Source organism: Primorskyibacter flagellatus (genome assembly GCF_900176485.1).
Classification (GTDB): Bacteria; Pseudomonadota; Alphaproteobacteria; order Rhodobacterales; family Rhodobacteraceae; genus Primorskyibacter; species Primorskyibacter flagellatus.
This window is the reverse complement of sequence record NZ_FWYD01000002.1, coordinates 1-56,211: the sequence shown is the minus strand read 5'-3', so window position 1 is coordinate 56,211 and position 56,211 is coordinate 1. Positions and strand designations below refer to the sequence as shown.

The following is a 56,211-nucleotide window of genomic DNA, read 5'->3' as shown; positions in this document are numbered from 1 at the left end:
CCAGCGAGCGGGTCATCTGGTCGAGAGCGGCGGTTGAAACAGAATAGGCCAACAGGTCCGGATGCGTGCGGCGCGCCGCAATGGATGACAGGTTGACGATGGACCCGGCTTGACCCTCTTCGCGGTCTTCGGCCTGTTTGATCATGCGTTTGGCGACCAGTTGCGACAGCCGCAGGCTTGCCAGAAGATTTTGTTCCAGCAGCGTCTCAACGCTGTTGTCTTCAAGGTCGAAGGCATCGGTCGGAAGGATCTGCCGCGCGCCGTTGACCAGAATATCCACCCGGTCAAACGCGTCCAGCGTGGCCGACAGCAGATTGGCGATGGTCAGCCTTTCGCGCAGATCGCCCGCAAAATAGTTAAAGTTGCTTTCGTCGGCGAGGTTGCCGACCTCTTCCTGCAAGCGCGCCTCGTCAATATCGGCGAGCATCACGTTCGCGCCCTTGTCGGAAAAATGTCGCGCCAGGGCAAGGCCAACCCCGTTTGCAGCGCCGGTCACGATTGCGGTCTTGCCTTCGATCGAGAAACTCATCCGGTTCCTTTCCCTGCTACCGCCAACGCGGGCTGGTGAATGTCATCTGTCCCGACGCAATGGGCGTTGGGCGTGGAGTATCTTGAAACGGTTATCGCCGCCAACCTCGGAATACGCGGTGAAATGCTGGGCGAGCGTCGCCTCATAGGGCAAATGTCGGTTCGCCACCATCCATAACTGACCTGACGGTTTCAGGCAGGCCGCGGCTGAGGCCACGAATGCCTGTCCCAATGACGGGTCAGGCGCGCGACCGGTATGGAAGGGCGGGTTCATCACCACGCTGTCAGCGCGGGTTTCCGGGCGCCAGCTTGTGGCATCGTCCCAGTGAAACATCGCGCGTGGATCGCTGATGTTGCGGCGTGCGCAGTCCAGTGCGGTGTGGTCCGCCTCTACCAGATCAAGGCGGGCGACACTTTCACGCTCCAGCACCTGATTTGCCAGATAGCCCCATCCCGCACCCAGATCGACAACATGCGCGCCAAGTTTGGCGGGGAGTGCCGCGACAAGCGCTTCGGAGCCCGGATCGATCCCGTCAGCGGAAAACACCCCCGGTGCCGTGGTAAAGCCGGCGATTTGCGGTTGCGGGGTTTGCGTCCAGTCGTCCCCGATGTCGTCGGCCGAGAACCAGAACAGCTTGCCATGCGCACGGGTGTCGAGGCCCTCAAGTGTCACCAGCTTGCGGATCTTGCGCAGGGCTGCCTCGATCCCGTCGGTCTTGAACCCATCAACGGCGACAATCCCACCGGGCGCAGCGGCCACGGCCTGCGCAATCAGCGCCTCTGCCAATGTACGGGTGCGGGGCAGGAATACGATTGCGGCGGCGTAGCTGCCCTCAGGCTCCAGCACACAGCGGAATCCATGGGCCCGCAACGCGGTCACATCGGGGTAAAAACTGCTGATGACATCGCAGCGATCCTTGGGTAGGGCCTGAAGATCGCTATCGGCGCGCGGCTGGAACAGCGCAATGCGTCCCTCGGCAGGCAGCGTCAGTTCTGCGCTTTCAAGCGCGTGAGTCAGTCGGGATGAGGCCATGACACTGGGCGTGGATCACGCCTATTCCTTTTCCATGGTGCATTGCAGCGGATGTTGGTGACGGCGGGCGAAATCCATCACCTGCGCCACCTTCGTTTCGGCAATTTCGTGGGAGTACACGCCAACAACGGCGAGCCCCTTCTTGTGGACCGTCAGCATGATCTCGAAAGCTTGGCCGTGGGTCTTGCCGAAGAACCGTTCCAGCACATGCACGACAAATTCCATCGGCGTGTAGTCGTCATTCAGCAGCATCACCTTGTATAAAGGCGGGCGTTTCGTCTTGGGCTTTGTCTCGACCACGACATCACTGTCGGACCCGCCGCCGGGGGCGTCGGGGTGATTGCTGGCCAGTCTCGTGGCGAAGATGAAGTTCTGCCCGGTCATTGCGCTCATCTGGCTTTGCTTGTGCGGTCCTGACCGCTCTATATAACCTCATTCACGCTAGTGAAAAGAGGGGCCGGGCGAACGAGGGGAAACATGGCGCGAAATCTTCTGACAATCGGCTTCGATGCGGATGACACGCTTTGGCATAACGAGCGGTTCTTTCAGCTGACCCAAGAACGGTTCGCGGGCCTTCTGGCCGCGTATGCGGACACTGACCATCTCATGGCGCGATTGCTGGATGCAGAGCGGCGCAACCTTGGTCAATATGGATTCGGCGTCAAAGGCTTTGTTCTGTCGATGATAGAAACCGCGATCGAGGTGACCGATGAACGCGTCCCGGCCTCGGTGATCCGGCAGTTGGTCGAAGCGGGCCAGGATATGCTGCGCCACCCGATCGAGCTTTTGCCCGCAGCGCGACAGGCCGTCGAAACGCTGGCACCTGATCACCATATTGTCTTGATCACCAAGGGCGATCTGCTGGACCAAGAGCGCAAGCTCGCCCAATCGGGCCTGGGTGATCTGTTTGATTCGGTCGAGATCGTGTCGGACAAGACCAGGCAGGTCTATTCGCGGATATTCGACGCCGCAGGCGGGGCCGACCGGGCGCTTATGGTCGGAAACTCGCTGAAATCCGACGTGCTGCCCGCGATAGAGGCCGGCGCCCACGGGGTGCATGTGCCACATATGTTGACCTGGGCGTTGGAACATGCGGCCGCCCCGGCGACAGAGCAGAGGTTTCACCATCTCGATGACCTCAGCGGATTGGTGTCCTTGGTCGAAGAAATCGGCTGAACATCATCATTTCGGACTTGATCGTCTCCATGGTGTTGCGACTCACTTGATCCGCAATATATCGTGCCACGTTGTATTGAATATTAATAATTTCTTTATAATTGAACGCTTTATTCGCAGCAGTTGATGTGTTATAAATTAACGATAAAACAAAAAATGTTCACCGGAAAAATCCGGGAACGAGAGGCAGTAAAAGGCAGAAATCGTGACAGGACGGCGCAGGCAGCCGGGCCTATATGGCCTGTTCATACTCACTCTGATTTGGTTGGCGGTCCTTGTGCCGCTTAGCGCGGTGGCCGCACCCTATGCGGCCTTCGTCATAGATGCGCGAAACGGAGAGGTGCTTCATTCGCGCAACGCAGACACGCGGTTGCATCCCGCGTCTCTGACAAAGATGATGACGCTCTACATTGCATTCGAGGCCGTCAAACACGGCGAGATCAGTATGGATACGGAAGTGCGAATCTCGCGCCATGCCGCATCCGAACCACCGTCGAAGCTGGGCCTTCGCGAGGGCCAAAAAATCAAGTTGCGCTACCTTGTGCGTGCCGCAGCAGTAAAATCGGCCAACGACGCAGCGACCGCCATCGGCGAGGCGATTGCCGGATCCGAAGCGGCATTTGCACGACGGATGAACCGCACCGCCAGCGCGATGGGCATGACCCGGACGACGTTCAAGAACGCGCACGGGCTGACAGAAAGCGGGCATTTGTCCACCGCGCGGGACATGACGCTGCTGGGGCAGCATATGATTTATGACTATTCCGAATACTATAACCTGTTTTCCCGGCAGACGGCAGATGCGGGCGTAAAGACCGTCTCGCATACCAATCGGCGTTTGTTGCAGTCCTACAGGGGCGCGGACGGCATCAAGACAGGATATACGCGTGCGGCCGGCTTCAATCTTGTTGCCTCTGCCCGGCGAGGCGACGAACGGGTGATCGCCACGGTTTTCGGCGGACGCTCGACGCTGACCCGCAATGCCAGGGTGGCCGAGCTTCTGGATATGGGATTCAAGCGCGCGCCGACTCGCGTTGCAATGCGCACACCGCCGCGCCCCCCTTACAAGGGCGGTGTCGCAGAAAACAATGCGGTCGCTTCGGTTGCCGCGTCGGGTGACCAGCAAGGCAAGTCGATCCGGATTGCAGCAGCAGCGGTCAAACGCAGCTTGCGTCCGAAATTACGCCCCGGAGTCGCGCCTGTTCTGGTGGCCAAGGCGGATATCGAAGACGCGCTGAAAGAAGCGCAGGCCGTCAGTCTGGACAATGGCTCTGCCACGGCACCGAAAAGATCGCCGAAACCTGTGACCCGGCCCGCCAATCTGATCGTGGCATCAGTTGAGGATACTGTGGCAGTGCCCGCGCCGACGGCAGAGGCAGAAACGGAAACAGAAGTCGTCACGCGTCTTTCTACGTCCGGCGGGCGTCATTGGGGGATCAATGTCGGCCGCTATCCCAGCCGCTATCAGGCGGAGCGCGTTCTGTTGAAGACCGCGTTGGCCGAGATGTCGACGCTGGATGGTTCGCTGCGCAAGGTTGTCAGCAAATCAAGCGGACATGACGCCAATTTCATGGGGCTGACCCGTGAGATGGCCGATCTGGCGTGCCGCAGGTTGCAGGCGCGTCAGGTGACATGCTTCATGATCGGGCCGAACTGATCACTTGTTAAGCGTCTGCTTGCAAACATAATTGGCCGCGGTGCAGGGATTGCGCCGCGGCTTTTTCGTGTCGCCCGTTGACAGCCACGAGGCGGACGGTCGTGGCGATTCCCGGTTGCCCCGTGGCGTTAGGTGGTGCGCATCAATACGGCAACACTACGCCGACATCAGTCCTGCTTTGGCTGATCGTCATACTCGTCCGACAGGATCCGGCGGGCATCGCCTTCGGGGTCGTCATATTGCCGGGATTTCACCGTATAGACAAAAAAGATGAGGCCGATTCCGCCCAACACCAGCGAAATCGGGATAAGATAGGCGAGGACGTTCATGGACGGCTCCGAAGCCTGAGGGCGTTGAGGCTGACGGTGATGGACGAGGTGGACATGGCCAGCGCCGCGATCAGGGGCGTGGCAAGGCCGGCAAGGGCCAACGGCACGGCGATGATATTGTACCAGGTCGCGATACGAAAGTTCTGCCGGATCCGCTTTGTCGCCGTCCGGGCTGTCGCGATTGCCTCGGACAGCGGTGACAGATCCGTGCCCAGTAATACGATGTCCGAGGCCGCACGGGCCGCGTCCAGCGCCGATGCGGGCGAGATCGACACATGCGCGGCGGCAAGGGCTGCGGTGTCATTCAGCCCGTCGCCGACCATCAGAACCTTCGCGCCAGCCTCTGTCAGAGCCGCGATGCGCTCGGATTTCTCCTGCGGTAGACAGTTCGCCTGCCAGGTGTCGAGGCCCAGCCTTTGGGCAAGCCGCGCCACCGCGCCTTCGGTGTCGCCCGACATGACCATGACGCGCATGCCTTGGGCCTTCAGCGCGGCCACGGCCTCTGCCGCGCCGGGCCGCAGACGGTCCGTGAAGGTAATGGGTTGCGCCGGGGCGTCGCCGATGCGCAGCCATGCGGCGGTATAATCAAAATCCTCGCCGCCGGTCCAGCTTGCGCGACCCAACCGCACGGTCTGGCCATTCCACATCGCTTGTGTGCCAAAGCCCGGCACTTCGGACAGGTCCTCAATCTCGGCGGGCACGATGCCTGCGGCCCGCGCCGCTGTGGCCAGCGCGACGGATAGGGGATGGCCGGAGCCTTCGGCAAGGGCCAGCGCGACATGCAGATCCCGCGCAGGCAAGCTCTCAAGGTTGGTCGGTTCGGGCGTGCCTGCGGTCAGCGTACCGGTCTTGTCGAAAACCACCGTATCGACCTCTGCCAGACGTTCCAGAGCGGTGGCGTCCTTGATCAGCAAGCCGCGACGGAAGAGGCGGCCAGAGGCGGCGGTGGTGACGGCGGGCACGGCAAGCCCCAGCGCACAGGGGCAGGTGATGATCAGCACGGCTGCGGCGATGTTCAGCGCGGTGCGCGGGTCGAACGTGGCCAGATACCAGCCGACAAAGGCCAGCGCCGACAGGATATGCACACCCGGCGCATAAAGCTTGGCCGCCTTGTCGGCGAGCGATGTGTAGCGGGACCGCCCCGATTCCGCGACCGCCACCAGATCGGCCATCCGGTGCAACGAGGTATCGCGCCCCACGGCGGTGGCGCGTACCGTCAGGGGACCGGTCAGGTTGACCTCTCCGGCGCTGACGACCTGTCCGGGTTCGGCGTAGATCGGCAGCGTCTCGCCGGTCAGCAGCGATCGGTCGAGTTCAGAGGTTCCTGCCGTGATCTCGCCGTCCACGGGCATCCGGCCGCCGGGGCGTACGCGGATCAGATCGCCCAAACGCAGCTCTGCCACGGGCACCTCTGTTTCGCTTCCATCGGGCCAGACCCGGCGCGCGCGGGGCACTTCAAGCGCCGCCAGTTCCTCGGCGGCGGAACGGGCAATGGCGCGCGTGCGGTGGTCCAGATAACGCCCGGTCAGCAGAAAAAATGTCAGCGCGACGGCAGCATCGAAATAGGCATGTTCGCCCGAAAGCGAGGTTTCCCACAGCGACGTGACGACCGCGAGCGCGATGGCCAGGGAAATCGGCACATCCATGTTCAGCCGCCCGACGCGCAGCGCGCCCCATGCGTTGACAAAGAACGGCTTGGCGGAAAAGACGATGACCGGCAGGGCGATGGCGGCGGAAATCCAGTGGAACATATCGCGGGTCGCGCCCTCGGCACCGGACCAGACGGCGACGGATAGCAGCATGACGTTCATCATCGCAAAGCCCGCTACGGCCATGCGCATCAGCAGATCGCGGCCCGCCCGGTCGGTCTGCGTGGCATGCAGGGCAGTGGCGTCCAGTTCATGCGCTTCATAGCCCGCGCTTTCAAGGCGGGCGATCAGAAGCGCGGCCGTGGTTTCGGGCTCGGCCACGATTTGCGCGCGCTTCAGCGTCAGGTTCACCCGCGCCTTGTGCACGCCGGGCGTGCCGTTCAGCACCTTTTCCACGGTCGAGATGCAGGCCGCGCAATGGATCGTGGGCAAGGACAGCGCCAGATCTGCGTCCTTGACCGCGCCGCGATCAGCCAGAGCCTCTGCCGCAGGGGCAGCGGAACAGGCGGGGCAGGCAGAAATCTGGGGACGCATGGCGGCGGTCATGTGTGTCAGCCTTTGACGTGAAGGATAACGCGCTGGGTGAACTCTGTCCCGTCAAGCGCGGTCGCTTTCATTCGGATGTTCCAATTGCCGCCGGGCAGCGATTCCGACGCGACATAGGCGGTGCCGTCGAACCGGAAATCGGGCGTGCGGTCGTCCTTGACCTGCGTGGCACGGCCCAGCGTGGCCTCCAGCGCGCTCAGCTGCACGGGCTGGCCTTCGGCATCGGTGATCGCCAGGATGACCCGGTCGCCTTCGGCATCGGCGCGCACGGTCCAGCCAAGCGCCTGCTGACTGGTGCGGCGGGTGTCGAAGGTCTGGCTGGCAATGTAGGAGTTTTTCACCTCCAGCCCCGGAAAGGTCCGCACCGCGTTCCACGCCAGCGCCAGATTGACCGCGATGATGACGCCGAAGGCACCGCCGAAGATCGCCAGAACATGCCATCCGGTAAGTTTGGCCCCGGTCGCCTGATCCTGCATGCCCATCAGTTTGTCCTTCCGTTAAACACAGTGTCCTTGCTGGCGGTGTCGCCATTTGTCACATCCCCGACCCAAAAGCGGAACTCTGTGCGTTCCGCCTGTGCCGGGGCAGAGGCTTCGGGCGCGATCACATAGACCCGCTGCAAATAGGTGCTGTCGGCCGGCACCGTGATGGTTTGGGCCGATGCGCCTTCCAGTTCCACTTGCAGGGACGGCGCGCCGGTGGCGGTGATCCGGAACGGGCGGGCCTCGCCCTGCTTGTTCAGCAACCTTACGTCATAAGTGTTCCGGATTGAACCATCGGACAAGGTTACAAAGGTCGGATTGCGCACCGGTGCGACGGTCATTTCAATATCCGACCGGATGAACAGCGCAAAGACCAGACCAAGCCCGACCAGAGACCAAAGCGACGTATACAGGATGGTGCGGGGCCGGAAGATATGCTTCCAGACCGGGCGCGGTGCCTCGCCCGCCCGTTCGCGGCTTTCGTCCGACAATGCGAGATAGTCGATCAGCCCGCGCGGCTTGCCTATCTTGGCCATCACGTCATCGCAGGCGTCGATGCACAGCGCGCAGGTGATGCATTCCATCTGCTGGCCGTCACGAATGTCGATCCCCATCGGGCAGACATTCACGCAGGCCATGCAGTCGATGCAGTCGCCGGGACCATCCTGAAACTGTGCCGCATCGACCGGGGCGGCAGAGGCCTTGTCCGCCACGCCGGGATAGGGGGTCGGGGCGTATTTGGCCTGTCCGATCCCGGCCCCCGGACCGCCTGCCTGACTGGCGGCTTCGGCGGCCATGACATCGGCCTTCTTCTTGCGACGGACATTGCCCTTGCCGCGCGGTTCGCCGCGCCAGACGCGGTAGCCGACGGTCAGGGTGTCCTCGTCCATCATTGCTGCTTGAATCCGCGGCCAGGGGCAGGCGTAGATGCAGATCTGTTCCCGCGCAAACCCGCCGAAAAAGAAGGTGGTGACGGTCAGCAGCAGCATCGTGGTGTAGGCCACGGGATGCGCGTTCAGCGTCACAAGATCGCGCAGCAGCGTTGGCGCATCTGTGAAATAGAACACCCATGCGCCGCCCGTGGCAAGACCGATCAGCAACCACAAGACCCATTTTGTCATGCGCAACCGGACCTTGCGGAAATCCAGTTTCTTCTGCCGGTGCAGACGCAGGCGCGCGTTCCGGTCGCCCTCGACCCAGCGTTCGACAAGAATGAAAAGGTCGGTCCAGACGGTCTGTGGGCAGGCATAGCCACACCAGACCCGCCCAAGCGCAGAGGTGAACAGGAACAGCCCCAGCCCGGCCATGATCAGCAGGCCCGCAATGAAGTAGAACTCATGCGGCCAGATCTCGATCCAGAAGAAGAAGAAACGCCGGTTCGCCAGATCCACCAGAACCGCCTGATCGGGCAGGATCGGGCCGCGATCCCAGCGAATCCACGGCGTCAGGTAATAGACGCCCAGGGTGAGGATCAGGATCACCCATTTGAGATTGCGGAACTTGCCCGAAACGCGGCGCGGAAAGATCGGTTCGCGCGCAGCATAAAGGCTTGGTGGGGCGTCAGGTTGCATATCGGACACGGAATCACTCCGGCAAAGGGCGTATTTTCGCGCCCTTGTGTCAGCCTGGGCAGGGGGCGGCCTTGACCTGTGTCAAATACTGACTCTGAAAGTCATCTATTGCGGGCTTCGCGCCGCAGCCAATGGATAAAGTCGCGAAGCGCTGGCCGGATGATGCCGGGGGCGGTGACAATGTGATAGCCTTCGTCCTGCTTGTCCTCGAACAGCAGACGCAAGCGTCCGGCGCGAATGTCCTCTTCGACAGAAACGCGGGTGGAGACAGCGATGCCCTGTCCGTTGCGCGCGCCATCCAGCATCAGGTTGCCGGGAACGTGGATCACGCCCTTGACGCGCGTGTCGGTGACGCCGTGGCGGGCCAGCCAGTGCGAGCTTTCGGTGGTGCCAAGTTCTTGCAACCAAGGATAGTCCGTCAATTCCTGCGGACGAGTGGGAAAGAAATCCCCGATCAGAGAGGGTGCCGCGACCACCATCAACGAGGAAGGCACCAGCATTTCGGCCTCCAGCCCTGGCCATTTTCCCGCCCCGTAGCGCAGCGCGACGTCCACGCCGCCCGGTGTCGGGTCTGTCAGGGCCGGGCTGGGGTTGATCATGATGTCAATGTCGGGATGGGCCACCCGAAAGCTCGCCAGACGGGGCATCAGCCAGTGCGACGCAAAGCTGGGCGTTGTCGCGACTTGCAGCGCACGGCTGGCATGGGCACCGGTCAGCGCCTCGACCGTCTGCCAGATGCGGCCGAATCCGGCGGCCAGCGCATCGGCCAGTTGCTGGCCCTCTGCCGTCAGTGCAAGGGTCCGGCCAGAGCGGTCCAGCAGGCGCACATCCATATGCGTTTCAAGACTGCGTAATTGCTGGCTGATCGCTGCATGGCTGACATTTAGTGCCGATCCGGCGGCAACGACCGAGCCCGTTTCAGCATAGGCCGAAAACGCCCGGAGGGCCGAAAGAGGGGGCAAGCTGCGCCAATCCATAATGTAATCCTATCTTACATATATGAAAGTTTACTGAGTCGCATAGAATCGCATTCTGGTCAATGATGATCGCACGAAACCAAATCCAAGGAGGCCACGACATGTTTGGAATATTTTCACATAGCATAATGACTGCAACCCGCCAGATCCAAGCGCAAGAGCGTGGCGATTCCGACTGGTATGCGCCGGCGCACTGGACGGTGCCGGACTCTGCCGACCCGCAGAGGTTGCCTCGGCTGGACGCGTCGGCCCTGATCCGGAAGTAATCAGAGGCTCCTCCAAGTATCTGCGTAACCGTGTGCCACGTCCGTCATGCACTGCGCCGAAGACTGCGCCGACCGTCGCGTAGAAAGGCGCTGGCGCTGCCAGAGTGGTTTGACATGGATAGCAGCCATACTGTCCGCCGGCGTTCTGTCTGTGCGCCAGCCGCGTAGAGACGCACAACCGAATGGATCGCCAGTATGTTGCTTGATCCAGCGAACAAGAACGGCGCGTGCAACCCTGCCCGCGCCGTTTGACGTGTTTCTATCATGTGGGCGGAGCCGATCGAAAGCTGCGCTGCGCTGCAAAGGCTTTTTTCTGATCCTTATCGCTGACCGGGCATCCGACAGCGACAGTAATATTGAACGCCGGTATCCCTGGAAACGCGCGAACAGTTCGGGATACCGGCGTCACACCACCGGACAAGGGACAACAAATCCGGTGGTATGCGTGCAGGTCACTCGGGCGTTGCTTCGCCCCCGCCCAGACCATGGACATAGCTGGTGACCGCGCGGATCTGTGCCTCGGACAGACGGTCCTGCCATTCGGGCATGACGCCGAAACGGGCATTGTTGACCGTTTCCATCAATGCGTCGTAATCGCCGCCATACAGCCAGATCGCGTCCGCGAGATTCGGAGCACCTTGCAGACGATCGCCGGTGCCGTCCTCGGCATGGCAGGCCGCGCAGTTGTCCATGAACACAACCTCTCCTTCCGCGACCAGTGAGGCATCCTGCGGGGTGCCTGACAGGGACATGACGTAGTTCACGACCTGCTCAATCTGCGCGTTCTCCAGCAATTCGTCACGCCCGAAGGCCGGCATTTCGGAATAGCGCGCATCGGGGTTTGTCTCGTTACGGATGCCGTAGCTGATGGTCTCGTGGATCGCCTCGATATCGCCGCCCCACAGCCAGTCATCGTCCAGCAGGTTGGGATAGCCCTTGGCCCCCGCCGCACCGGACCCGTGGCACTGCGCGCACCATGTGCGAAACACCGCCCCGCCCGCGTTCTGGGCATAGGTCTGAAGGTTGGGGTCGGCGCTGATTTCCGTCAGCGGAGTCGAGGCCAACTGTTCGTTGATACCGGCATTGCGGGCATCGACCGCAGCGATGTCCTTGGCCACCTCGCCACGAGTGGAATAGCCCAGAACGCCCGCCGTCGCCTTGGAGATCATCGGCCAGGCCGGATAGGCGATGGTATAGGCAACGGCCCAGAAGATCGTTGCATAAAGCGTCCAGAGCCACCAGCGCGGCAGCGGGTTGTTGAATTCTTCAATCCCGTCCCAGCTATGCCCTGTGGTTTCCGGATCGCCCTTCTGCTTTTCGGGTGTCTTGCTCATTTCCTCGCCTCCTTGTCTTCGGCGGGTTTGTCTTCGTGCCGGAAAGGGATGTCTGCGGTGTCGTCATAGGTTTTCTTGGCACCGGGACGAAACACCCACAGGATGACCCCAGCGAAAAAGACAAACAGCGCCAGCAACATCCAGCTGTCAGCGAACTGGCGGAGAAGCGAATAGGTTTCCATATCCAGCCCTCCTTAGCGGCTTGCATCGGGCGTGAAGGTCGAGAAATCGACCAACGTGCCCAGCATCTGAAGATAGGCGATCAGCGCATCGGCTTCGGAAATGCCCGGCTGCCCGTCGAAATTGCTGATCGGCACCTTGTCGCCGTAACGCTCCAGCAGACCGTCATAATCGCTGTCGGGATCGGCCTGCGCGGCAAAATCGCGGCGCGCTTCGGCAATCATTTCGTCGGTGTAGGGGACGCCGACAAAGGCGTGGGTGCGTAGCAGGTCGGACACATATTCGCCTTCAAGCAGCTTGGCCTCCAGATAGCCGTATTTGGGCATCACCGATTCAGGCACCACGGATTGCGGATCGCGCAGGTGATCGACATGCCAGACATCGGAATAGCGGCCGCCGACGCGGGCCAGATCCGGCCCGGTGCGCTTGGACCCCCATTGGAATGGATGGTCATACATCGATTCCGCCGCAAGGCTGTAATGGCCGTAGCGTTCAACCTCGTCCCGCATGGGGCGGATCATTTGGCTGTGGCAGACGTAACAGCCCTCGCGGATATAGATGTCACGTCCGGTCAGTTCCAACGGGGTGTAGGGACGCATGCCCTCGACCTTTTCGATGGTGTTGTCGAGATAGAACAGCGGGACGATCTGAACCAGCCCGCCGATGCTGACCACCAGAAAGCTGAGGATCAGCAGCAGCGTTGCGTTCCGTTCAATCATGCCGTGACGGTCAAGGAAGGTCCGTCGGCGGGGGCGTGCGCCGATACCAGTGGCCGATGCTGGCATGGGAGGTTTTTTATCAGTTGTCATTGTCCTGGCCCTCCTTATTCAGCCGGGGTGGCGTGTGATGCGGCAACAGTCGCCTCGACAGCGGGGCTGCGTTTGACGGTCATCCACAGGTTGTAGACCATGATCAGCGCACCGCTGAGGAACATGACCCCGCCCAGTGCCCGGACCACATACATCGGGAATTTCGCGGCAACGGTGTCGGCGAATGCGTTCACGAGGAAGCCGTTCGCGTCGACTTCGCGCCACATCAGGCCTTCCATGATGCCGGTGACCCACATCGACGCCGCGTAAAGGACGATGCCGATCGTGGCGAGCCAGAAGTGCCAGCTGACCAGTGACAGGCTGTACAGCCGCTCGCGGTTCCAAAGTTTCGGCACCAGGAAGTAAAGCGCGCCGAAGGTGATCATGCCGTTCCAGCCAAGCGCGCCGGAATGTACGTGACCGATGGTCCAGTCGGTGTAATGCGACAGGGAGTTCACCGCACGGATCGACATCATCGGACCCTCGAAGGTAGACATGCCGTAAAAGCCGAGCGAGAGCACCAGCATCCGCAAAACCGGATCGGTGCGCAGCTTGTCCCAGGCGCCCGAAAGGGTCATCAACCCGTTGATCATGCCGCCCCAGCTTGGCATCCATAGAACGATCGAGAACACCATGCCCAGCGTCGCCGCCCAGTCGGGCAGGGCGGTATAGTGCAGATGGTGCGGACCGGCCCAGATATACAGGAAGATCAGCGCCCAGAAGTGGATGATCGACAGCTTGTAGCTGTAAACGGGCCGTCCGGCCTGCTTCGGCACAAAATAGTACATCATGCCAAGGAAGCCGGCCGTCAGGAAGAAGCCCACGGCGTTATGGCCGTACCACCACTGCGTCATCGCATCCTGCACGCCGGAAAAGACCTGCACGGATTTCGACCCGAAGATGCTGACCGGAATGGACAGGTTGTTGAACACATGCAGCATCGCCACGGTGATGATGAAGGCCAGATAGAACCAGTTGGCGACGTAGATATGCGGTTCCTTGCGCTTGATGATCGTGCCCATGAACACGGTCAGATAGGCCAGCCAGACGACCGTCAGCCACAGGTCCACATGCCATTCGGGTTCGGCATATTCCTTGGACTGAGTGGACCCGAACAGATAGCCCGTGGCCGCCAGAACGATGAACAGCTGGTAGCCCCAGAAGACAAACCACGCCAGATTGCCGCCCCAAAGACGCGCGGCGCTGGTGCGTTGCACCACATAGAATGATGTTGCGATCAATGCGTTGCCGCCAAAGGCAAAGATCACCGCAGAGGTGTGCAGCGGGCGCAGCCGACCGAAGTTCGCGAATCCGTCAGCCCATTCGAAGTTCAGCGCCGGATAGGCCAGTTGGAAGGCAATGAACGTGCCCACCAGAAAGCCCACGATGCCCCAAAGCGCGGTGGCGATCACGCCGTAGCGGATGACCCCGTCCAGATAGCTGGTTTGCAGCACCGCAGGTGGCTCCGGCTCGTCGGTATTGCGCAGCGTCCACAGAAACAGGCCGCCCGCGACCAGCATGATGATGATGGCATGCACCATATAGGCCGCGTCGCGTGCATAGTTGGCCGCGATCATCGCAAACAGCGTGATCAGGCCAAGCACGATCAGCTTGAAGTAATTTGTCATGGTTTGTCCCTTCGTCAGTCCCGCACGAGTCACGCCCCGCGCGGGGGTATTCAATTGAGCGGGTTGTGCGCTGGCGGGGAAGGGCGCGCCTTGATCTAGGTCAACCTTTTTGCGACGCGTTATTGATGCGGATCAAGGAGGTGCCGGCCGGAAGGGTCTAGGCTTCGTGAGAGGATCACACCGCATGAGGGGGAATCATGGCCTATAAGACATTTTTGACAGTCCTGACCGACGACCGGTTGGCGGGCACGACGCTGACCCATGCCACAGCTTTGGCTGAAGCCTGCGATGCCCATCTGGACGTCTTGTGCCTTGGTGTGGATCGCAGCCAGACCGGTTACTACTATGCGGGCGCAAGTGCGATGATCGTGCAGGAAACAATCTCTCGCGCGACCGAAGAGGCCAAAGAGCTGGAAGAGTTTGCGCGAAAGCAGCTTGATGGCCGGGACGGTCGCTGGGGGGTGGAATCAGGCGTTGCCCAGCTCGCCGATATTACGCGGCATGTTGCAGCGCGGGCACGGTTCTCCGATCTGGTCGTGGTGCCACGACCTTATGGCGATGAACGCGGCGCAGAGCTGGAGCCGGTGGTCGAAGGCGCGCTTTTTGAAGGGCAGACCCCGGTCATGGTGGTGCCGGACACGGGCACACCAGTGCCGACGCCCAAACGGATCGTGCTGGCCTGGAATGAAAGCGCCGAGGCGCTGAACGCCGTTCGCGCCAGCCTTCCCCTGCTTCAGTCGGCCGACATTGTTCATGTCGTCGTCATTGACCCGCCGGCGCGCGGGCCGAACCGGTCCGATCCGGGCGGGATGCTGTCGCAATATCTGTCGCGCCACGGCGTCAAGGCGCAGATTGATGTGCTGTCCAAGACAATGCCGCGCGTGTCCGACGTGCTGGTGCGTCATCTTCGGGATGTCGATGCCGATATGATGGTGATGGGGGCCTATGGCCATTCGCGTTTCCGAGAGGCCATCCTTGGGGGTGCCACGCGCAATATGCTGGAAAACTGCCCGGTGCCGGTTTTCATGGCGCATTGATTGAAAATTGACGAGACGGCCGCGCGTGTCGCCGCGTCAGGACTGTCCGGCAGGCCGCTCAGGTGGCCGAATCGTCACCTGCTTCGTCCAGAAGGCGGCTTAGATCGGGGACGGTGATGCGACGCTTGCCTTCAAGCGAGATCACACCGTCCTTGCGCAGCGCGGACACCTGACGACTGACGGTCTCCAGCGTCAGCCCAAGATAATCCGCCATCGCTTCGCGTGTCAGCGGCAAGTCGAATACCACCGGCGCATCCTTGCTGCGCTGATGCAGAATGGCATCGCGCCGTGCGATGATCGACAGAAGCGAGGCGATTTTTTCGCGCGCGGTCTTGCGCCCCAGAACCAGCATCCATTCGCGTGCTGCGTCCAGCTCGTCCAGCGTCATCTCCAGAAGACGATGCGCGATATGTGGGGTGTCTGCCATCAATCCCTCAAAGGGGGCCTTGCGAAAACAGCACATCAGCACATCCGTGGTGGCCGTCACGTCATAGGCAGCAACGGGCCGACCGGGCCGCCCAACGAAATCGGATGGCAGCAACAGACCCACCATCTGTGTGCGCCCGTCCTCCATGGTCTGGGACAGTGTGGCAACGCCTGACACGACAGAGCCCACGAAATCCATTCGGTCGCCGCACCAGATGATGGTCTGGCCGGCCTCGAAGCGTCGGTAATATTTGACCTCTTCCAGTCGCTGCAATTCGTCCGTCTCGCAGCGGGCACAGACCGCGCGGTGCCGGATCGGGCATTCCGCGCAATTCTGGGTGCCAGTGAGGATGGGTTCTTGCAACATCTTGAGATCCACATTTGATCTGGGTCAAAGACACCCAGCGCCCTGCGGTGAAGGTTAGGGGGTTGGGCCGATGAAAACAACTCGCCCCAATGGGCCTTTTTGACGCGCGGCATCCGACCCTGCGGCATTTTTTCAAGTTTGATGGCCTTGCTATACGGAATTGCGACGTCAGCGCCGTAGAATTGACGTTCCTGCAAGGGCGCTATCGGGTTGCGGTCAGGGCAAGCGCGCCCCGGGGGAACACCCGGGGCCTCCTGGTTCCTAGACCCCACCCGTGACATGCGATGCGAAGGCCGCCGCCAGCAATTCGCGGGTGTAGTCGGTCTTCGGTGCCTCAAAGATCTCTTCAGCAGCGCCATATTCCATCACGTCGCCCTGTTTCATCACCATCACCCGATGCGACATCGCGCGCACCACCTTCAGATCGTGACTGATGAACAGATAGGCAAGGTCATATTTGCGCTGCAAGTCGCGCAGCAGGTTCACGATCTGCACCTGAACCGTCATGTCCAGCGCCGAGGTCGGCTCGTCCAGTACCACGAGCCGGGGCCGCAGGATCATCGCGCGGGCAATGGCGATGCGCTGGCGTTGCCCGCCGGAAAATTCGTGCGGGTAGCGATGCATCGTCGCCGGGTTCAGCCCGACCTCCGTCATCACCTCGGCCACCAGTTCGCGCGCAGGCCGACCATCGGGGCTGCCATGTACGCCCAACCCTTCGGCGATGATCTGTTCGCAGGTCATGCGCGGCGACAGGCTGCCAAACGGGTCCTGAAACACGATCTGCATCTTGGCACGAAGGCGCCGCAGCTCTTTCGTGGACCATTTGCGCACGTCCTGCCCCATGAAGGTGATGGCACCTTCGGACTGGATCAGCCGCATCATCGCCAGCGCAAGTGTGGTCTTGCCCGATCCGCTTTCCCCGACGATGCCCAGCGTCTCGCCCGCCCGGACAGAGATCGTCGCCTCGTTCACCGCCTTGACATGCCCCACCGTGCGTTTGAACAGGCCCTGCTGGATCGGGAACCAAACCTTCAACTGGTCGGTCTCGGCCACCAGCTCTGCACCGTCCGCGACCGGATCCGGCGTGCCGGTGGATTCCGCACTCAGCAGCATTTGCGTATAGGAGTGCTGCGGATTGGCAAAAATCTCGGAGGTGCGGCCCGCCTCGACGATCTCTCCGTCTTTCATCACGCAGACCCTGTCGGCGATGCGCCGCACGATGCCAAGGTCATGGGTGATGAACAGCAGGCTCATGTCGTAATCCTGCTTGAGATCGGCCAGAAGCTCCAGGATCTGCGCCTGTATGGTCACGTCCAGTGCCGTTGTCGGCTCATCCGCGATCAGCAGGTCCGGCCCGTTGGCCAGCGCCATCGCAATCATCACACGCTGACGCTGCCCGCCGGACAACTGGTGCGGATAGGCCCCAAGACGACTTTCCGGATCGCGGATGCCGACCTTGTTGAGAAGTTCCAAGATCCGGGCGCGCGCCTTGTCTCCGGTCAGCCCCTGATGCAGCGCCAGCGATTCCGACAATTGCTTTTCCAGCGTGTGCAGCGGGTTGAGCGAGGTCATCGGCTCTTGAAAGATGAAGCTGATGTCATTGCCGCGCACATCGCGCAGGCGTTTGGGTGACGCGCCGATCATTTCCTGCCCGTTATAGATGACAGACCCTTCGACGATGGCGCTGTCGCCCAGCAGCGATACGGTGGACAGCGCAGTGACCGATTTGCCGGACCCGCTTTCGCCGACCAGTGCCACGGTTTCGCCCTTCTCAATCGTGAAGGACACGCCCTTGACGGCGCGTGAAATCTGGCCGTCCTGCCGGAAGCCCACCGACAGGTCGTTGACCTCAAGGATGGTGCTCATGAAAAGGTTTTCCTGGGGTCGAACGCATCGCGCACGCCTTCAAAGATGAAGACCAGCAGCGACAGCATGGCAGCGAAGGTGAAAAAGGCGGTAAAGGCAAGCCACGGCGCTTGCAGGTTCTGTTTTGCCTGAAGGGTCAGCTCGCCCAGTGAAGGTGCCGAGGAGGGCAGGCCGAAGCCAAGAAAATCCAGCCCCGCCAGCGTGCTGATTGTTCCGGTCACGATGAAGGGCAGCATGGTCACGGTGGCCACCATCGCGTTGGGCAGCATATGGCGGAACATGATCGTCCAGTTGCTGACACCAAGCGCACGGGCGGCACGGACATATTCCAGATTGCGGGCGCGCAGGAATTCCGCGCGCACCACGCCCACAAGCGCCGTCCAGCCGAACAGGACCGTCAGGAACACCAACAGCCAAAAACTTCGTCCCAGAATCGCGAAAAGGATGATGATGATGTAAAGCGAGGGCGTCGCGCCCCAGATTTCGATCACGCGCTGAAAGATAAGATCCAGCCAGCCGCCGAAGAACCCTTGCAATGCGCCCGCGACGATCCCCACGACAGAGGCGAGCGTTGTCACGATCAGGGTGAACAGGATCGACAGACGGAAGCCGTAGATTACACGGGCGACGACATCGCGTTTGGTGTCATCGGTGCCCAGCCAGTTCTGGGAGTTCGGCGGCAGCGGGGCTGCACCGGGACGGTCCACCGTGGTCTGATAGCTGTAGGGGATCAGCGGCCACAGCATCCAGCCTTTCTGGAAATCGCCGTCCAGAACCTCGCCTGCATCCACCCGTTCGATCAACTCATCCGGTGTGTCGAAACACGCATCCAGCCCGCCAGTGCGGACAAGGCATTTCACCTCCGGGTCGCGGTAGATGGCTTCGGTGCGGAAATCGCCACCGAAATCGGTTTCGGCGTAGAAATTGAAGATCGGCGTATAAAACTCTCCGCGATAGCTGACGAGGATCGGTTTTTCGTTCGCGATGAACTCGGCAAACAGCGACAGGCCAAAGACCACGGCAAAGATGATCAGCGACCAGAACGCGCGGCCGTTGCGGCGAAAATTTCGCCAGCGCCGCTGGTTGAGCGGCGACAGCGTGAAGAAACCCTTGCGCGGGACGGGGGCCACGGGCTTGCCGGGCATGGGTTCGGGGATCAGGTCGGGGTTTTGCATGGCCTCAACCCTCCCGCTTTTCAAAGTCGATGCGCGGATCGACGAACACATACATCAGGTCCGAAAGAATGCCGACCAGAAGACCCATAAGGCCGAAAACGAACAGCGTGCCGAAGATCACTGGATAATCGCGGGCCACGGCAGCCTCGAACCCCAATCGTCCAAGACCGTCGAGCGAAAAGATCGTCTCGATAATTAGGGAACCGGAAAAGAACACGCCGATGAACACCGTCGGAAAACCTGCGATGACGATCAGCATGGCGTTGCGAAAGACGTGGCCATAAAGAACCGCGCGTTCGGACAACCCCTTGGCGCGGGCGGTCATCACATAGTGCTTCTTGATCTCGTCGAGAAAGCTGTTCTTGGTCAGCAGCGTCAGCGTGGCAAAGGCCGAGATTGTCGAGGCCAGAACCGGCAGGGTGATGTGCCAGAAATAATCCGCTATGCGCGAGGGCCAGGAAAGGCTTTCCCAATTGTCGGACACAAGGCCCCGCAGTGGGAAGATCTGCCAATAGGACCCGCCCGCGAACAGCACCAGCAACAGGATCGCAAACAGGAAGCCGGGGATCGCATAAGCCACGATGATCGCACCCGAGGTCCAAGTGTCAAAGGCCGAGCCGTCCTTGACCGCCTTGCGAATGCCCAGCGGGATCGACACGATGTAAGCGATCAGCGTGGACCACAGGCCCAGAGAGATCGACACTGGCATCTTTTCGATCACCAGATCCATCACGCTGATCGACCGGAAATAGCTCTCGCCGAAATCCAGCCGCATGTAATTCCACATCATCCCGATAAAGCGTTCCAGCGGCGGCTTGTCGAAGCCGAATTCCTTCTCCAGCTTCTCGATGAATTCCGGCGGCAGCCCGCGGGCACCCGCATATTGGCTGTCGCCGCCCGCCCCTTGGGTTTCCAGTTCCGAAGCAGGCGATCCGCCCGCACCGGAAAAGCCACCAAACACGTCACCGCCGCCTTCGATCTGGGCAATGATCTGCTCGATCGGGCCACCGGGGACAAATTGCACCAGCGCAAAATTCATCACCATGATCCCGAACAGCGTCGGGATGATCAGCAACAACCGTCTGAAAATATACGCGCCCATGTTAACGAAGCGCGCCCTTGTCCTTCAGGGCCTGCGCCTTTTCAGCGTCGATCCACCACAGATCAAGGTAGCCCAGATCGTAGGGCGGCAGCGGGTCGGGATGTTCGTACATGTCGAAATAGGCCACCCAGTGTTCGGCGATATAGCCAGTGGGAACAACGAAATACTCAAAGCGCAACGCACGGTCCAGTGCCATCAGGGCCGCGTCCTGATCGGCCTGATTGGTGGTGTCGAACGATGCTTCGATGATCGCATCCACCAGCGGGCTGGCAATGCCTGCCGGGTTGAACAGGCTGAATTCAGCCTCGCGCGAACCGTACATCTGGGACAGACCGCCACCGGTGGAAAGGAAGGCACCGTATTGCGTGGAATAGATCACGTCATAGTCGCGTTCACGCCGCCGCAACGTGTATTGCGCGGGGTCGATCTTTTCATAGCTGGCGTTCACGCCCAGAATTTTAAGGTTCTGGACATAGGTTTCCACCATCGCTTCCAGCGTCGGGTCCATATTCGACGGGATCGGGATGCGCATATCCAGCGTCTTGCCATCCGCGTTTCGGCGCAGGTTATCGTCTGCGATGGACCAGCCCGCGTCTTCCAGGATGGCTGCGGCGCGGCGCAGGTTGCCACGATCATTCAGCCGCCCGGCGTCCGAGCTATGGCTTATCATCGGCTCTTCGTTCATCAATGCGTCCGGCACGACATCGCCAAGCGAGTCCAGAAACGCCTTTTCCGCGCCTTGTGGTGTGGCTTTCGCCTCCAGCGGTGTGCCTTCGACAAAAGAACTGCGCTGGCTGTAAAGCCCGTAACGCAGGGATTCGTTGGCCCATTCGAAGTTGAAGGCCAAGGCCAGCGCCTTGCGCACGTCCTTGTCGGCAAATTGCGGCTTGGCGAGGTTGAAGACAAAACCTGCGGCATCGGGTGGGCTTCCGTCGGGCAGGGCTTCCTTCACCACCGTACCGTTTTGCACGCGCGGGAAGTTATATCCGGTGGCCCATTGTTTGGGGTCGCCTTCGTTCTTGAACGTGTACTCGCCGGCCTTGAACGCTTCGAACGCGGCAGTGCTGTCCGCGAAATACTCGATCCGGATGGTGTCGTAATTGTGCCGCCCCTTGTTGAACGGCAAATCCTTGCCCCAATAATCCGGGTTACGCTTGTAGACGATGCGGCGGTTCACCTCGTAGCTGTCAAGGATGTAGGGGCCGGACCCGATGGCGACCTCCAGCCGGGGTTCGTCGAGCCGACGTTTCGGATCCGCCTCGAACCACGCCTTGGAAAAGGCCGGCGTGTTGCCCACGGTTTCGATCAGGCTGCGGCGGGTGATGCCTTCGGCGAAGGTGAATTTGACGGTGTGTTCGTCCAGCGCCTCGGCACCCGTGACCATGCGGCCGACGGCCTGCGCGTAAGACGGCAGGCCCTGCTCGATGAACAGGCGGTGGCTATAGACGACATCCTCGGCCGTGACGGGGCTGCCGTCAGAGAAAACCGCTTCGGGGCGAAGATTGAAGATGACGTAATTCTTGCCCTCGTCATATTCGAGGCTTTCGCAAAGGACGCAGTAATATTGCCCGACGCTGTCAGCGGTGGATTCGATCAACTGGTCATATTGAATTGCTGTCAGCGCGCCCGCGCGTCCCTTCCGGGAATAGGGGTTGAGGCTGTCAAACGTTCCGGTGGCACCCAGCGACAGTTCCCCACCTTTTGGGGCGTCGGGATTGGCATAGGGCAGATGATCGTAATCCGCCGGATAATCCAGATTGCCGAAATAGGAATAGCCATGCGCGCGCGTTATGCCTGCGTCGTCAGCCTGAGCCTGCACCTGTCCGGCGCAGAGGGCAATCCCTGCCGCCATCAGCCCGGCAGCGATGGCATGTTGGACCGACATCCCCTTGGAAATGCGGCTTTGCGCCTGCGCAGTCGTCCTGATCATCGGTTCACCTCCGGTTATGCAGTCAGCCCTTTGGACATTGGTCACAAGCTAAGGGGCGTGTCCAACCACATTCAAGTTGAGATTGCGTGATCGGCGGGCAAATTGCCGCCGCAGAAAAGAAAAGGGCCGCTGTCCGGATGGACAACGGCCCTGTGCGCGGGGGTTCTGTGCAGCTTAGCCGCCGAGCGTATCGAGATACGCAATCAGGTCGGCGCGATCTTCGGGCTTCTTGAGGCCGGCAAAGCTCATCTTGGTGCCGGGCGCATAGCCTTTGGGGTTTTCGAGGAAACCGTTGAGATGCTCCGGCGTCCAGACATCTGCGACCTTCTCCAGCGCGCCGGAATAGGCAAAGCCATCGACGCTGTCGACCTCGCGGCCGACAACCTGGTACAGTGTTGGGCCAGTGCCGTTCGCGTCAGGTTCCACCTTGTGGCAGGCGCGGCACTTGCTGAACACTTTCGCGCCTTTTTCCGGGTCTGCCGCTTCGAGCAGGGCTGCAAAGTCCACCTCTTCTGCGGGTTCTTCTGAGGTGCTGTCGCCACCGGTTTCGATGGCATAGCCCATCGCGTGCTCCTCACCGTGTCCGCCTGCGCCGACATGGTACAGCGATTCCGCAGCCCATTTGCCGACAAGGAATATCAGCAGGGCCCCGCAGAAAGCGCCGAGTATCTTGGTGAGTGTCATCGTATCCAGCATCGCTCGCCTGTCCGTATGAATAGGGTTTCGGCGCGTATCTACGGCTTCCCCTTCGCTGTGGCAAGGTGTAGAAGCCGCGACCAAACGCCCGAGAGGGATTAAACCTCAGGATTTTCGAGATGACCAGACGCATTGCCTTCCAGGGGGAACCTGGTGCCTATTCCCACGAGGCCTGTCGCCAGGCACGCCCGGAGATGGAGGCGCTGGCCTGTCGCACCTTCGAGGACGCGATCGAGGCGGTGCGTGGCGGCGATGCGGCTCTAGCGATGCTGCCGGTGGAAAATTCCACCTATGGACGGGTCGCGGACATACACTCGCTGCTGCCTGGATCTGGTCTGCACATCATCGACGAGACCTTCGTGCGGGTGCATATCAACTTGCTGGCCGTCCCCGGAACGCAGCTGAGTGCGGTCGAAAGCGCGATGAGCCATACGGTGCTTCTGGGACAATGTCATAAGTTCTTGCGCGAGCACGGCATTCACCGGGTCACCGGCGCGGATACCGCAGGATCGGCCAAACATGTGGCCGAGGTGGGCGACGCGAAGATGGGGGCGCTGGCCTCGGAATTGGCGGGCGAGATTTACGGGCTGGAAGTTCTGGCGCGCCATATCGAGGATGAGGGCAACAACACGACGCGTTTCCTGATCATGGCGCCCGAGCCGGATATGACGCCGCGCGGCGCGCATGGCATGATGACGTCTTTCGTGTTCCAGGTCCGCAACATTCCGGCGGCGCTGTACAAGGCGATGGGCGGGTTTGCGACCAATGGCGTCAACATGACCAAGCTGGAAAGCTACATGGTGGGCGGGTCTTTCACGGCGACGCAGTTTTATGCCGATATCGAAGGGCATCCCGACGATCCGGCAGTGGCGCGGGCATTGGACGAATTGGGTTATTTCACCAGTTATCTGGAAATTCTGGGCGTTTACCCACGCGATTCGCGGCGCGACTGACAGCGGCTGTTCCTTAACGGAGCGGCCTTGCGGCCGCACGGGATGTCTCGCCTCCCGCCTGTCGGGCGGGACGCTCGGCGCGCGTTGCGAGGCGACGTGCAAGTCTGACGTTTTCGCGGTGGATGGTTCAGATCAGCAGGCTGGCCGCGCCTTCGTGTTTCAGCAACCAGACTTTGGTTTCAATGCCATGGCGACCGGAAAAGCCGCCGAGATTGGTCGCTGCGAGGACGCGGTGGCAGGGGATGATCAGCGGGATCGGGTTGCCGCCGCAGGCCTGACCGATTGCTTGTGCGGGAACGCCGAGGGATTTGGCGAGGTCGCCATAGGTGCGGGTCTCGCCGAAGCGGATGGTCAGCATAGCGTTACATGTCTGTTGTTGCAGGCGTGATCCGCCGGGGTTGAGTGGCAGATCGAAACTTGTCAACTGTCCGTCGAAATAGGCGGTAACCTGTGCGGCGGCGCGTTGCAGCAAAGGTGTTTGATCTGTACCGCCGCTGCCCCATTCGCTGCGGGTGACCCGGCCGAGCTCTTCGGTGATGGTGAAGGGGCCGGTGGGCGTGGGGACAGTCAGACTGGGCATTTGCGTAAAGTGGCGTCGGGCGTGCTCTTTGGCAAGAACGGTTCAAAGCCGGGTCAGAACGACGCCCGCGATGATCAGCGTGGCGGCAAGCGCCTTGGTGCGGTCAATCCGGTCGCCCATGAAGAGCCAGCCCAGAAGCACGGCGAAGAGGATAGAGGTTTCGCGCAGGGCGGTCACCAGCGCGATGGGGGCTTGGGTCATGGCCCAGACGGCGATGGCATAGGCTGCGTAGGATCCGGCGGCGGCGAGACTGCCCAGCACCCAGTCCTGTTTGCGGGCCTGAAGGACTGCGCGCCCGCGTAGCGCGATGCAGATGGGTGTGAAAAACGCAGCGTCCAGAATGAAAAGCCACGCGACATACATTGCCGGATTTTCCGAGATCCGCGCGCCCAAGCCGTCCACCAGAGAATAGCCAGCCGTCATCAGCGCCGACCCCAAGGCCAGTGGCACAAGGCGGTGGCTTTCGCCGCTGGTAAAGACGCCGCGGGCCATCATCAGGATACCGCAGCCCAGAACGGCGATTGCCAGATATTCCAGCGGCAGGATGATGTCGGCGAGCAGGGCGGCAGAGATCAGCGTTACGACCAGCGGTGCCGCGCCCCGGGCGATGGGGTAGACGCGGCTGAGATCGCCCTGTTCGTAGGCATAGGCCAGGAACAGCTTGTAGCCGGAATGGAAGACGCCGGAGGCCAGCAACCAGAGCCAGACTTCGGACGAGGGCAGCGGGTGAGCCAGCGCCACGATACCGCCCATGCCCATCTGCACAAGCGTGAGGATCAGCATCGAGGTCATTTTGGACGCGCCGAGTTTGATCAGCGCGTTCCAGCCCGCATGAAGCAGGGCGGCGGCGAGGACCGCGAGGAAAACCGTCAGGCTCATCGCGGTCCGCCTTTCATATCACCGCGTCGGTGGGTCAGCCGAGGGCAGCGTCACAGCGCGCGCAGGTGCCCGGATGCTTGTGGGTGCCGACATCGGGCAGGATCTTCCAGCAGCGCTGGCATTTAGCGCCCTCGGCTTTCTCGAACACCACGCCCACGCCGTCGATTTCCGGCAGGCGGAAGGATTCGCCGGGCTGTGGATCGCCGGTCAGGGAGATCGCTGAGGTGATGCAGATATCGTCGAAGTTGACGGATTTCAGCGCGGCCAGCATGTCCTTGTCGCGCACATGCACGACCGGGGCTGCCTCCAGCGACGCGCCGATCACCTTGTCGGTACGCTGCACTTCAAGTGCGGCTGTCACGGCCCGGCGCGCCTGACGCACGCTGGTCCATTTGGCGGCAAGCGGTTCGTCCAGCCAATCGGCGGGCGTTTCCGGGAAATCGGTCAGGTGGACAGAGCTTTCTTCGCCGCCGAAACGTTCCAGCCAGACTTCCTCCATCGTGAAGACGAGAACCGGGGCCAGCCAGGTGGTCAGCCGGTGGAAGAGAATATCCAGCACCGTGCGCGCGGCGCGGCGGCGGTCCGTGTCGCCGTCGCAATACAGCACGTCCTTGCGGATATCGAAGTAGAAGGACGACAGATCCACCGTGGCGAAGTTGAACAGCGCCTGAAACACACCCTGAAAATCAAACTCGGCATAGCCCTTGCGGACGCGGTGATCGAGTTCGGCCAGACGGTGCAGCACCCAGCGTTCCAGTTCGGGCATATCGGCGGGTGCAACCCGGTCGGATTCCTCGAAATGCGACAGCGCGCCCAGCATGAACCGCATGGTGTTGCGCAGGCGGCGATAGCTGTCGGCAGTGCCTTTCAGGATTTCCGGCCCGATGCGCTGATCGGCGGTATAGTCGGCCTGTGCCACCCAGAGCCGCAGAATATCGGCACCGTATTGCTTGACCACATCATCAGGCGCGATGGTGTTGCCCAGCGATTTGGACATCTTGTTGCCTTTGCCGTCCAGCGTGAAGCCGTGCGTGACAACGTTGCGATAGGGCGCACGGCCAATGGTGCCGCAGGCTTGCAGCATGGAAGAATGGAACCAGCCGCGATGCTGGTCGGTGCCTTCCATGTAGACATCGGCGATACCATCTTCGGTGCCGTCCTCGCGGTCGCGCAACACGAATGCGTGGGTGGAGCCGGAATCGAACCACACGTCGAGAATGTCGAAGACCTGATCCCACTCATCGGCGTTGTAATCGGTGCCGAGGAAGCGTTCCTTCGCGCCGGGCTTGTACCAGGCGTCTGCGCCTTCCGCCTCGAAGGCCTCAAGCACGCGGGCGTTGACCGCCTCATCGCGCAGAAGAAAGCCCTCATCCGTGGGCAGCGTGCCCTTGCGGGTGAAGCATGTCAGCGGCACACCCCAGGCGCGCTGGCGCGACAGAACCCAATCGGGGCGAACCTCGATCATTGAAAACAGACGGTTGCGGCCGGTTTGCGGCGTCCATTTCACCAGCTCGTCGATGGAGGTCAGCGCCCGTTCGCGGATTGTCTTGCCATAGGTGTCCTGCCCGTCGCCGACCTCGCGGTCGATGGCGGCGAACCATTGCGGCGTGTTGCGGAAGATCACCGGCGCCTTGGACCGCCAGCTATGCGGATAGCTGTGGGTCACACGGCCACGGGCGATCAGCCCGCCAACCTCGACCAGCTTGGCGATCACGGTGGGGTTGGCCTTGCCCTCTTTGCCCTTGCGGTCGAACACCTGAAGGCCCGCGAAGAACGGCACATGCGGCAGGAATTCGGATTCCTCGCCCACGTTATGGGTCATCCGGTCCAGCCAGTTGCGCTTCATAAAGCATTCAAAGTCATCCGCGCCGTGGCTGGGGGCGGTGTGAACAAAGCCGGTGCCAGCCTCGTCGGTCACATGATCGCCGTCGATCATCGGCACAGGGTAGTCCCAGAAGCCATCCGCGCCATCCGCGCCTGCGAATGGATGCGCCAGCGTCAGAGTGGACAGTTCTTCAGCCGAGACATCGCGCAGGCGGCGATACATCGTGTCGTCCAGCCGAGCGGAGCTCAAAACGTCCCCGGCCAGCGTATCTGCCAGCAGATAACGGTCGCCGATCCTGCACCAGCATTCCTCGGGTCGGCCAGTGACTTCGTACAGGCCGTAGTTGATCCTGGGGTTATAGGCGACGGCCTTGTTGGACGGGATCGTCCAGGGCGTTGTTGTCCAGATCACCACTTTGGCCGACAGCAGATCCTTCGCCGCCAGCGCGGCATCAGCGCCGGCATAGTCGTCATCCTCGCCTTCGGGCATGGTGAAATCACCGCCCGAGACCACCTTGAATGGTACCCAGATCGTGTGGCTTTTGTGGTCGTGATACTCGATCTCGGCCTCGGCAAGTGCTGTCTTTTCGACCGGCGACCACATCACGGGCTTGGAACCCTGATACAGCGTTCCGTTCATCAGGAACTTCTGGAAGTCCTCGGCGATGATACGCTCGGCGCGGAAATCCATCGTCAGGTAGGGGCGTTCCCACTTGCCGGTGATGCCCAAGCGCTTGAACTCGTCGCGCTGCACGTCGATCCAGCCCTCGGCAAAGCGGCGGCATTCCTGACGGAAATCGACGACATCGACCTCGTCCTTGTTCTTGCCCTTGGCGCGATACTGTTCCTCGATCTTCCACTCGATCGGCAGGCCGTGGCAGTCCCAGCCGGGGATATAGCGTGCGTCGCGGCCCATCATCTGGTGACTGCGCACGATCATGTCCTTGATCGTCTTGTTCAGCGCGTGACCGATATGCAGATGACCGTTGGCGTAGGGGGGGCCGTCATGCAGGGTAAAGGGCGTGCGGCCTTCGGCGTTGTCGCGCAGGCGGTCATAGATGCCGATCTTTTCCCAGCGGGCCAGCCATTCAGGCTCGCGTTTGGGCAGTCCCGCGCGCATCGGGAAATCGGTTTTCGGCAGGTTCAGCGTTGCTTTATAGTCGGGCGTCTCGGCGCACATCTGGGGCGTCCTTGAAAGTCGTGTGAATTGTCAGGGTGTCAGGGGCGGCGCGGCGGTGCATACGCCTTGTCCCGGCGGCTCGCGTGTCAGAGCGCCGGGCATATAATTCGAATGATGATCGCGAGGCCATGCGTCATGCGGCAGCTTATAGGCGCGCGTTGCGCGGGCGTCCAGTGGCCGTGTCGCCTGACTGGATCAGGCGATGACGACAGCCTGACCCGCCCGGACCGAGGGGGCGGCAGGGTTGCGCAGCATGATCGCGCGTCGCAGCCGGATCAGGATCGCGGCAGAGCCCATGCAAATCATGAAGCCCTGCGTCAGCGCCGCGGCCAGGTTGAAGTCCTGTGACAGCCCGATCAGCACCAGCACGGCGGCAATGGTGTTGATGACGAAATAGCGGGCACCTTCAGCGGTCAGAACATGCGTGGATAGCAGGAAATAATTCGTCACATAGAGGCAAAAGCCAAAAAGACCCAGAACCCGGCAAATTTGCTCGGATGTGACGGGTGCCGGAAAATCGGACATCAGATGGCTCCATGACAATGCAACTTGTTGAAAAACACGACGCTAATGCAGGCCACGCCTTGAAAGTATCATGCCTTAACGTCTGACATCGCGACAGTCCGGGATACCTGACCTGCATGTGCCTGCGAGTCTCTTGGCGCAACTGGCGGAAAACAGCGCGCGGCAACGGGGGTTGCGGCAATGTCCCGCCGGTTCCAGCGCCTGCGACTGACGCGGCAAGAGTTGGCGCATGGATCGCCGCATTTTCGGCAGGGTCTGGCCGATCCGCGACGATTGAAAAACGGCATCGAACCAATCGGCCACCTGCGCGCTTTGCTTACAAGCGGTCGGACTTTCATGGGAACGCCTCATTCGACCGCATCAAATGAAGGAGAACCCAGATGGCCTATAAAGAGACAGACACTCACCTGCGCGAACCGCGCGAAATCCGCACGACCCGGTCCGGCGGCAATGTCGTGATCGGCCTTGCCATCGCAGTTGTGGTGATCATTGCCGTGCTGGTCGGTGCCTCGTTGATGAGCAATTCGCCTGAGCCCGCGCCTGTGCTGACAGATCCGCCCGCGCCCGCAAGCACCCCGATGATCGAGAGCGGCGCTGACGCGACTGCACCGGCGGCAAACGGCAATGGTGAGGCCGCAGCGCCCGTGACGGAGACCGGCAATACCCAAGCCACGACAAACGGTGCCGAGGCAGGGGGATCAGCGACGACAACCGACGGCGCGACCCCGGCTGACAATGGCGTCGCTGCCGAGGAACAACCCGCACCTGCCGAGTAATTCGGTTGCCAATGGCGATTCTGTCAAAACGCAGCGGTTGCCATTTGAGAATTGCCCGTAAAGATCCAGCGGGGTGCATTCGAGTGATGCACCCCGCGCTTGCTGTTTGCTGTCGGCGGAACATTCAGAACCGGCTGCTGATCGGTGCCCCGCTTGGATGCCCAGTCAGGATCCGCCACCTTATGCGGTGCGGTACACGGTCCAACCCTGCCATGTCTGCGGATGGCAGCGTCAGTCCTTATCTTGCCTGAACAACCCGGTCAGCGCGGATTTGACCATGCTGCGCACCGGCGGGCGTGGTTCGCGGGTGAAGGGCAGGGGGCGGCAGACCTCCATCGCGGCGGCACCGACACGCGCGGTCAGCGCGCCGTTGATAAGGCCCTCGCCAAAACGCCGCGAAAGCTTTGCTAGGATGCCGCCGCCCAGCACCGGTTCCAGCATGTCGTCGCCCACAGCTACCGCACCGGTGGCCACCAGATGCGCCATCACGGCGCGGGTCAGCCGCCAGCTGCCCAAAGTGCCCGCGCGGCCGCCATAAATCTCGGCAATGCGCCGGATCATCCGGATATTGGCTGTCAGCGCCGAGGCGACATCCGCCAGCGCCAGCGGCACCAGCGCGGTGACGGTGGCCACCTGACGGGCCGCGGCCTCTACCTCGGTCCGGGCGGCGCGATCCAGCGGGCGTAGCAGTTCTGCCTCTGCCAGACCCAGCAGGCCGCTTGCGTCAAACTGTTCGCCCCCCAGTTCCTCGACACGCTGTCGACCCCAGCTGGTATCCTCGCGGCCCGCGTAAAGCGCCGTCAATTCCTTGATGACGATGCGGGCACCGGCAAGATCATCCTCTGCCAATGCCTGCGCCGCGCGCCGGTGTAGCTTGTCGATCCGGGCCAGCCGCGAAAAAACCGCCAGTTCCTTGACCGCGATGGCCAGCAGTACCAGCACGAACAATCCGAACAGCACTGTCACCGCCCATCCGAGCAGCGGCACCTGCGCAATAAGGCCAGCGGCAAAGTTCCACGCCGCCACCGAAACCACGGTGCCAATGACCGCCATCAACAGCGCCCAGAACCATCGTGACAACGCAGAGGAGCGCCGACCTGCAAGTGCGGCGACCGTCGCCATCGCCTGACCGCGCGGGCCGGGTTCGCCAGTGTCGGGCACCGGCGGGGCTTCGGCGGGCGACGGCCCGCTGCCTTTGCCATCAAGATCGATCAGTACAGGGCCATCCCGGTCACTCATGTCTTGCCCTTTCGCGCCCAGATATACCTGATGTCAGGCAGCTTTTCTTCATTCGAATGGCCGTCGGTTCGGCTGTCCTCGGTGAAACCTTCGCGAAGGTAGAATCGCTGCGCCGCGATATTGTGCTGGAACGTCCAGAGTTTCAGCCTGTTGCGGCCGATCTTGGCGTCATCCAACAACATGCGCCCGACCCCGGATCCGCGTGCCTGCGCGCTGACGTAAAGCGCGTGGACATAATCCTCCTGCCGGGCAATGAACCCCAACAGCAACCGGTCCTCACAGGCGACAGTCACCCATCCGCAGTCGATCATCTTGGCGCAATAGCTGATATCCTCGGCCGCTGAATGCAGGTGCGGCTTCCAGGCGTTGGCGGCGTTGCCATCGCTCATCAACCCACCGATCTTGCCGGCATCCAGCGATCGGGCCGGGCGCAGGATGATCGTCATAGCCGGTCCCCGAACAGGAATTGCGCAGCCTTGTCCAACCGGATATGCGGCGGGCCGATCCCGGGTTTCAACGTCAGCGGCGCGGGGGCGAAGCGCATGATCTGGTAATCCTGATCCAGCCACGCATCGGCGCCTTGTCGGGCGGGCCCCAGCAGATGACCGGGATCGTCGGGCAGGGCACCGGGGTAGAACGCCGCCTCTTTTCCGCTGTCGAGCAACCGCCCACGCACGCAATTCAGCGTCCGCCCGTCATGCTGGATCGTTTCCTCGACCGTGGCGCGCAGCGCTGCCAGCGACATGGCAGAGGTTTCCGCCCCGGCAAAGCGCGCACGGTCGCGGGCCTCGCGCGTCAAAGCCTCCATGATCGCGGTCAGGCGGGCATGTTGGGTGTGATGCAGGTGATCGGCCTTGGTGGCGGCGAACAGGATCTTCTCTACCCGTTTGCCACGGAAAATCTGCGTCAGAAAGGCGTTCCGTCCGGGCCGGAAAGAAGACAGGATATCTGCCATCGCCAACCGCATGTCCTCGACCGCTGCCGGGCCCTGATGGATCGCGCCAAGCGCATCGACCAGCACCACCTGTCGGTCGATGCGGGCAAAGTGATCGCGAAAGAAGGGGCGCACAACACGCGCCTTATAGGCCTCGTAGCGCCGCTCCATCTCGCGCCAAAGCGACTTGCGCGGCGCTCCGCCCGGATCGGGCAGCGGTGCAAAGGTCAATACCGGAGACCCCGCCAGATCGCCCGGCAGCAGGAACCGTCCCGGCGTGCAATCCGAATAGCCATCCTGCCGGGCTTGGGTCAGATAGGTGGTAAAACTGCGCGCAAGCGCCTGCGCATCGGTTTCGCGCAACTCCGCGGCAGGGTCGATTCCGCCGGAAACGGCCATGAACTCCGCCGCCTGTGCGCGTTTGGTGATCCGGTCCAATGTCTCGCGCGACCAGTCGGCATAGGATTTCTCCATCAACCCCAGATCCAACAGCCACTCACCGGGATAATCCACGATGTCCAGATGCACCGTCCGTGGCCCCTGCAATCCCGCCAGCAGCCCGGTGGGTTGCACCCGCAAGGACAGACGCAGTTCCGAGATCATGCGCGTACTGTCCGGCCAATGCGGTTCACGCGCCGTCAAGGCGGCCAGGTGGGTCTCGTATTCGAAACGCGGCAGGGTGTCGTTGGGCTGCGGCTGCAAATAGGCGGTGGCGATGCGCCCGTCAGCCGCCGCCAACAGCTGCGGCATCCGGCCCCGGTCCAGCAGGTTCGCGACCAGCGACGTGATGAAAACGGTCTTGCCCGCCCGCGCAAGGCCGGTGACGCCCAGCCGGATCACCGGTTCCGAAAACGGGCTGGTCAACGTGCCCGCCAGATTCTCGACCCCACGCGTCAAACCGTCTGCCAGCGTCGAGATTGCCACAAGCCTGCCCCTTCTTACCCTCTTTGCGCGCAAGATAGGCGTGCCCCGCGCCAAGCACCAGTGCAACGGACAGGGATTGTGCCGGCCGGCGCGGCGCGCTATTTGCGCCGCCATGCCCAGATATGCGCTTTTGGTGGAATATGACGGCGGCCCGTTTTCGGGCTGGCAACGACAGGTCGGCCTGCCCTCGGTGCAGGGCGCGATAGAGGACGCCCTGACGAAATTGGAGCCGCGCGCCCACAAGATCGCCGCCGCCGGGCGCACCGATGCCGGGGTCCATGCGCGGGGGCAGGTGGCGCATTGCGATATGGATAAGGACTGGGATCCGTTCCGCCTTTCCGAAGCGTTAAACTACCACCTGAAACCCGCACCCGTGGCGATCCGCGCCTGCAAGGCGGTGGGGGACGGTTGGCATGCCCGCTTTACGGCAACAGAGCGCCGCTACCTGTTCCGCATCCTGTGTCGCCGCGCGCCCCTGACGCTGGAGGTGGGGCAGGTCTGGAGGGTTAACCAGGACCTTGACGTCGACGCCATGCAAGAGGCCGCAAATCGGCTGGTTGGCCATCACGATTTCACCACGTTCCGTTCGACGATTTGCCAGGCCAGATCGCCGATGAAGACCCTCGACAGGCTCGACATTCACAAGGTTGACACCGTCGCTGGTCCAGAGGTTCACTTCGACGTAAGGGCGCGCTCTTTCCTGCACAATCAGGTGCGCAGCATCGTGGGCACGCTGGAACGCGCCGGTGCCGGAAAATGGTCGCCAGATGACGTCAGTGCAGCGCTTGAAGCACGCGAACGTGCGGCCTGCGGCCCGGTGAGCCCGCCGGAAGGTCTGTACCTGATGGGCGTCGGCTACCCCGACGACCCGTTCGCCTGACGTCGCAGACAACGCCGCCCGCAGCCGTCCCTTCTTCTTGGCACAAATACTCCGGGGAGCGCGAGGGGCTGGCCCCTCGTTCCCGGACAGGGCCACAAGGGCCGAATACTCAGCTATTGCGACTCCCGAAAATGCCCGTGACCACATTTCGGTCGCAAACCGGGCGGTGGCGCAAAAAATCCTCTGGTGCATTCTGGCACGCGCATATAAGTACCCCTGCATGAACAATAGGCACCAAAATACCGTGATCCGACGCCGACGCTCCTGCGTCTGACGTCCCGCGCCTGTTGTTCCCGCGTCCGTTGCTGGCGCAAACCTTCCTCATCAGATTGACTTGAGCCCGCCCATGCGGCACTCAAAGAGCTTCATTCACAAGGATGCTATCCATGATCCCGTCCGTTCTGCCCACCTATGCGCGTGCGCCTCTGTCCTTTGTCAAGGGCGAAGGCCCCTGGTTGACCGAGGCCGACGGACGCCGATTTCTTGATCTGGGTGCCGGGATTGCCGTGAATGTTCTGGGCCATTCCAACCCCGATCTGACGGCTGCGCTGACCGATCAGGCGAACAAGGTCTGGCACGTCTCCAACCTTTACAGCATCCCCCAGCAGCAAGATCTGGCCGACAAGCTGGTGGCGGCGACATTTGCCGACACGGTGTTCTTTACCAATTCCGGCACCGAGGCTTGCGAGCTGGCGGTCAAGATGGCGCGGAAATACTGGTACGAGAAAGGTCAGCCCGAGAAGGTGGAGATTATCACATTCTCAGGGTCGTTTCACGGTCGCTCATCGGCCGCCATCGCGGCCTCGGGGTCGGAAAAAATGGTCAAAGGCTTCGGTCCTGTGTTGCCGGGTTTCAAACATGTCGAATGGGGCGACCATGACGGGCTGCATGCGGCCATCAACGACAACACCGCCGCCATCCTGATCGAGCCGATACAGGGCGAGGGCGGCATCCGCCCGTTGGCTGATCAAGAACTGAAGGACCTGCGCGCACTTTGCGATGATAATGGCGTTTTGCTTATTCTGGACGAGGTGCAATGTGGCATGGGCAGGACTGGTCGTCTGTTCGCGCATGAATGGGCTGGTGTCACGCCCGACATCATGATGGTCGCCAAGGGTATCGGCGGGGGTTTTCCGTTGGGTGCAGTGCTGGCGACCGAAGATGCGGCATCGGGCATGGTGGTGGGCACGCATGGATCCACCTATGGGGGCAACCCGCTGGCCTGCGCGGTGGGCGGCAAGGTCATGGAAATCGTCTCTGACCCTGCATTCCTTGCCGATGTGCGCAAGCGGTCGGGCCTGTTGCGGCAAAAGCTGGAGGGGCTGGTTGCCTCTCATCCCGATGTTTTCGAGGGCGTGCGCGGGTCTGGCATGATGCTGGGGCTGAAATGCAAGGTCGCCCCCGCCGACCTGGTCAAGGCGGGCTATGACAATTTGGTGATCCTCGTGCCTGCCGCCGATAATGTGGTGCGCCTGCTGCCGCCACTCAATCTGACAGAAGACGAGATCGCCGAGGCGGTGGCGCGGATTGATGCAGCGGCAAGCGTCGTCGGGGCTGATGTATGAGTTCCGCCCGGTGACACGCGCAGATTACGATATGCTGCGCGAATGGCTGGGGCAGGCGCATGTCACCCCTGTCTGGGGGCCGCCAGAGCATGAGATCGCGCTGATCGATGCCGAAATCGATGGTGGCGACTGCAAAATGCATATCGTTGCAAAGGACGGTGAGGCGTTTGCCTTCATTCAGGACTGGTGTCCTCATCTGGCAGGCGTGCCGCATTTCACCGATACGGCGCAGGGCACGCGTGCCGTGGACACCTTCCTTGGCGCCCCAAACTTTCTTGGGCAGGGCCATGCCAAGGCCTATGTTCGTCAGTATGCGCAATCGCTGCTGGATGGCGGTGCGCCAGAGGTGGTGACCGATCCGCGCCTGACCAACCCGCGTGGCATCGCGATGTTTCGCAGTGCGGGATTCGTGCCCGGCGCAATACGCCCCTGCGAGGATGGCGAACTGGTGCAGAACATGCATTTCCGACGAAGCTGAACCATTCTACCGTGCAACATCATCCCCCGGGGCGCGCGCCCCGGCGACAGGTCGAGTTTTTTTCGGCAGACAGCAAAGCGAACCCATATATGACCCATTTCCTCGATATTCACACCACCTCGCCGGAGGACCTTCGGCAGATTATTGATTCCGGCAAGGCGATGAAAAAGGCGCGCCTTGGCCGTCCGAAAGGCGCGCCTGATGACGACCAGCCGCTCGCCGGGCAGATGGTCGCGCTGATCTTCGAAAAGCCCTCGACCCGGACGCGTGTCAGTTTCGATGTCGGGGTGCGTCAGATGGGCGGGCAAACGATGGTGTTGTCGGGAACGGATATGCAGCTGGGCCATGGTGAAACCATCGCCGATACCGCGCGCGTTCTCAGCCGCTATGTAGATCTGATCATGATCCGGACGTTTGAAGAGGCAACGTTGCTGGAAATGGCCGAACATGCCGATGTGCCGGTGATCAACGGGCTGACCAACCGGACGCATCCCTGCCAGATCATGGCTGATATCATGACGTTTGAGGAACATAACGGTCCGATCGCGGGCAAGAAGGTGGTCTGGTCGGGCGATGGCAACAATGTTTGCGCGTCCTTCATTCACGCCGCCGGACAGTTCGGCTTTGATTTCACCTTTACCGGGCCACAGACGTTGGACCCCGAACCCGGCTTCATCGAAGAAGCACGGGCCAAAGGCGTCCGCGTCGAGATCGAGCGCAACCCGATGACAGCGGTTGAGGGGGCGGATCTGATCGTCACCGACACCTGGGTCAGCATGCATGATCCGCAATCCGCCCGTGAGCGGCGGCATAATCAGCTGCGCGGCTATCAGGTGAACGAACGCCTGATGGCCAACGCAAAGCCTGACGCGCTGTTCATGCATTGCCTGCCTGCGCATCGCGATGATGAGGCCACGTCCGAGGTGATGGACGGCCCGCATTCGGTGATCTTTGACGAGGCCGAGAACCGTCTGCACGCGCAAAAGGCCGTCATGCGCTGGTGTCTGGGCGTCTGAGCGCCCGCCCTTGTGAGAGCGTGTCGCCGGACCGCGAGGCACCGGCTCAGGGCCGGTGCGGGTGGTGCTGTAACTGTGGCGTGTCGGTTTGTTGGGATGTTTGGTCGGGCTGTGGCTAAAGTCCATTGGACAAGATCACCGCCCCCATTCCGGGTCTGGGGGCCGATGCCCTACTGCCCGCGCGGCTTGGCCCGTAGCGTCGGATCGGCCTGGGTGGGATCGTCCGGCCAGGGATGTCTTGGATAGCGGCCGCGCATGTCCTTTCGGACATCCTCATAGGAGGTTGCCCAGAACCCCGGCAGATCCATGGTTGTCTGCACCGGACGGCCCGCCGGGGACAGCAGCGTAACCCGCAGCGGTTGTCCCCCGACCGAAGGGTGTGTTTTCTGGCCGAACATCTCTTGCAAGCGCAAGCTGATCTCGGGGGCTTCACCGGAGTAGTCGATCGGGATGCTGCGCCCCAGAGGCGTGGTGAAATGCGCAGGCACCGCCCGGTCCAGCGCCTGCATGTTGTCCCAGTCCAGCATCGCCCGCAATGCATCGAGCGCGTCGAAGCGTTTCCAGTCATCGGCGGTTTTGATGCCGGCGAGGTAGGGCAGCAACCACTCTTCCAGCCCCGCCATCAATGCGTCTTCGGACATATCCGGCAGGTGCATCCCGTCTGCGCGGGCGAGCGTCACCCGTGCCCGGAACAATTGCGCCTTGGCGGAGAAGGCAAATCCCAGCTCGCGCACGCCGTCCAGCATGGCCAGCGCGATGGCGTCCGCCGGAGCCTCCTTCCACAGCCGGTCATCCAGCGCCAGTGCGCCGTAGCATTCCTGCTGACGGGCGATCACCCGACGCTCGCGCCGCGACCATTCACACAGATCGACCCAGGTAATGCGAACAGCGTATAGGCCGCGCAACTCTGCCTCGGGCAGGACGATGGCCTGTCGAATGCGCGCCTCGCGCGGGTTGCCATCGGTGTCGGTCACGACGATCAGGCGTTGTCCGGCCAGCGGATCGGCCTCGTTCATCACAGCACCCTTGCCGCCTGACAGCACAAAGCGCGGTGCCTCGCCTTTGCGCCGAAGACCAACGCGGTCAGGGTAAGCCAGCGCCACCATGGCTGCCGGTGACAGCGGACCAGCGGGCTTGGCGGATCGCGCCAGACGTTTCGCCTCGGCGCGAATGCGCGACAGCGTGGCGCGGTCGGCAGGCCAGGGCCGCCGGTCTGCATAGGCCTTGGGATCGACCAGCGCTTCCAGCCGCAGCGACAGATCCGCGGGCGCGCCGCGCAACGGATCACGCTCGGCCAGCAGCGCGGCCAGCGGGGCCGCATCCCGCCCGGCCTTCACCAGCATGTGACCAAGGCGCGGATGCAGTGGCAGCGCGGCCAGCGCTTTGCCATGGGCCGTGATCCCGCCTGCGTTGTCCAGCGCGCCCAGCATCCGCAACAGCGCCTGCGCCTCGGCGAGCGCGCCGGGATTGGGAGGGGTCAGAAACGGCATTTCGGATGCTTCCGCCCCCCATGCGGCCAGTTCCAGCGCCAGCCCGGTCAGGTCCGCCGTCTCGATCTCGGCGGGCGGATAGGCGGCCAGCGCGCCTTCTTCGCCCTTGGTCCACATCCGGTAGGCCACGCCTTTCGCGACACGTCCCGCGCGCCCGGCGCGTTGCGTCGCCTCGGCGCGGGTGACGCGTTCTGTGACCAGCCGCGACATGCCAGAGCCAGGATCGAACCGTGCCCGCCGCGCGCGGCCCGCGTCGATCACCACGCGCACATCCTCGATCGTCAGCGAGGTTTCGGCGATGGATGTGGCCAGCACGATCTTGCGGTGGGTTGGGTCGGGCCGGATTGCCGCACGCTGATCGGCAAAGGGCATCGCGCCGTAAAGCGGCCGTAGCACGCAGCTCTTCGGCAAGCGCCCTGACAAGGCACTCTCCACCCGCCGGATCTCGCCCTCGCCGGGTAGGAACACCAGCACCCCGCCCGACGTTTCGTCAAGCGCGGCCAGCACTTGTTCGGCGACTGCCTGCTCCAGCCTTGCACGCTGGTCCAGCGGCCTCGCCAAATGCCGTGTCTCAACCGGATAGCTTCGCCCCTCTGACGTTATCACCGGCGCGTCCATCAAACCTGCCACCGGCCCTGCATCCAAGGTCGCCGACATTGCCAGCAACAACAGATCGTCGCGCAAGGCCCCCGCCACCTCCAGACATAACGCCAAACCAAGATCGGCATTCAGGGACCGTTCATGGAACTCGTCAAAGATCACCGCACCGATACCGGAAAGTTCCGGGTCGGACTGGATCATCCGCGTCAGGATACCTTCGGTGACCACTTCGATCCGCGTGGTGCGACCAACTTTCGCCTCACCACGGATGCGGTAGCCGACGCGCAGTCCCACCGCCTCCTCCAGGGTTTCAGCCATCCGCTCTGCCGCGGCACGCGCCGCCAGCCTCCGCGGCTCCAGCATCAGAATGCGCCCCTGCGTCAGGCCCGCCTCCAGCATCGCCAGAGGAACCCGCGTTGTCTTGCCCGCCCCGGGCGGGGCTTGCAGCACCGCGCGCCCGCGCTTTGCAAGCGCGGCAATCACCTGGGGCAAGACATCATCAATAGGCAGCCGGTCCATGCCCAGCCTTATGGAACGCACCCCCGCCGCCGTAAAGCCCGCGCGATCCTGCTTCTTCTTGGTCAAAATACTCCGGGGAGCGCGAGGGGCTGGCCCCTCGCTCCTGTCCCATCTGGGCGCACCAACGCTGGTCATCTGGACAATCATGCCGCAAACCATGCAAATGGTGCGAAAGCAGCGAATGAGGGCGGCATGGATATTCCAGACACGGCGCAACGCATCCTTGCAGGCGAACGTCGCGCCTTGGCGCGGGCGATCACATTGGTGGAAAGCGGACGCGATGATCATCGCAAACTTGCGGCGGCCTTGCTGGACGAACTCAAGGGCTCAGGCCGGCAGGCCTTGCGCATAGGTCTTTCGGGAACGCCGGGCGTGGGCAAATCGACCTTTATCGAAACCTTCGGCTGTTTTCTCACCGGCAAAGGCCTGAAAGTGGCTGTTCTGGCGGTCGATCCGTCCTCCGTCCGCTCTGGCGGGTCGATTCTGGGCGACAAGACCCGGATGGACCGGCTCAGCCGCGACGCAAATGCCTTTATCCGGCCATCCCCCAGCCAAAGCCAGTTGGGCGGCGTCGCGCGCCGGTCGCGCGAGGCGGTGGCGCTGTGCGAGGCGGCGGGCTTTGACGTAGTGTTGATCGAAACCGTGGGGGTCGGCCAGTCCGAGACCATGGTGGCCGAAATGGCCGATCTTTTCGTGCTGTTGCTGGCCCCTGCTGGCGGCGACGAATTGCAGGGCGTCAAACGCGGCATCATGGAAATCGCGGATCTTATCTTGGTCAACAAGGCGGATGGAGACCTGAAACCCGCGGCGACACGCACCCGCGCCGACTATGCGGGCGCGTTGCGGCTGTTGCGCAAGCGGCCTCAGGACCCGGACGGCTTTCCCAAGGCGATGACCGTGTCCGCACTGGAAGACGAAGGCATCCAAAATGCCTGGGACGAGATGACCGCCCTGACGGACTGGCGCCGCGACGCCGGGCATTTCGACAGCCGCCGCGCAGCACAGGCCCGGTTCTGGTTCGAGGAAGAGGTGCGCCAGTCCCTGTTGTCACGTCTGCGCCGCGAGCCCATCAAGGGCGCGCTGGAAACACTCGCGCGCCAGGTTGAAACGGGACAGGCGACTCCCTCGGCTGCGGCGGTGGAACTCATGCAGACCTATCTGGGCGGCTGAATCCGTGGCCGGGACTGAAGACCGCGTCTTTGACGGTGATCTGATACGTGCCAGCCTGTTCAATCCTGATGCTGACCGCCTGTTTGTCACCTTTCGGCAAAGAGTGAATGATCCGGGAACGTTCAGCGGTGCCAGCCCCGTTCACAGCTTCATTCGCCACAACCATGCGCACTTGCACCTTCAAAGCCGGCACAACGATTGGTACATCAATGCCGACACGCTGGAGATCGCGAAAGTCCTGCGGAATTTGACCTCGCGCTACCGGCGTGTCTCTGCCATCGGCTTTTCGATGGGAGGCTATGCAGCGCTGCGGTTTTCCAAACCGTTGCGGCTGCGGCAGCTGGTCGCCGTCTCGCCGCAATTCACGATCTCGCCAAGGCTGCTGCCGGGGGATGCGCGCTATCGTGATTGTGCGGACGGTTTTGATGATGCGCTGGGCAGTCTGGACGCCACGGCGCGGCGCAGTCTGCAAGGGGTGATCCTGTGCGATCCGTTCAAGCGGCTGGATGTGGTGAATGCCGAGATGATCCAGACGGTGTTCCCCAAGCTGCGCATCTGCCGCCTGGGCGGGGGCGGGCATCCGGCAAGTCGCGTCTTGCGGCAGGGCGGGCATTTCGGCGAGTTGCAGACACTTCTGCTGTCCGACGAGGTAGACCCGGCGCGCGTCATCGCGCTGCACCGGACCAGCCGCCGCGAATCGGACCATTACTGGTCGCATATCGCGAAGGTCGCGGCGCGCAGACAGCGGCCGGAATTGGCAGAGTTCGCGGCTGAACGGGCAGACAGGCTGGTTGCTGTCGCACAAGCAGGGCGGAATCCGCCCGATGCCTCTTGACGGGCTGGGGCATAGGCCCTAATGACACCCAACCAGTTTCCGGGCGCTGCTGCGGCAGTGCCTTTTAATATTGGCGAAAGCGAGGCTTTTGCCGGAACCAGACGAGGATGGACACATGTCGCGCCGTTGCGAATTGACCGGAAAAGGCCCGATGACTGGCAACAATGTCAGCCATGCCAACAACAAGACCCGCCGTCGTTTCCTGCCGAACCTGAACGACGTCACGCTGCAATCCGAAGCGCTGGACCGTGGCATCAAGCTGCGTATTTCGGCTTCGGCGCTGCGCAGCGTTGATCACCGTGGTGGGCTGGACGCATACCTTGCGAAAGCCAAGGATGACGAGCTTTCGGCCACCGCGCTGAAAGTGAAGAAAGAGATCGCAAAGGCGCTGGCCGCAACGGCCTGACAAGCTTATGATCGAGGGACAATATGCAGCCTCGCCTTTACCGGCGGGGCTGTTTCCTTTTGTCGCGTCGAACACCCGGAACTACTGGCTAGAGTGACGCCATGACACCGGTTTTCCGCAGCCTTGTCGCAGTGATGCTTGCGTTGGTCTTGACGCTGACGGCGCAGAGCATGGCTTTGGCGCGCGGACAGACCATGGTCGCCGGACAAATTGTGCTGTGCACCGGGACCGGCGTCGTGACGGTGCAGGTAGATGCCGAAGGCAACCCGGTTTCCCCGTCGCATATTTGCCCCGATTGCGCGCTGAGCCTGTTGATGGCTGTGGCGGCGGACCCGGTAGAGGCGCTGCCGCACCGGGCGGGACAGACGCTGGTCTTTCGCGCGGCACTGGTGCGTGTGGGAGGCGCGGACAGCTTTGCGCCAAAAGCGCGGGGTCCGCCGCTGCGCGACCTGTCAAAACCCGTCTGAGTTATCTTATCTACTGACTTCCCAATTATTGACAGGAGAGACCTCATGTCTTTCATTTCCCGCGCCGTCCTGGCGCTTGCCCTGACCGCAACGCCGCTGTTTGCCGACACTAACGTGATGCATGCGCATGATTCTTATGCCCGTGTGTCTGGTCCCGGTGCCAAGTCGGGGGCTGCCTTCATGATGCTTGAAAACCATGGCGATGAGGCTGACCGGCTGATCGGTGTAGCCTCTGATGTGGCCGAGAAGGTGGAGCTGCACACCCATATCGACGGCGGCAATGGCGTGATGCAGATGCGCCATGTGCCGGATGGGATTCTTGTGCCTGCGGGCGGCGTTCACATGCTGGAACGCGGCGCGGATCATGTGATGCTGATGGGGTTGAAGCACCCGCTGGCGCAAGGCGACACCGTCACGCTGACCCTGACCTTCGAGAAGGCAGGTGAGGTGGTTGTCGAGGTGCCTGTCGATCTTGACCGCTGAGTGTCTCCGGGCCGGGGGGACGTTTCTCCTCGGGCGGCGCAGCCGCCGTCGGTGAAACGTGGGCCGGGCCTTCGGGTCCGGCCTTGGCGCGTGTGGAGAGCGCCGGGTGCAACTATGGCTGTTCGGCCAGATCGCGAGGGGTGATGAATGCGTCGACGGTGCCGCTATTGAGCGACAGGTCGGCCCATCGCGGTATATCGAAACTGGCCACGAGCGTCGCGCCGGTCGGATAGGCCCCGAAACGCGGATGGTCAGGCCGGTGCGCCACCACTCTTGATGCAAAACTTCCGATTCCCGGATTATGTCCGAGAATGAGAACCGTATTTCCGGATGCCCCTTGCAGTGACCGCAGCAGTGTTTCGGGGGAGGCATGATAGAGGTCCTCCGGGTAGACGACGGATGCACCCAGTTCCAGAAGGTCCAGTGTCTCGCGGGTGCGCGTCGCGGTCGAGCAGAGCACCTTATCCGGCAGATAGTCGTTGCTGCGCAGCCAGGCACCGAGCGCGCGAGCGTTGCGTCTGCCGCGGTCATTCAGCGGGCGGCTGTGGTCCGGCTGGGTAAAGTCGTCCCAGCTGGATTTGGCGTGACGCATGAGGATCAGGCGCATGTCTGTCCTTTCAGGAAGGCGGCCATGTGGAACGCGGATTGTGCCGGGTCGCGGCCCAGGCGACTGGAGGCTGGACATGCCCGACGCACAAGGCAGCCCGTTCGGCAGGCCTGCCCCTGTGCCGAGCGCACATGGGCTGCGCATTTGGCGATGTCATAATCCTGCTCGGGGGCGAGTGCACCCACAGGACAGGCAGTGGTGCAGGGTGCTGCGCAGGACGTACAGGGGGAGGGTGGTGAGGATGGCAGATCCAGCCGGTCATGCATTGCAAGGGCGGCACGGAAGCTGACAAGGAGGCCCGCCTGATCCTGCACCAGCAGCCCGGTGGGCGAGACGTGGTTCCGGCCAGAGGCAAGCGCCCAGGCAATGAATGGCGGCCATGGTGGGCCGTCAGAGGGGTAAATGGCCTGCGCACCGATCTCTTGCGCCAATGCGCCGGCCTGCCGTTTTGACCAGCGGTCGAGAGGGTGCGGCGCGCCGTCGGATTTCTCTGGCGATGCGCTGAAGACGGACCAGAAGCGCGGCTCGTCCGGGCCGAGCAGCAGCAGTGTCTGACATCCTTTGGGTGCGGCATCATCTTGGCCGGGGTGAAACGCCCCGCGAATCGCTAGTGAACGGCTGGCTGCCAGCGTCTCGATCCGCGCATAGCCTGTCGCGGAAGCGGGTCGTGTCGCGATCACTCTGGCGTAGGTGCCGGGCTTGGCCGTCGGATGAGCGACCCTGCGCCGTGATCGGTGAACAACTCCAGCAAGCAGGCGTTGGACACGCGCCCGTCCAGAATTACCACGGCACGCACGCCCTGTTCGATGGCTTTCAGCGCGGTTTCGGTCTTGGGGATCATGCCGCCCGCGATCGTGCCGTCAGCGGTCATACGGCGCACGTCATCGGGGGACATGGAGGTGACGACCTCCCCCGAGGCGTCCTTGACGCCGGACACGTCGGTCAGAAGCAGGAGCCGGTCGGCCTTGAGCGCGCCTGCGATGGCACCCGCTGCAGTGTCGCCGTTGACGTTGAACGTCTCTAGCGGATCCATGCCGGTTGCCACGGGTGCAACGACGGGGATGATCCCTGCCGAGAAGAGGTCGCGCAGGACCTGCACGTTCATCTCGATCGGGCGGCCGACAAAGCCCAGTTCCGGGTCGTCCGCCTCGCAGACCATCAGGTCGTCATCCTTGCCCGACAGCCCGACGGCGCGGCCGCCTTCGTCCATGATCGCCTGAACGATTCGTTTGTTGACAAGGCCGGTCAGGACCATCTCGACCACCTCGACCGTGGCCTGATCGGTGACGCGTTTGCCCCGGACGAATTTGGACTCGATGCCAAGCCGCCCCAGAAGGTCATTGATCATCGGGCCGCCGCCATGGACCACAACCGGATTCACGCCGACCTGGCGCATCAGCACGATGTCACGGGCGAATTCGGCCATCGCATCGGCGTCGCCCATCGCGTTGCCGCCGAATTTCACCACCACGATGGCACCTGAGTAGCGCTGCATGTAGGGCAGGGCTTCTGACAGCGTTCGGGCGGTGGTGATCCAGTCCTGGTTCATGGCGCGCTTCTTCATCCTTGGCATCCCTGTCGGTCTGCAACGTTTATCGGATGCACAGGCAGAGGGTGCAAGGGGTGCTTTGGGCCGCGTCACGCTGAATGGCTGATAGTAGGGGATCTTGGCGAGTGCAGGAGCGAGGGGCCGACCCCTCGCGCTCCCCGGAGTATTTTCGCCAAGAAGAAGGGAGGTCAGTCGAGCTCGGCAATGATGCTGCGCAGGGTTTCCAGGCCGTCGGATTTTTCTGAGGAGGTCACAACGATTTCCGGGTAAGCCGCCGGGTGTTTGGTGAGTGCCGCGCGCACCTGGGTCAGGGTTTTTTCCTGTTCTGCGGGTTTGACCTTGTCGGCCTTGGTCATCACCACCTGGAAGGTGACGGCAGATTGATCAAGCAGGGTCATGATTTCCTCGTCGACGGCTTTGACGCCATGGCGGGTATCCACGAGAACGAAGGCGCGGCGCAAGTTGGCGCGGCCAGAGAGGTAGCGCTTCAGCAAGCGCTGCCATTTTTCGACCACTGCCAGCGGGGCATTGGCATAGCCATAGCCGGGCAGATCGACGAGGTAATGGCTGTCGGACTGGGTGAAGAAGTTGATCTCTTGCGTGCGTCCGGGGGTGTTGGAGGCGCGGGCAAGCGCCTTGGTTCCGGTCAGGGCATTTATCAAGGTGGACTTGCCGACATTGGAGCGTCCGGCAAAGCACACTTCTATTCGGTCGGCATCGGGCAGGCCGTCCATTGCCACGACGCCCTTGAGGAACTGCGATTCGGCGGCAAACAGCAGCCGCCCCTTTTCGCGGGTCGCGGCGTCAGGCTCTTCCGCGAGGGGAAAAGGGAGTTGCATTACGAGGCCTCCAAACTGTCGCCGATGGCGATTTTTCCCGAGGCGGAAACCTCGGCATAGATGCCCATGTCGGTATGGCCCCATGTCTTGAGCGTGCCAAGCGTATCGGCATCGCGGATCCCGGTGTCGGGATTTGCCGTGGTGGCCATGCAGCGGGTAATCGGTTCCCGGATACGCAAGCTGACATTAGCGATGCGGATCTCTTGGCCGATCCAGTCGAACTCTTTCCAAGCTTCCAGCCCGTCGAGCCAGAGATTTATCCGCCAGCGCCGGACATCAAGGCTCTGACCCAGTTTCTGTTCGATCGCGCGATGTGTGGCGAGATTGCCGATGGATATGGACGGGAATGCGCTGTCGGTCATGCCGCGCCCCGGCACACGGATTACCCGTGCAGAGGCCGCGCGGTCTGCGGGCATGACAGGGCGCGCCCAGTCGATCAGGCGGGCACCTTCCTCATCGGGGCGAACCGTCAATTTTGGCAAGTCGGGATGGGTCAGGGTCAGCGTCGACGTTTCTTCGTCAAGCTGCGCGCTGATCGCCATCAACCCCGGTGCCTTTGATCCGCGTGAAAAATTGGCGCAAGGCACCCAAGCAGATCCATCGGCTTTGGAGGCTTCATGCGCAACGGCCCAGGTTCTGTCCCAGGGCAGTGTCTGGCCAGCCGTGAGGCTGACCTGCGACAATGCCTCATGCCCATGGGATTTGACCGGGTGCCGCCAGATCTGCGTGAGACGGACCATTACTTTTCGTCCGGCTTTGGCTTTTTCTTGAAGGACGACAAGATGTTGCCAAAGACATTGGGCTTGTAGCCCTGGCTGCGCATTATCAGATATTGCTGGGTGAAGGTGATCGTGTTGTTCGCGATCCAGTACAGGACCAGCCCGGAGGCGAAGGTTCCCAGCATGAACATGAAGATCCAAGGCATCCAGGCAAAGATCATCGCTTGGGTCTTGTCGGCAGGGGCCGGGTTCAGTTTCTGCTGCAGCCACATGGAGATACCCAGCAGGATCGGCAGAATGCCCAGGCTGACAATCGCGAAGATCGAACTGGGGTCCGGCGGGGCGTAGGGCAGCAAGCCAAAGAGGTTCAGGATCGACGACGGGTCAGGCGCGGACAGGTCGCGAATCCAGCCGATCCAGGGCGCGTGACGCAGTTCCAGCGTGACGAAAATCACCTTGTAGAGCGAAAAGAAGATCGGGATCTGCAAGAGGATCGGCAAACAGCCCGAAGCGGGGTTCACCTTTTCGCGCTTGTAGAGCGCCATCATTTCCTGCTGCATCTTCTGGCGGTCGTCGCCTGCCTTTTCCTTGAGCTTTTCCATCTGCGGCTGAAGCTCTTTCATCTTCGCCATGGAGACATAGGATTTATAGGCCAGCGGGAAAAGCAGTGCCTTGATCAGGAAGGTCAGCAGGATGATCGACCAGCCCATGTTGCCGATCATCGCGTTCAGCCAGTGCAGGACCGCGAAGATCGGTTTGGTCAGGAAGAAGAACCAGCCCCAGTCGATGGAGTCGACGAAGCGTTCGACACCTCCCTTTTGATACTCGCGGATGGTTTCCCACTCTTTTGAACCGGCGAAGAGCTGAGTTGAGACTTCGGACGTTTCACCCGGCGCAAGCGTGATTGTCGGACGAACCGCCTCTGTCTGGTAGATGTCGCGCCGGTCGTCATATTTCACGACCGATTTGTAGGCGGCACCGGGGGTCGGAACGAGCGTCGACATCCAGTAATGGTCGGTAAACCCGACCCAGCCGTTGGAGGCGACCTGCGTGACCTCTGCTCTGGCACCTTCGTTGGCATTGATGGCGTAATCGACGATATCGTCATAGTCGATCTCGGAAAGCTCGCCATCCGCCATCGCGACGACACCTTCGTGGAGAACAAAGAAATTCTTCAGATCCTGGGGTTCACCGTGGCGGGCGAGAATGCCGTAAGGGGCCAGCGCTGTCGTGTTAGCCGAGGTGTTCTCAACCGTCTGCGTCACAGTAAACATGAAATCGTTGTCCACCGCGATGGTGCGGCGGAACGCCAGGCCAGCCGGGCTTTGCCATGTCAAGGTGATGGGGGTCTCAGGGGTGAGCGTTGCCGCGCCTTCGGTCTGCCACAGCGTGTTGGCACCAGGCACGTCATCAACCGACAGGCCGGAACCGGGTGCCCAGCCAAACAGTGCGTAATAGGGCGCGTCAGATCCGACGGGGCGCAACATGTGAACAGTTTCAGCGCCGGGGTCCAAAGTGACCCGGTAGTCGCTGAGGAACAGATCATCAATGCGGCCACCTGCCAAGGAAACGGATCCGCTCAGCCGCGGCGTTTCGATGGCAATCCGCGGCGCTTCGTCGGCGTTTTGCGGCGTCGCGGCTTCGGCAGCACCCGCGTTCGTGCCAGAGGATGGCGCTGCCATGGGCACCGCTGCCGTATCTGATGCAGTGTCCTGTTGAGTGACGGTCGGGGCGTTTGGATCAGGTGTGGCCTGCTCGGGCGGCGGAAAAAGTACGAACCAAGCCAGGATCACCGCGAAGCTAAGCGCCGTCGCAAGAATGAGGTTTTTATTCTGATCGTCCATGGGGGAACGCCACCTGTGCCTGTTCCTGAAATTAGGCTTGGGTTCAACAGACCCTAGGGGGAAAGGTCAAGCGGATTATCCCCCAAAGCGGCTTGAGTTGGCAGTGTCTTCGCGCTTTCAAGCACAAGTTTTGTTGACCATGCAGCGTGTTTGGTCCGTGCGGGGCAGGTTTTGTCGTCGACGTTCCGCAGCGCCGATGCGCAGAACAGCGTTGCGTGTGGCATTTGCACGGTGGATGCGGCGTTCTCGTGTATCACCGGTTTCTGCGTGGTTGCCGATGCATTAGGTGGTCTGGTCGCGTTTCTATCCGGTGGCCCGAGGCAGCCGCGGTGCCTGTACCAGTTTTGTATTATGAGCCTCGATCCATTGAGGGATACGGTCCGCGGGCATCGGGCGCGCGATCCCAAATCCCTGGACATGCGTACATCCCAATTGCGCCAAAAGCGCATGTTCGCCCACGGTTTCGACGCCCTCGGCGACAGTATCCAGCCCAAGGCGTTCTGCCATGCCAATTACGGCGGCGACCACAAAACGTTGATCATCATCAGTATCCAAACGGGTGATGAAGCTGCGGTCTATCTTGAGACGCGAGACATCGAACCGGCGCAAAGCACTGATCGAGGCCTGACCGGTGCCAAAATCGTCAAGGTCGATGCCACAGCCCAATGCCGCCAGCGCACGAATATTGCGAGCGATCACATCATCTGGACCGTTTGCCACGACATCTTCCAACACTTCGATATTCAGACGGTGAGGAGTCAGATTAAAACGGTCAAGCTGCCATGCCAAACGTTCGGTCAGGCGCGGATCATCGAGGTCCTGCGTGGTCATGTTGATGCTCGCAGTCGCAATGGTCAGCCCGGCATTGTCCCAGCCGCGCATTGCCTCCAGCGTTTCCTGCAACACGATTTCGGACAAGCGCGGCAGCAGACCGGCTGCGTCGATCGAGGGAAGGAAGGCGGCGGGGGGAAGGATGCCGCGATCGGGATGATTCCAGCGGGCCAATGCTTCTACCCCGGTCACGCGCCCGGTTTCGGTGCTGATCTGAGGCTGGAACCACGGTACGATCTCACCCGTTTCGAGTGCTGCGCGGATTTCGGATTCGAGAGGGTCGGCATCGGCATTCGTGTTTCGACTGTGCCGAGACCAGGCGCGAATTGCTGAGGGGCCGTTGGCGTGTGCCTCTGCCAATGCCGCCTCGACATGCGCCAACAGGCGTTCGCCGGCATCGTTTTCCTCAAGGCGGGATGACAGGCTGATGCCGACGGAACAACTTGGATAGACGGCAATTCTGTCAATGGCTGCGGGTTCTTCGGCGGCGGCCTGAACACGAGTCGCAAGTTGCAGGGCGCTTTCCAGATCCAGGCGCATCACAGGGCCAAGCAATATTGCGATTTGATCACTTTCCAGAACATAAATGTCGTCGCCGGGGCGCAATACGCTGCGCAACCGTTCCGCCGCCGCATCACGCAGCTTGATAATGGTTTCAGGGCCATGTCGGCTCGCCAGTGCCTGCGTGTTCTCGAACCCCAGCAGCAGACAGGCAGTCATCTTTTTCTGGCAGCGGGCGATCGACAGAACCTCGGATGCCAGCGGATGCAGCATGTTCAAGGTGATGACTTCGGCTACATGTACGCCACCACTGTCCGCATCGGTCGCACGGAAAAAACCTGTCAAAGAGAGAATGCAAGGCACGCCAAGCGCGATAGTCAGCATTGCCATTTCACCCAGCAACCAGAAGGCCGCCAATGCCATTGCCGGGACAAACGCAACAACCTGCGGCCCCTGAAACGCCGCGCGAAGATGTTTGTTGGCGCGAAAAATGTTCCTGACGAAGTTGCTCATCCTGCCCCCATGGTGGCACTGTCGGCCGGTCCCACTTTGATGGGTGGACAATAGCGCGCCGGGGGTGGTGCAAAGATTAACTCAGGCGAGGAATCTCTGGCGAATTCACTTCAATTTCGTCTGTTTTGAGCGCCAGTCCGACAAAATCGAACAGTTTCGGATCCAGAAGATGTGAGGGCCGCGCATTGGTCAACGCGCGGAACATCACCTGTCGTCTGCCGGGACTGTTCTTTTCCCAGCCATCGAGGATCTGTTTCACCTGCTGCCGTTGCAGCCCGTCCTGGCTGCCGCAAAGATCGCAGGGGATGATCGGATAGTTCATCGCGCGGGCAAATTTCTCGCAATCCGCCTCGGCCACATGGGCGAGGGGGCGATAGAGAAACAGATCGCCTTCTTCGTTGACCAGCTTTGGCGGCATTGTCGCCAGCCGCCCGCCATGGAACAAATTCATGAAAAATGTTTCCAAAATGTCGTCCCGGTGGTGGCCCAGAACAACGGCAGAGCACCCTTCTTCGCGCGCAATCCGGTACAGATGGCCGCGTCGCAGCCGCGAACACAGCGCGCAGAACGTGCGACCGGCGGGTATCTTGTCCACGACGACGGAATAGGTGTCTTGATATTCGATGCGGTGCGGAACCTGCATCTTCTTCAGAAATTCGGGCAGAATGGTGGCGGGAAAGCCGGGTTGCCCCTGATCCAGATTGCAAGCCAGCAGGTCCACGGGAAGCAATCCGCGCCATTGCAGCTCGTACAGCACGGCCAGCAGAGTGTAGCTGTCCTTGCCGCCGGACAGGCACACAAGCCATTTTGGGCGGGCGGCCCCATCGCGTGCCTCGGGCGTCACCATGCCGTATTGCTCGATCGCCTCGCGTGTCTGACGGACAATCCGCTTGCGCAGTTTCTTGAATTCGGTGCCTGACGGGGCACCGTGAAACAGGGGATGAATGTCGTCGGACTCGTCAAGCATGGTTTGGACCTTCGGCAAAGTCATTCTGTGATAGCGGGGGCAGGGGGGATTCGGCCAGCGGACACGCGGCTATCGTCGGCGTTCGGGCACGTTATCGACGCCGGATCCGCCCCACGGATGACAACGCGCGATGCGGCATGCCGCCATCCAACTGCCACGAAGGCCGCCGTGTTTTTCCAACGCTTCCAGCGCGTAGGCAGAGCAGGTGGGCTGGTAGCGGCAGCCGTGACCGACCCATGGCGAAAACAGCAGGCGATAGGCGCGCACGGGCAGGGCGGCAACATGGGCCAGCGGGGTCATTTGTGCAACTTTGCAAGCGCTTGGGCAAGATCGGCCTTCAGCGCCTCGAAGGGGCGCGCGGCCGTGGCTTCGGCGCGGCCGATCAGGACGTAGTCGTGGCCCGGCAGCCCTTCATGGGGCAGGACGAATCGAGCGGCCTCGCGCAACCGACGTTTGGCGCGATTGCGGGCAACGGCGTTGCCGACCTTCTTGGAGCAGGTATACCCCACGCGAATCGTCGGATCCCCGTCGCCGCGTGCCCGCGCCTGAACCATCATCGAGGCACAGCCTTGCCTGCGCGCGCGGGCAGCAGCCAGAAAATCCGACCGCTTTTGCAACACGACAAGTTGCGGACATGACGAAACCACCGCTGGCTTGACCGTGTTTTTGGCAGAATTGCCATCCACGGAAGCCACCGGCGGTGTCATATCGTCCATCCCGAGACGCGGATTACGCGCTCAGCGACTTCCGGCCCTGCGCGCGGCGCGCGTTCAGGATCTTGCGGCCGGCCTTGGTGGCCATGCGCGCACGAAAGCCGTGGCGGCGTTTGCGAACCAGGTTCGAGGGTTGAAAGGTGCGTTTCATCGCTCCGTCTCCGTCTGAGTCTTGGGCCCGAGGCGCGAGACTCGTTTCGCAGGGCCGTTTATTCGAAGCCCGTGCTATAGGCAGGTGCTGCGGATAAGTCAAACGCCGCAATAGGGTTTTGCAACATTTTCCGTCAGGACGTGGCGCGGAATGTTTCAATACCCCGCACAAGCGCCGAATTCACTGCCAAACCTGTCACTGTGGATCAAGCGCCCGTGAGGCGGGTATCGTTTCTGCATCGCTTTGCGCATGTATCTGTCACCATGCCCCACATCAGGAACCCGGATATGAGCGATATGACCGATACGAAATTCCCCAGCGCGGCCCGACATGTGCCCCTGATCGTGATTCTGGTCGTGGCGATCGCGGGCTATTTTATGCTGCGCGACTACCTGACCTTTGAAACGCTTCGGGCCAATCGAGAGGCTTTGCTGGCGTATCGGGATGCGCATTTCGTGCTGCTCGCGCTTGGGTTCGTCGCGACATATATCACCATTGTTGCCTTTTCGCTGCCGGGGGCTGCGGTTGCCTCTGTCACCGGTGGATTTCTGTTCGGGCTTTGGACAGGGACAGGGTTCAACGTGGTTGCGGCGACCATCGGTGCGGGGGCCATTTTTCTGGCGGCGCGCTGGGGGCTGGGGCAGGCGCTGAGCGCCAAGATCGACGCATCGGAAGGCAAGCTGAGCAAGCTGCGCGAAGGTCTGCGGGAGAACGAGATCAGCGTCCTGTTCCTGCTTCGACTGGTGCCGGCGGTGCCGTTCTTCGTGGCCAACCTGTTGCCGGCGATTGTAGGGGTGAAATTCCGCAACTTCCTGTGGACCACGGCGTTGGGCATTATCCCCGGTGCGATTGTGTTCACCTCGATCGGCGTGGGCGTTGGAGAAGTCTTTGACCGTGGCGACACGCCCGATCTGAGCCTCTTGTGGGAGCCGCAGGTTATCGGGCCAATTCTCGGTCTGGCGGCGCTGGCAGCGCTGCCCATTGTGATCAAATCAATTCGCGGGCGGAAGGACATCTGATGAAACGCATCGAAACAGATCTACTGGTCATCGGGGGCGGTTCTGGCGGTCTGTCCGTGGCCTCCGGGGCTGTCCAGATGGGTGCCAAGGTGGTGCTGCTGGAAGGTGGAAAGATGGGCGGCGATTGCCTGAATTACGGCTGCGTGCCCTCCAAGGCGCTGATCGCCAGCGGCAAGGCTGCTTACGGCATGGCGCATGCCGAGGTGTACGGCGTGGCGAATGCGTCACCACAGGTCGATTATGCCGCAGCCCAAGGCCATGTGGCCGATGTGATCAGCCAGATTGCCCCGGTCGACAGCCAGGAACGATTCGAAGATCTGGGTGTCACGGTCATCCGAGAATACGGCCACTTCCTGTCCATCAACGAGGTGCAGGCAGGGGACGCCGTCATCGCTGCGCGCCGGATCGTGATCGCCACGGGCTCTTCTCCACTGGTGCCGCCGGTTCCCGGACTGGATAAAGTACCGCATCTAACCAATGAGACGCTGTGGGAGCTGCGCGAACGTCCCGGCCATTTGCTGATCATCGGTGGCGGACCAATTGGCATGGAGATGGCGCAAGCCCATCGGCGGCTAGGGTCTGACGTGACCGTGATCGAAGGGGCAAAGGCGCTTGGCAAAGATGACCCCGAGATGGCCGAGATTGTTCTGGAGAAGCTGCGCGCCGAAGGCATCGAGATTGCCGAGGACGCATTGGCGCAGGAAGTCCGTGGAACTGAAGGTGCCATCGAGGTAGCGGCCAAGGATGGACGCGTCTTTCACGGCACGCATCTGCTGGTCGCCGTCGGCCGCAAAGCCAATACCGACAAACTGAACCTTGAGGCGGCGGGCGTCGAGACGACTCGCACAGGGATCAAAGTTGATGACAGTCTGAAAACCACCAATCGGCGGATCTATGCCATTGGCGATGTGGCGGGCGGGCTGCAATTCACCCATGTTGCGGGCTACCACGCAGGTATCGTCATTCGCTCTGCCCTGTTCGGATTGCCGGCCAAGACCAAAACCGCGCATATCCCATGGGCCACATATACCGACCCGGAACTGGCGCAGGTCGGTCTGACAGAGGCTGAGGCCCAGAAAAAACACGGGGCTGGGTTTGAAACCGTCCGCTTTCACTACAGCCACAATGACCGCGCGATTACCGAACGCAAGACGACCGGTCTTATCAAGGTCATGGTCGTGAAGGGGCGGCCGGTTGGCGTGTCTATCGCAGGGTATCAGGCGGGCGAATTGATCAACCTATGGTCGCTTGTCATCGCCAATGGTCTGAAAATGAGTCATGTTGCCGATATGGTTTCGCCCTATCCAACCATCGGGGAGGTTAACAAACGGGCCGCGGGGGCCTATTTCTCCCCCAGATTGTTTGAAAGCGACATGGTCAAGCGTGTCGTGGGACTTGTGCAGCGCTGGCTGCCCTGAGGGATTGTGTCTTACCGCCCATGTTGAATTCGCTCTCCGGCCGTTTCCTGATCCTGACGACGATCTTCGTGATGCTGGCGGAGGTGTTGATCTTTCTGCCGTCTGTCGCGCGCTTCCGCGAGGATTTCCTGCTGGCACGGCTGGAGCGGGCGCAGATCGCGTCGCTTGCGCGGCTGGCAAATGACAATATCGGCGTCGACCTCGAAGAAGAACTGCTGCTGAACGCAGGCGTTTTCAACGTGGTGCTGCGACGGGACGAGGCCCGGCAACTGGTGCTGTCATCCCCGATGCCCGACGCGGTCTGGGCGACCTATGATCTGCGCGACCCGTCCGCGACCACGCTGATCCGCGACGCGGTTGCGCAACTGGCTGACCCCGAGCCGCGGATGATCCGGGTCATCGGCAATCCGCTGCGCGATGCCGGGTTGCTGCTTGAAGTGACGATGGAAACTGCGCCGCTGCGAATGGCGATGATCGACTATGGGTTGCGCATTCTAGCGCTGTCAGCGGTGATCTCGGTGATTACGGCGATGATGTTGTTTCTTGCCGTGCGTCGATTGCTGGTCAAACCGATCAAGAAACTCGTGCATCAGATGGCGAGCTATGCCGCCGCGCCCGAAGATGCCCGGCGTATCCTCCGTCCGACTGCTGGGGTCCGCGAATTGCGCGAGGCTGAAGAAGCGCTGCAAACGCTTGAAACACAGCTGACTTCGGCGCTGAAGCAGAAAGAGCGGTTGGCGCAATTGGGCGGTGCTGTGGCCAAGATCAGCCATGACCTGCGCAATATCCTGACCTCGGCACAGTTGTTTACGGACCGCATCGAAACCTCCGACGACCCGACCGTGCAGCGGCTCGCACCAAAGCTGGTGAATTCGATCACACGCGCGGTCTCCCTGTGCGAAAGCACACTCGCCTTCGGGCGCGCTGAGGAACCCGCGCCGACGTTGACGCGGTTCAATCTGGCGGAACTCGTGGGCGATGTGCTGGATGGCGAGCGACTTGCCATCGGTGACCACGACCTGAGCCTGTCCGAGGATATTCCCGCGCAGATGATGATCCGCGCCGATACCGAGCAACTGTATCGCGCACTTTCCAACCTTGTGCGCAACGCCCGTCAAGCGATCGTCGGAACCGGGAAACCGGGCGAGATCAACATCGCCGCCCGCGAAGACGACACGACCTGGTATATCGACATTACCGATACCGGTCCCGGCCTGCCGCCCAAAGCGCGCGAACACCTGTTCCAGGCGTTTCATGGCGGTGCCCGGAAGGGCGGGTCGGGCCTTGGCCTGGCTATCAGCCAGGAACTGCTGCGCGGCCACGGTGGCGCGCTTCGTCTGGTTTCAAGCGATGAGGCAGGATCCCGCTTCGAGATCAGCTTGCCCATGCAAGACGTGCTCGATGATTGAAATTTCCTGTATTTTGCCCCTTGCAAAGCCCGACATCGGAAGGTAATCCCGCCCCAACGGACCGATAGCTCAGCTGGATAGAGTACCTGACTACGAATCAGGGGGTCGGGGGTTCGAATCCTCCTCGGTCCGCCACTTCACCCCCTTTGTGGTTGATTTCTTTGTGTTGTTTGTTCATTTTGTCGAACCATTTCTGTTGGGCTCGTCAATTTCTGAACCCGTTTCGTTCCGCGCAGCTTGGCAAAACCCTTGCCCGCCACAAGGCCACGCCGTGCCTCGGCCGCGTAAATCTGGACCATCTGCGGCGATGTATGACCCGCCCATGCCAAACGACGCATTCATAGAGAGGCACGTCTGAATGGCGGCATCGCTATAGGTCTGCTGGCGACCACGCCGACCTGTCGGCGCGGCATCCCGGCTCATCTCGGGATCAAATCAGATCATCAGCGAGCTGCGTCTCTTGTGCGCTTCGTTATGGCTTGGCCAGTTCCTGGTCTTGTAGGTCGGGGGAATTCGCTCATGAATTCAGGCTAACATACTAGTTTTACAGTATGCGCCGTCTCGGCCCCATTGGTGTTTCGCTTGCGGTGGGGTGCTCGGCTCATTCTGCTGACGTTTTTGCCTTCGTGAACGCTCAGAATGAG

General features: G+C 61.7%; 55 protein-coding genes, 1 tRNA gene and 1 pseudogene (1 of these 57 only partly in view). 19 read left to right on the top strand and 38 right to left on the bottom strand.

The window, feature by feature from the left end:
- The 3 genes in view from B8991_RS03150 to clpS are tightly spaced (at most 42 nt apart) and all read right to left on the bottom strand, a layout consistent with a single transcriptional unit that may run on beyond the window.
- On the bottom strand, positions 1–529 hold the 5' portion of the coding sequence (locus B8991_RS03150; protein ID WP_084350375.1) for an SDR family NAD(P)-dependent oxidoreductase. The gene continues 272 nt to the left of window position 1, outside the view; the window shows 529 of its 801 coding nt (coding positions 1–529); it begins with the start codon at positions 527–529; its stop codon lies beyond the left edge, outside the window.
- A 42-nt stretch (positions 530–571) separates the two neighbouring features.
- Complete coding sequence (locus B8991_RS03145) at positions 572–1,561, bottom strand: class I SAM-dependent methyltransferase (protein WP_084350374.1); 990 nt, start codon at positions 1,559–1,561, stop codon at positions 572–574.
- A 21-nt stretch (positions 1,562–1,582) separates the two neighbouring features.
- Entirely contained in the window at positions 1,583–1,945 is a 363-nt protein-coding gene (gene clpS / locus B8991_RS03140) for an ATP-dependent Clp protease adapter ClpS (RefSeq protein WP_412780474.1), read from the bottom strand.
- A gap of 93 nt (positions 1,946–2,038) precedes the next feature.
- On the opposite strand from clpS, the gene B8991_RS03135 reads away from it, so the two are divergent.
- Positions 2,039–2,737, top strand: coding sequence for an HAD family hydrolase (locus tag B8991_RS03135; protein WP_084350373.1), 699 nt, complete (start codon positions 2,039–2,041; stop codon positions 2,735–2,737).
- Positions 2,738–2,942: 205 nt separating this feature from the next.
- A complete protein-coding gene (locus B8991_RS03130) occupies positions 2,943–4,394 on the top strand; it encodes a D-alanyl-D-alanine carboxypeptidase family protein (protein WP_143514480.1) in 1,452 nt (483 codons plus the stop codon).
- Between the two features lie 167 nt (positions 4,395–4,561).
- Here the strand turns inward: B8991_RS03130 and ccoS are convergent, their stop codons facing one another.
- The 5 genes from ccoS to B8991_RS03105 all read right to left on the bottom strand — a co-directional run bounded on the left by ccoS (position 4,562) and on the right by B8991_RS03105 (position 9,948).
- On the bottom strand, positions 4,562–4,723 hold the full coding sequence (gene ccoS, locus B8991_RS03125; RefSeq protein WP_084350372.1) for a cbb3-type cytochrome oxidase assembly protein CcoS: 162 nt from the start codon (positions 4,721–4,723) through the stop codon (positions 4,562–4,564).
- Positions 4,720–6,918: a heavy metal translocating P-type ATPase gene (locus tag B8991_RS03120; protein ID WP_084350371.1), complete on the bottom strand. Its 2,199-nt coding sequence runs from the start codon at positions 6,916–6,918 to the stop codon at positions 4,720–4,722. The genes ccoS and B8991_RS03120 overlap by 4 nt, the downstream gene beginning before the upstream one ends.
- A gap of 5 nt (positions 6,919–6,923) precedes the next feature.
- Entirely contained in the window at positions 6,924–7,400 is a 477-nt protein-coding gene (locus tag B8991_RS03115; protein ID WP_143514479.1) for a FixH family protein, read from the bottom strand.
- The gene (locus B8991_RS03110; RefSeq protein ID WP_235866548.1) at positions 7,400–8,971 is read right to left on the bottom strand and encodes a 4Fe-4S dicluster domain-containing protein; all 1,572 of its coding nucleotides are present in this window, start codon (positions 8,969–8,971) and stop codon (positions 7,400–7,402) included. The genes B8991_RS03115 and B8991_RS03110 overlap by 1 nt, the downstream gene beginning before the upstream one ends.
- 101 nt (positions 8,972–9,072) lie before the next feature.
- On the bottom strand, positions 9,073–9,948 hold the full coding sequence (locus B8991_RS03105) for a LysR family transcriptional regulator (protein ID WP_084350370.1): 876 nt from the start codon (positions 9,946–9,948) through the stop codon (positions 9,073–9,075).
- 128 nt (positions 9,949–10,076) lie between these two features.
- Here B8991_RS03105 and B8991_RS21395 point away from each other — a divergent pair, with 128 nt between their 5' ends.
- Positions 10,077–10,214: a hypothetical protein gene (locus B8991_RS21395; protein WP_179141419.1), complete on the top strand. Its 138-nt coding sequence runs from the start codon at positions 10,077–10,079 to the stop codon at positions 10,212–10,214.
- Between the two features lie 452 nt (positions 10,215–10,666).
- Here B8991_RS21395 and ccoP read toward each other — a convergent pair whose 3' ends face one another.
- From ccoP to ccoN, 4 genes are read right to left on the bottom strand one after another with little or no spacing between them, the layout of a single operon-like run.
- A complete protein-coding gene (gene ccoP / locus B8991_RS03095; RefSeq protein WP_084350368.1) occupies positions 10,667–11,548 on the bottom strand; it encodes a cytochrome-c oxidase, cbb3-type subunit III in 882 nt (293 codons plus the stop codon).
- Complete coding sequence (locus B8991_RS03090; protein ID WP_084350367.1) at positions 11,545–11,730, bottom strand: cbb3-type cytochrome c oxidase subunit 3; 186 nt, start codon at positions 11,728–11,730, stop codon at positions 11,545–11,547. The genes ccoP and B8991_RS03090 overlap by 4 nt, the downstream gene beginning before the upstream one ends.
- Positions 11,731–11,742: 12 nt before the next feature.
- Positions 11,743–12,513, bottom strand: coding sequence for a cytochrome-c oxidase, cbb3-type subunit II (gene ccoO / locus B8991_RS03085; protein WP_084350366.1), 771 nt, complete (start codon positions 12,511–12,513; stop codon positions 11,743–11,745).
- Positions 12,514–12,551: 38 nt separating this feature from the next.
- Positions 12,552–14,165, bottom strand: a complete 1,614-nt coding sequence (ccoN, locus tag B8991_RS03080) for a cytochrome-c oxidase, cbb3-type subunit I (protein ID WP_084350365.1) — start codon at positions 14,163–14,165, stop codon at positions 12,552–12,554.
- 197 nt (positions 14,166–14,362) lie between these two features.
- Here ccoN and B8991_RS03075 point away from each other — a divergent pair, with 197 nt between their 5' ends.
- Positions 14,363–15,202: a universal stress protein gene (locus B8991_RS03075; protein WP_084350364.1), complete on the top strand. Its 840-nt coding sequence runs from the start codon at positions 14,363–14,365 to the stop codon at positions 15,200–15,202.
- Between the two features lie 58 nt (positions 15,203–15,260).
- Here B8991_RS03075 and fnrL read toward each other — a convergent pair whose 3' ends face one another.
- From fnrL to B8991_RS03045, 6 genes are all read right to left on the bottom strand, one after another.
- Positions 15,261–15,995 (bottom strand): transcriptional regulator FnrL, encoded by a 735-nt coding sequence (gene fnrL / locus B8991_RS03070; protein ID WP_084351093.1) that lies wholly within the window; start codon positions 15,993–15,995, stop codon positions 15,261–15,263.
- Between the two features lie 261 nt (positions 15,996–16,256).
- On the bottom strand, positions 16,257–17,861 hold the full coding sequence (locus tag B8991_RS03065) for an ABC transporter ATP-binding protein (RefSeq protein ID WP_084350363.1): 1,605 nt from the start codon (positions 17,859–17,861) through the stop codon (positions 16,257–16,259).
- The gene (locus tag B8991_RS03060) at positions 17,858–19,006 is read right to left on the bottom strand and encodes an ABC transporter permease (RefSeq protein WP_143514492.1); all 1,149 of its coding nucleotides are present in this window, start codon (positions 19,004–19,006) and stop codon (positions 17,858–17,860) included. Before B8991_RS03060 ends, B8991_RS03065 begins: the two co-directional genes overlap by 4 nt.
- Positions 19,007–19,040: 34 nt before the next feature.
- Complete coding sequence (locus B8991_RS03055) at positions 19,041–20,138, bottom strand: microcin C ABC transporter permease YejB (RefSeq protein ID WP_084350361.1); 1,098 nt, start codon at positions 20,136–20,138, stop codon at positions 19,041–19,043.
- Between the two features lies 1 nt (position 20,139).
- On the bottom strand, positions 20,140–22,068 hold the full coding sequence (locus tag B8991_RS03050) for an extracellular solute-binding protein (RefSeq protein ID WP_084350360.1): 1,929 nt from the start codon (positions 22,066–22,068) through the stop codon (positions 20,140–20,142).
- A 174-nt stretch (positions 22,069–22,242) separates the two neighbouring features.
- Positions 22,243–22,764, bottom strand: coding sequence for a c-type cytochrome (locus B8991_RS03045; RefSeq protein ID WP_084350359.1), 522 nt, complete (start codon positions 22,762–22,764; stop codon positions 22,243–22,245).
- Between the two features lie 119 nt (positions 22,765–22,883).
- Here B8991_RS03045 and B8991_RS03040 point away from each other — a divergent pair, with 119 nt between their 5' ends.
- Positions 22,884–23,717 (top strand): prephenate dehydratase, encoded by an 834-nt coding sequence (locus B8991_RS03040; RefSeq protein ID WP_084350358.1) that lies wholly within the window; start codon positions 22,884–22,886, stop codon positions 23,715–23,717.
- 127 nt (positions 23,718–23,844) lie between these two features.
- On the opposite strand, the gene B8991_RS03035 is transcribed toward B8991_RS03040, so the two are convergent.
- The 4 genes from B8991_RS03035 to B8991_RS03020 all read right to left on the bottom strand — a co-directional run bounded on the left by B8991_RS03035 (position 23,845) and on the right by B8991_RS03020 (position 28,705).
- Positions 23,845–24,297: a methylated-DNA--[protein]-cysteine S-methyltransferase gene (locus tag B8991_RS03035; protein ID WP_084350357.1), complete on the bottom strand. Its 453-nt coding sequence runs from the start codon at positions 24,295–24,297 to the stop codon at positions 23,845–23,847.
- A gap of 42 nt (positions 24,298–24,339) precedes the next feature.
- Positions 24,340–25,176, bottom strand: coding sequence for an EamA family transporter (locus B8991_RS03030; RefSeq protein ID WP_084350356.1), 837 nt, complete (start codon positions 25,174–25,176; stop codon positions 24,340–24,342).
- A 34-nt stretch (positions 25,177–25,210) separates the two neighbouring features.
- Positions 25,211–28,180 carry an isoleucine--tRNA ligase gene (gene ileS / locus B8991_RS03025; RefSeq protein WP_084350355.1) on the bottom strand — a complete coding sequence of 990 codons (2,970 nt, stop codon included), beginning with the start codon at positions 28,178–28,180 and terminating at the stop codon, positions 25,211–25,213.
- Positions 28,181–28,375: 195 nt separating this feature from the next.
- Positions 28,376–28,705, bottom strand: a complete 330-nt coding sequence (locus tag B8991_RS03020) for a CBU_0592 family membrane protein (RefSeq protein WP_084350354.1) — start codon at positions 28,703–28,705, stop codon at positions 28,376–28,378.
- 380 nt (positions 28,706–29,085) lie between these two features.
- Here B8991_RS03020 and B8991_RS03015 point away from each other — a divergent pair, with 380 nt between their 5' ends.
- Complete coding sequence (locus B8991_RS03015; RefSeq protein WP_084350353.1) at positions 29,086–29,481, top strand: RodZ family helix-turn-helix domain-containing protein; 396 nt, start codon at positions 29,086–29,088, stop codon at positions 29,479–29,481.
- 231 nt (positions 29,482–29,712) lie between these two features.
- Here the strand turns inward: B8991_RS03015 and B8991_RS03010 are convergent, their stop codons facing one another.
- Genes B8991_RS03010 through B8991_RS03000 form a run of 3 tightly spaced genes read right to left on the bottom strand, consistent with a single transcriptional unit; the run spans position 29,713 to position 32,578 of the window.
- Positions 29,713–30,720 carry a YcjF family protein gene (locus B8991_RS03010; RefSeq protein ID WP_084350352.1) on the bottom strand — a complete coding sequence of 336 codons (1,008 nt, stop codon included), beginning with the start codon at positions 30,718–30,720 and terminating at the stop codon, positions 29,713–29,715.
- Positions 30,717–31,166 carry a GNAT family N-acetyltransferase gene (locus B8991_RS03005; protein ID WP_084350351.1) on the bottom strand — a complete coding sequence of 150 codons (450 nt, stop codon included), beginning with the start codon at positions 31,164–31,166 and terminating at the stop codon, positions 30,717–30,719. Before B8991_RS03005 ends, B8991_RS03010 begins: the two co-directional genes overlap by 4 nt.
- Positions 31,163–32,578 (bottom strand): YcjX family GTP-binding protein, encoded by a 1,416-nt coding sequence (locus B8991_RS03000; protein ID WP_084350350.1) that lies wholly within the window; start codon positions 32,576–32,578, stop codon positions 31,163–31,165. The genes B8991_RS03005 and B8991_RS03000 overlap by 4 nt, the downstream gene beginning before the upstream one ends.
- Before the next feature lie 112 nt (positions 32,579–32,690).
- Here B8991_RS03000 and truA point away from each other — a divergent pair, with 112 nt between their 5' ends.
- From truA to argF, 4 genes are all read left to right on the top strand, one after another.
- Positions 32,691–33,458: a tRNA pseudouridine(38-40) synthase TruA gene (truA, locus tag B8991_RS02995; RefSeq protein ID WP_084350349.1), complete on the top strand. Its 768-nt coding sequence runs from the start codon at positions 32,691–32,693 to the stop codon at positions 33,456–33,458.
- A gap of 386 nt (positions 33,459–33,844) precedes the next feature.
- The gene (locus tag B8991_RS02990) at positions 33,845–35,023 is read left to right on the top strand and encodes an aspartate aminotransferase family protein (RefSeq protein ID WP_084350348.1); all 1,179 of its coding nucleotides are present in this window, start codon (positions 33,845–33,847) and stop codon (positions 35,021–35,023) included.
- Positions 34,989–35,501: a GNAT family N-acetyltransferase gene (locus B8991_RS02985; protein ID WP_084350347.1), complete on the top strand. Its 513-nt coding sequence runs from the start codon at positions 34,989–34,991 to the stop codon at positions 35,499–35,501. Before B8991_RS02990 ends, B8991_RS02985 begins: the two co-directional genes overlap by 35 nt.
- A gap of 89 nt (positions 35,502–35,590) precedes the next feature.
- Complete coding sequence (argF, locus tag B8991_RS02980) at positions 35,591–36,517, top strand: ornithine carbamoyltransferase (protein WP_084350346.1); 927 nt, start codon at positions 35,591–35,593, stop codon at positions 36,515–36,517.
- Between the two features lie 170 nt (positions 36,518–36,687).
- Here the strand turns inward: argF and hrpB are convergent, their stop codons facing one another.
- On the bottom strand, positions 36,688–39,126 hold the full coding sequence (gene hrpB, locus B8991_RS02975; protein WP_084350345.1) for an ATP-dependent helicase HrpB: 2,439 nt from the start codon (positions 39,124–39,126) through the stop codon (positions 36,688–36,690).
- A gap of 192 nt (positions 39,127–39,318) precedes the next feature.
- Between hrpB and meaB the strand changes: the two genes are divergently transcribed.
- The 5 genes from meaB to B8991_RS02950 all read left to right on the top strand — a co-directional run bounded on the left by meaB (position 39,319) and on the right by B8991_RS02950 (position 42,487).
- Positions 39,319–40,296, top strand: coding sequence for a methylmalonyl Co-A mutase-associated GTPase MeaB (gene meaB / locus B8991_RS02970; RefSeq protein ID WP_084350344.1), 978 nt, complete (start codon positions 39,319–39,321; stop codon positions 40,294–40,296).
- 4 nt (positions 40,297–40,300) lie between these two features.
- Positions 40,301–41,131: an alpha/beta hydrolase family protein gene (locus B8991_RS02965; RefSeq protein ID WP_084350343.1), complete on the top strand. Its 831-nt coding sequence runs from the start codon at positions 40,301–40,303 to the stop codon at positions 41,129–41,131.
- Between the two features lie 115 nt (positions 41,132–41,246).
- Complete coding sequence (gene rpmB / locus B8991_RS02960) at positions 41,247–41,537, top strand: 50S ribosomal protein L28 (RefSeq protein ID WP_084350342.1); 291 nt, start codon at positions 41,247–41,249, stop codon at positions 41,535–41,537.
- Between the two features lie 101 nt (positions 41,538–41,638).
- A complete protein-coding gene (locus B8991_RS02955) occupies positions 41,639–42,004 on the top strand; it encodes a hypothetical protein (protein WP_084350341.1) in 366 nt (121 codons plus the stop codon).
- Between the two features lie 45 nt (positions 42,005–42,049).
- On the top strand, positions 42,050–42,487 hold the full coding sequence (locus B8991_RS02950) for a copper chaperone PCu(A)C (protein ID WP_084350340.1): 438 nt from the start codon (positions 42,050–42,052) through the stop codon (positions 42,485–42,487).
- A 112-nt stretch (positions 42,488–42,599) separates the two neighbouring features.
- Here B8991_RS02950 and B8991_RS02945 read toward each other — a convergent pair whose 3' ends face one another.
- The 11 genes from B8991_RS02945 to rpmH form a co-directional block, all read right to left on the bottom strand.
- Positions 42,600–43,094, bottom strand: coding sequence for a SixA phosphatase family protein (locus B8991_RS02945; RefSeq protein ID WP_084350339.1), 495 nt, complete (start codon positions 43,092–43,094; stop codon positions 42,600–42,602).
- The gene (locus tag B8991_RS02940; protein WP_235866528.1) at positions 43,085–43,774 is read right to left on the bottom strand and encodes a ferredoxin; all 690 of its coding nucleotides are present in this window, start codon (positions 43,772–43,774) and stop codon (positions 43,085–43,087) included. The genes B8991_RS02945 and B8991_RS02940 overlap by 10 nt, the downstream gene beginning before the upstream one ends.
- The gene (gene argB, locus B8991_RS02935; protein ID WP_084350338.1) at positions 43,771–44,658 is read right to left on the bottom strand and encodes an acetylglutamate kinase; all 888 of its coding nucleotides are present in this window, start codon (positions 44,656–44,658) and stop codon (positions 43,771–43,773) included. The genes B8991_RS02940 and argB overlap by 4 nt, the downstream gene beginning before the upstream one ends.
- A gap of 173 nt (positions 44,659–44,831) precedes the next feature.
- Positions 44,832–45,482, bottom strand: coding sequence for a ribosome biogenesis GTP-binding protein YihA/YsxC (gene yihA, locus B8991_RS02930; protein WP_084350337.1), 651 nt, complete (start codon positions 45,480–45,482; stop codon positions 44,832–44,834).
- The gene (locus tag B8991_RS02925) at positions 45,482–46,222 is read right to left on the bottom strand and encodes an MOSC domain-containing protein (protein WP_084350336.1); all 741 of its coding nucleotides are present in this window, start codon (positions 46,220–46,222) and stop codon (positions 45,482–45,484) included. The genes yihA and B8991_RS02925 overlap by 1 nt, the downstream gene beginning before the upstream one ends.
- The gene (gene yidC / locus B8991_RS02920) at positions 46,222–48,045 is read right to left on the bottom strand and encodes a membrane protein insertase YidC (protein WP_084350335.1); all 1,824 of its coding nucleotides are present in this window, start codon (positions 48,043–48,045) and stop codon (positions 46,222–46,224) included. Before yidC ends, B8991_RS02925 begins: the two co-directional genes overlap by 1 nt.
- Before the next feature lie 303 nt (positions 48,046–48,348).
- Positions 48,349–49,890, bottom strand: coding sequence for a putative bifunctional diguanylate cyclase/phosphodiesterase (locus B8991_RS02915; protein WP_084350334.1), 1,542 nt, complete (start codon positions 49,888–49,890; stop codon positions 48,349–48,351).
- 76 nt (positions 49,891–49,966) lie between these two features.
- Complete coding sequence (ttcA, locus tag B8991_RS02910) at positions 49,967–50,857, bottom strand: tRNA 2-thiocytidine(32) synthetase TtcA (protein WP_084351089.1); 891 nt, start codon at positions 50,855–50,857, stop codon at positions 49,967–49,969.
- 69 nt (positions 50,858–50,926) lie between these two features.
- Entirely contained in the window at positions 50,927–51,157 is a 231-nt protein-coding gene (gene yidD / locus B8991_RS02905) for a membrane protein insertion efficiency factor YidD (RefSeq protein ID WP_084350333.1), read from the bottom strand.
- Entirely contained in the window at positions 51,154–51,564 is a 411-nt protein-coding gene (rnpA, locus tag B8991_RS02900; protein WP_084351087.1) for a ribonuclease P protein component, read from the bottom strand. The genes yidD and rnpA overlap by 4 nt, the downstream gene beginning before the upstream one ends.
- 22 nt (positions 51,565–51,586) lie before the next feature.
- A complete protein-coding gene (gene rpmH / locus B8991_RS02895; protein ID WP_084350332.1) occupies positions 51,587–51,721 on the bottom strand; it encodes a 50S ribosomal protein L34 in 135 nt (44 codons plus the stop codon).
- A gap of 287 nt (positions 51,722–52,008) precedes the next feature.
- Here rpmH and B8991_RS02890 point away from each other — a divergent pair, with 287 nt between their 5' ends.
- The 4 genes from B8991_RS02890 (at position 52,009) to B8991_RS02875 (ending at position 55,702) form a co-directional block, all read left to right on the top strand.
- Positions 52,009–52,740, top strand: coding sequence for a TVP38/TMEM64 family protein (locus tag B8991_RS02890; RefSeq protein WP_084350331.1), 732 nt, complete (start codon positions 52,009–52,011; stop codon positions 52,738–52,740).
- A complete protein-coding gene (locus tag B8991_RS02885; RefSeq protein ID WP_084350330.1) occupies positions 52,740–54,158 on the top strand; it encodes a dihydrolipoyl dehydrogenase family protein in 1,419 nt (472 codons plus the stop codon). The genes B8991_RS02890 and B8991_RS02885 overlap by 1 nt, the downstream gene beginning before the upstream one ends.
- A 20-nt stretch (positions 54,159–54,178) precedes the next feature.
- Positions 54,179–55,567: a sensor histidine kinase gene (locus tag B8991_RS02880; protein WP_084350329.1), complete on the top strand. Its 1,389-nt coding sequence runs from the start codon at positions 54,179–54,181 to the stop codon at positions 55,565–55,567.
- Between the two features lie 58 nt (positions 55,568–55,625).
- A tRNA-Arg gene (locus tag B8991_RS02875) sits at positions 55,626–55,702 on the top strand.
- Positions 55,703–55,888: 186 nt separating this feature from the next.
- Here the strand turns inward: B8991_RS02875 and B8991_RS02870 are convergent.
- Positions 55,889–56,092, bottom strand: a pseudogene (locus B8991_RS02870) (transposase); the annotation flags it as partial.
- Positions 56,093–56,211: the final 119 nt, after the last annotated feature.

Coding starts and splice junctions, on each gene's coding strand:
- argF (WP_084350346.1), top strand. CDS start 35,591: ATGACCCATTTCCTCGATATTCACACCACCTCGCCGGAGGACCTTCGG.
- fnrL (WP_084351093.1), bottom strand. CDS start 15,995: ATGTTGCAAGAACCCATCCTCACTGGCACCCAGAATTGCGCGGAATGC.
- B8991_RS03050 (WP_084350360.1), bottom strand. CDS start 22,068: ATGATCAGGACGACTGCGCAGGCGCAAAGCCGCATTTCCAAGGGGATG.
- B8991_RS21395 (WP_179141419.1), top strand. CDS start 10,077: ATGACTGCAACCCGCCAGATCCAAGCGCAAGAGCGTGGCGATTCCGAC.
- B8991_RS03105 (WP_084350370.1), bottom strand. CDS start 9,948: ATGGATTGGCGCAGCTTGCCCCCTCTTTCGGCCCTCCGGGCGTTTTCG.
- rnpA (WP_084351087.1), bottom strand. CDS start 51,564: ATGACACCGCCGGTGGCTTCCGTGGATGGCAATTCTGCCAAAAACACG.
- hrpB (WP_084350345.1), bottom strand. CDS start 39,126: ATGGACCGGCTGCCTATTGATGATGTCTTGCCCCAGGTGATTGCCGCG.
- B8991_RS03075 (WP_084350364.1), top strand. CDS start 14,363: ATGGCCTATAAGACATTTTTGACAGTCCTGACCGACGACCGGTTGGCG.
- yidC (WP_084350335.1), bottom strand. CDS start 48,045: ATGGACGATCAGAATAAAAACCTCATTCTTGCGACGGCGCTTAGCTTC.
- B8991_RS02915 (WP_084350334.1), bottom strand. CDS start 49,890: ATGAGCAACTTCGTCAGGAACATTTTTCGCGCCAACAAACATCTTCGC.
- B8991_RS03035 (WP_084350357.1), bottom strand. CDS start 24,297: ATGCCCAGTCTGACTGTCCCCACGCCCACCGGCCCCTTCACCATCACC.
- B8991_RS03055 (WP_084350361.1), bottom strand. CDS start 20,138: ATGGGCGCGTATATTTTCAGACGGTTGTTGCTGATCATCCCGACGCTG.
- ccoS (WP_084350372.1), bottom strand. CDS start 4,723: ATGAACGTCCTCGCCTATCTTATCCCGATTTCGCTGGTGTTGGGCGGA.
- B8991_RS02990 (WP_084350348.1), top strand. CDS start 33,845: ATGATCCCGTCCGTTCTGCCCACCTATGCGCGTGCGCCTCTGTCCTTT.
- clpS (WP_412780474.1), bottom strand. CDS start 1,945: ATGACCGGGCAGAACTTCATCTTCGCCACGAGACTGGCCAGCAATCAC.
- meaB (WP_084350344.1), top strand. CDS start 39,319: ATGGATATTCCAGACACGGCGCAACGCATCCTTGCAGGCGAACGTCGC.
- B8991_RS02925 (WP_084350336.1), bottom strand. CDS start 46,222: ATGGTCCGTCTCACGCAGATCTGGCGGCACCCGGTCAAATCCCATGGG.
- B8991_RS03005 (WP_084350351.1), bottom strand. CDS start 31,166: ATGACGATCATCCTGCGCCCGGCCCGATCGCTGGATGCCGGCAAGATC.
- B8991_RS03015 (WP_084350353.1), top strand. CDS start 29,086: ATGGCCTATAAAGAGACAGACACTCACCTGCGCGAACCGCGCGAAATC.
- yidD (WP_084350333.1), bottom strand. CDS start 51,157: ATGACCCCGCTGGCCCATGTTGCCGCCCTGCCCGTGCGCGCCTATCGC.
- rpmB (WP_084350342.1), top strand. CDS start 41,247: ATGTCGCGCCGTTGCGAATTGACCGGAAAAGGCCCGATGACTGGCAAC.
- B8991_RS03030 (WP_084350356.1), bottom strand. CDS start 25,176: ATGAGCCTGACGGTTTTCCTCGCGGTCCTCGCCGCCGCCCTGCTTCAT.
- truA (WP_084350349.1), top strand. CDS start 32,691: ATGCCCAGATATGCGCTTTTGGTGGAATATGACGGCGGCCCGTTTTCG.
- B8991_RS02945 (WP_084350339.1), bottom strand. CDS start 43,094: ATGCGCCTGATCCTCATGCGTCACGCCAAATCCAGCTGGGACGACTTT.
- ttcA (WP_084351089.1), bottom strand. CDS start 50,857: ATGCTTGACGAGTCCGACGACATTCATCCCCTGTTTCACGGTGCCCCG.
- B8991_RS02955 (WP_084350341.1), top strand. CDS start 41,639: ATGACACCGGTTTTCCGCAGCCTTGTCGCAGTGATGCTTGCGTTGGTC.
- B8991_RS03045 (WP_084350359.1), bottom strand. CDS start 22,764: ATGCTGGATACGATGACACTCACCAAGATACTCGGCGCTTTCTGCGGG.
- B8991_RS02880 (WP_084350329.1), top strand. CDS start 54,179: ATGTTGAATTCGCTCTCCGGCCGTTTCCTGATCCTGACGACGATCTTC.
- B8991_RS02950 (WP_084350340.1), top strand. CDS start 42,050: ATGTCTTTCATTTCCCGCGCCGTCCTGGCGCTTGCCCTGACCGCAACG.
- B8991_RS03065 (WP_084350363.1), bottom strand. CDS start 17,861: ATGAGCACCATCCTTGAGGTCAACGACCTGTCGGTGGGCTTCCGGCAG.
- rpmH (WP_084350332.1), bottom strand. CDS start 51,721: ATGAAACGCACCTTTCAACCCTCGAACCTGGTTCGCAAACGCCGCCAC.
- ccoN (WP_084350365.1), bottom strand. CDS start 14,165: ATGACAAATTACTTCAAGCTGATCGTGCTTGGCCTGATCACGCTGTTT.
- B8991_RS03010 (WP_084350352.1), bottom strand. CDS start 30,720: ATGAGTGACCGGGATGGCCCTGTACTGATCGATCTTGATGGCAAAGGC.
- B8991_RS02985 (WP_084350347.1), top strand. CDS start 34,989: ATGCAGCGGCAAGCGTCGTCGGGGCTGATGTATGAGTTCCGCCCGGTG.
- B8991_RS03110 (WP_235866548.1), bottom strand. CDS start 8,971: ATGCAACCTGACGCCCCACCAAGCCTTTATGCTGCGCGCGAACCGATC.
- B8991_RS03135 (WP_084350373.1), top strand. CDS start 2,039: ATGGCGCGAAATCTTCTGACAATCGGCTTCGATGCGGATGACACGCTT.
- yihA (WP_084350337.1), bottom strand. CDS start 45,482: ATGCAACTCCCTTTTCCCCTCGCGGAAGAGCCTGACGCCGCGACCCGC.
- B8991_RS03145 (WP_084350374.1), bottom strand. CDS start 1,561: ATGGCCTCATCCCGACTGACTCACGCGCTTGAAAGCGCAGAACTGACG.
- B8991_RS02885 (WP_084350330.1), top strand. CDS start 52,740: ATGAAACGCATCGAAACAGATCTACTGGTCATCGGGGGCGGTTCTGGC.
- B8991_RS03060 (WP_143514492.1), bottom strand. CDS start 19,006: ATGCCCGGCAAGCCCGTGGCCCCCGTCCCGCGCAAGGGTTTCTTCACG.
- B8991_RS02890 (WP_084350331.1), top strand. CDS start 52,009: ATGAGCGATATGACCGATACGAAATTCCCCAGCGCGGCCCGACATGTG.
- B8991_RS03090 (WP_084350367.1), bottom strand. CDS start 11,730: ATGGAAACCTATTCGCTTCTCCGCCAGTTCGCTGACAGCTGGATGTTG.
- argB (WP_084350338.1), bottom strand. CDS start 44,658: ATGAAGAAGCGCGCCATGAACCAGGACTGGATCACCACCGCCCGAACG.
- B8991_RS03120 (WP_084350371.1), bottom strand. CDS start 6,918: ATGACCGCCGCCATGCGTCCCCAGATTTCTGCCTGCCCCGCCTGTTCC.
- B8991_RS03020 (WP_084350354.1), bottom strand. CDS start 28,705: ATGTCCGATTTTCCGGCACCCGTCACATCCGAGCAAATTTGCCGGGTT.
- ccoO (WP_084350366.1), bottom strand. CDS start 12,513: ATGCCAGCATCGGCCACTGGTATCGGCGCACGCCCCCGCCGACGGACC.
- B8991_RS03115 (WP_143514479.1), bottom strand. CDS start 7,400: ATGGGCATGCAGGATCAGGCGACCGGGGCCAAACTTACCGGATGGCAT.
- ccoP (WP_084350368.1), bottom strand. CDS start 11,548: ATGAGCAAGACACCCGAAAAGCAGAAGGGCGATCCGGAAACCACAGGG.
- B8991_RS03040 (WP_084350358.1), top strand. CDS start 22,884: ATGACCAGACGCATTGCCTTCCAGGGGGAACCTGGTGCCTATTCCCAC.
- ileS (WP_084350355.1), bottom strand. CDS start 28,180: ATGTGCGCCGAGACGCCCGACTATAAAGCAACGCTGAACCTGCCGAAA.